Origin of the sequence: Celeribacter sp. (assembly GCF_048266405.1) — a bacterium.
In the GTDB taxonomy this organism is placed as follows: domain Bacteria; phylum Pseudomonadota; class Alphaproteobacteria; order Rhodobacterales; family Rhodobacteraceae; genus Celeribacter.
In genome coordinates, this window is record NZ_JBLWZO010000006.1 from 114,547 (window position 1) to 169,746 (window position 55,200).

Below are 55,200 nucleotides of genomic sequence, written 5' to 3' on the forward strand. Positions count from 1 at the left end.
ACATTGCAAGATGGCACGGAACTGACGCTCGCCGAGATCGACGGCGATGTGAAAGTGGTGAATTTCTGGGCCACATGGTGCGCCCCCTGTCGCAAGGAAATGCCCGCCCTCGACGCGCTCGCCGCCGAATTTTCAGACGCAGGATTAACAGTGACCCCCATCGCGACAGGGCATAATCCGCTGCCCGCCATTGAACGTTTCTTTGCCGAGGCAGGCATCGAACACATCGACTACGCACTGGATGCGAAAAGCAAATTGGCACGGGATATGAGTGTGTTGGGCCTTCCTGTCACGCTGATCCTGGATGCGGAGGGGCACGAACTCGCACGCCTCACGGGCGATGCCGAATGGCATTCACAATCCGCACGCGATATTGTCGCGGCCCTGCTCTCAAACGCGGACGCAGGCGACAACTAACTCGAGAGGGAACCCTTCTACGTTAACCCGTTCGCGCGTTGTCCGCGGCTGGTCATGTTCCCATGCACAGCATACATCGTGCGGCTGACCGAGCGTGGCATCGCCTTTTCGACCAAGCGCTTCACTTCGGCGGCATGCTCCACAATTCTTTCCAGTGTTCTGTCAATGTCGACATGGAAACGGTCCAATTGATCAATAACCGGCGTCAGCGCCACCGAGTTTGACCCCAAGCGCCCCGCCTCAACGCGGCACAAAACACGGATAGAATCGAGCCCCGTCACCAGTTGCTTCAGGTCCTTGGACGATTGCATCAAACGCGCGATATCCTGGTAAACGGAGGCGAGTGTCTCTGTCGATTGACTCATATAGTCCTCCAAGATCGTCTCCAAAACCTCGGATTCATATTCAAATCCATCGCGTTCATCACCTGTTTGAATCGCCTTGTGCGCATTCTCCCCCACTTCGCGTTGGACGCGCGCCGCAGCGACAATGAACATAGCGCGGTAGACCCGCTCAAGAATAGTATCCGATAGATTGCGCGATCCGTCGTCAGCGGAAAACGCGCTGAGTTGCTCGGTAACTTCATTCGACATCAATCGGTAGTTTTGCGAAATCGCCGAAATCGGGCCACCAGCGGGCTCAAGACGCGAGGCCACGATCCTCATGTTCGACGGAATACCGCGAATAGCTTCAAACGCATGGAACAGTTTTTTCTGTTCGCTTTCGATTTCCTTCAAGGCGGGAAGCAAGAGTTTCAGGCTCTTAATCCGTTGATCTTCTTCACGACCCAGAGCCCGATCACGCGACAATATCTCATTGGCAATCGCATAAGAACTAAAGGCATCGTAGGTCGCAAATCCCAAACCGCCGACACGCTCACACATACGCGCGGCGCTTTGCTCTGCGGACAGCCCCTCCTCGGCTTCCGCCCGAACGGCCTCCGCATATTCTTCGAAAACGGTTTGCAATACGGGGGACGTCGGCTTGAGTCGTACCGAAACATAGCCACCCTCAATCGGGGTGACGATGGCATATACCCAATAATAGCGCCCGTCCGCAGCCCTGTTTTTGATGTAGGCGCCTGTTGGCAACCCCGCCTTGAGACGCGCCCACAAAATATGAAACAGCCCCTTGGGCATATCGCTATGGCGCACAACCTTATGCGGGGCCCCGATCAACGCGCTCCACTCATAACCAGACACACGTTGAAACACGGCATTGCCCGCCTCAATCACGCCGCGCTCATCGGTGCGCGAAAAGAAGAGTTCGGAAATATCGAAAGGCGCTTCCTCGGTCTTTAGTGCGAAGTCGGGCGCGGGGGCTTGAATGTTCATGGCGTACTTTCTGGTTTTCGACACGCATAAACAATCACTTCGAGCTTTCGATTTGGTTAAAGTCAGCCCGCGCGCCAGCCACGATCCGATTTTCCTGTAGGATTTTCTTAAACTTCTCTGCTTTCGCCGCTCAAACCAAAATATTCACATAAAACCAGTGCGTTAAAACTTTTACACAAACCAACGTCAAATCAAGCATTTTACCCGCTGTTATCTTTCTTGGCTGCATTGTGGTCGCAACACAAAGACACCAACCGGTTAATCAAGAAGGGCCGCGTTAGATGTTCGAATCTCTTATGCACAGCGACTTGGATTCTCCCCTGTCTGCCGCCGTCGCCGAGCGTGACAAAAACACATTGCAGATGGTCAGCGATGCGATCCGTAAAAAGCAGGTGCTCCTGGCATTCCAACCCATCGTTCAATCCGCACGCCCCGACACGCCCGCCTTTTGGGAGGGACTGATCCGAGTACTCGACGATAGCGGACGCGTTATCCCCGCGCGTGAATTCATCCACACGGCGGAAACATCGGAGATGGGGCGCATTCTCGACAGTCTCGCTCTTGAGTTCGGCCTTGAAACCCTGTCTGAAAATCCGGATCTGCGCCTGTCCATCAACATGTCCGCGCGTTCTATCGGCTACCCAAGATGGATGGAGACGCTCAAACGGGGCGTAGAACGCGATCCTACCGTTGGTGAGCGGCTCATTCTTGAGATTACCGAAGCCTCCGCAATCGTCATGCCCGATCTCGTAACTGTCTTTATGCAACAACAACAGGACCGTGGCATCTCGTTTGCCTTGGACGATTTCGGCGCGGGCTATACTTCATTCCGTTATCTGCGTGATTTTTACTTCGATATGATCAAAATCGATTCTTCATTCATCCGCGGGATAGCGCAGAGTCCCGACAATCAGGTTATAACGGCCTCGTTGATTTCTCTGGCTCAGCATTTCGATATGTTTACCGTCGCTGAGTTTGTGGAAACCCAAGAAGATGCCGCCTATCTCGTCAGTGCGGGAATCGACTGCATGCAAGGTCACTACTTTGGAGCGGCGACAATTGACCCACCCTGGGTGCGTCAAGCCACGCGGAAAATGGCCGTATAACCTCTCGAAATACAGTTAAAACACGGGTTTTGCGCTAACAGATGGTCCTCAGCCTTTCGTAAAGGTTGATTATGCTGCAGTCGCAGCATACACCTTTCAATCAAGGGGAGGCGCAACATTGTTGCAAATACTGCGCCCAATGGGCAATCTCCCCAAACATCATTTGGGAGAGAATGCTACCATGACCAATGTCGTTATCGCATCTGCAGCACGAACCGCAGTCGGAAGTTTTACGGGAGCCTTCGCCAACACCCCCGCACATGACCTCGGTGCCGCCGTACTTGAGGCGCTTGTCGCCCGCGCCGGCATCGAAAAGGGCGAGGTGAGCGAAACAATTCTCGGTCAGGTTCTGACCGCAGGTCAGGGTCAAAACCCCGCACGCCAAGCACATGTCAACGCGGGCCTACCGATTGAATCCTCTGCATGGAGCATCAACCAAGTGTGTGGCTCCGGTCTGCGCACTGTCGCGCTTGGCGCACAACACATCATGCTCGGCGACGCCGAAATCGTTTGTGCAGGCGGCCAGGAAAATATGTCCCTATCCCCCCATGTTGCCCACCTGCGTGCAGGTCACAAAATGGGCGACATGAAAATGATCGACAGCATGATCAAAGACGGGTTGTGGGATGCGTTCAACGGCTACCACATGGGCACCACAGCAGAAAACGTGGCCAAACAATGGGGTATCACCCGCGACATGCAGGATGCTTTTGCTTTGGCCTCTCAAAACAAAGCCGAAGCAGCACAGCTCGCAGGCAAGTTCGACGACGAAGTGATTCCCTTCACCGTCAAAACCCGCCGCTCCGAAACCGTCGTCGACAAAGATGAATACATCCGTCACGGCGCAACGCTCGAAAGCATGCAAAAACTGCGCCCTGCCTTTGATCGCGAAGGCACCGTCACCGCAGGCAACGCCTCTGGGCTCAACGATGGCGCCGCGGGTGTCTTGTTGATGTCCGCCGAAAACGCGGCCAAGCGCGGCATTCAACCCATGGCCCGCATCGCGTCCTACGCCACGGCGGGTATCGACCCCTCCATCATGGGCGTCGGCCCGATCAACGCCTCGAAAAAGGCGCTGGAAAAAGCGGGATGGAAGGCCTCCGACCTCGACCTCGTGGAAGCCAACGAAGCCTTCGCTGCACAGGCCTGTGCCGTGAACAAGGACATGGATTGGGATCCCGCCGTGGTTAATGTTAACGGTGGCGCCATCGCCATCGGCCACCCGATCGGGGCCTCTGGCGCGCGTATCCTCAACACCCTGCTGTTCGAAATGATCCGCCGCGATGCCAAGAAGGGCCTCGCCACCCTATGTATCGGCGGAGGCATGGGCGTCGCCGTCTGCGTAGAGCGCGACTGATCTCCGCGACATCGCTAAACGAAGGGGCGCCATGGGGCGCCCTTTTTTTGTGCGAATGCCCAAAACAATAGTTTTACAAAATAGGTCTTGCCTAATCGCGACGAACACCTTGTCATGGAGTAGAACATGGGGAGGATTCATGCCCCCCTACAAGTCGGAACAGGCTATTTTCTATGCTGCAAGTGCAATATTTTTCTGCATCAGCTAGGTAATTTTGTTGCGATGCAGTATAAATTTAGATAACAACATTACCAAGCGAAATGTGATATGGAGGAGTTATCATGTCTAGAGTTGCACTCGTAACAGGTGGGTCGCGCGGCATTGGCGCAGCAATTGCTAAAGAGCTAAAGGACAAAGGCTACACGGTCGCCGCATCCTACGCAGGCAACGACGAGGCCGCGTCCGCATTCACCGCTGAGACAGGCATCAAAACCTACAAATGGAACGTCGCCGATTATGAGGCGTCCAAAGCAGGCATCGAACAGGTCGAAGCCGACCTTGGCCCAATCGACATCGTTGTGGCCAACGCAGGGATCACCCGCGATGCACCTTTCCACAAGATGACCCCCCAACAATGGCAAGAGGTGATCGACACCAACCTCACAGGCGTGTTCAACACCGTCCACCCCGTCTGGCCCGGAATGCGCGAACGCAAGTTTGGCCGCGTAATCGTGATCTCCTCAATCAACGGTCAAAAAGGCCAGTTTGCGCAAGTGAACTACGCCGCGACCAAAGCGGGCGATTTGGGCATTGTGAAATCACTGGCCCAAGAGGGCGCACGTGCAGGCATCACCGCCAACGCAATTTGCCCCGGCTACATCGCAACCGAAATGGTCATGGCGGTACCTGAAAAAGTCCGCGAATCCATTATCGGTCAGATTCCTGCGGGACGCTTGGGAGAACCCGAAGAAATCGCTCGCTGCGTGGCCTTCCTCGCCTCCGACGATGCGGGCTTTATCAACGGCTCCACGATCTCCGCAAACGGTGCGCAGTTCTTCGTCTAAACAGCGACAAAACCTCACATAATCGGGTCGCCTTTCGAGGCGGCCCTTTAATATTGGCGCACAGTATTGCACGCCGCGTGCAATCAGGCTTAATGCCCCCATGTCAAAATCAACCGCTACATTCATCGGATTTGTCGCCGTCCTGCTTTGGGCGCTATTGGCCCTGTTTACAGTTGGTGCCCGCGAGGTTCCGCCGCTGCAACTCAACGCCGTCTGCTTTGCCATCGGCGGCACGATTGGCGTGATCTGGACCACGGTGAGTAAGCGGTGGGGCGAATTGCGCAGCGTGCCGCTGTCGATCTACCTGTTCGGCACCGTCGGTCTGTTCGGCTACCACTTTCTCTACTTTTCCGCCCTGCGCGCCGCTCCCCCCGCTGAAGCGGGCCTCATCGCATACCTTTGGCCATTGTTAATCGTGCTGTTTTCCGGACTTCTTCCCGGTGAACGCCTGCGCCCGCTGCATCTGATCGGCGCGGCGGTTTCCTTTGTCGGGGCGGCCTTGATCGTCGCCCAGGGGGCCGCCTTTTCGGGTGCGAACGGCCTGGGCTATCTCTTGGCTGCGGGGTGCGCGCTGACATGGACGAGCTATTCGGTTCTGTCGCGGCGCTTCGGATCAGTTTCGAGCATGGTCGTCACAGTCTACTGCCTTGCCACCGCTGCGCTCTCCTTGATCGCCCATCTGGCCCTTGAGCAAACCGTTTGGCCCTCCACATCACACGGATGGGCAAGCATGATCGCACTCGGCGTCGGGCCTGTCGGCGCGGCCTTCTATGTCTGGGATATCGGGGTGAAACGCGGAAACATCCAACTCCTAGGCACCGCCTCTTATGCGGCCCCGTTGTTGTCCACCTTTGCGCTAATCATCGCGGGCATCGCAGAGCCCCGCGCAACACTGGTTCTATCGGCGATATTGATCACCTGTGGCGCCGGAATGGCAGCTTACGCGAGCCGCCATTCCGAATAGTATGCGAGACGCCTAAACGAGTTTAGGTCGTGGAGAGACGCGAAATCTCCTCCTTTAGCCGCAGTTTTTGTTTTTTCAGGTCGGTAATTCGTAGCTCATCTGCGCTTGGGGCGCGTTGTGCCGCTTCAACGGCTTCAGACAGGGATTGGTGTTTTCGCTTCAATTCTTCCAGGTGGGAACTCAAACTCATTGTGTCTCCTCTCTCTGTAAAAGCAGCTCTTTTGTAAAAGCTGTATGACAATTGCATCATAGAAATCGAGTCGTGTCACGGGGTTGATTTGTAACAATGTAACCAGTGGAGCTTGACACGCGAAATATTGCCAAAGAGTTAACTCATCTCCACGCAATTGCCGCAGCTTTGCGCAAAATTGCGCTGATCTGCAGCGTATAACTTTCCGCATCGCGCTCATGTCGCGCGCCCTCATGCATCACAAGCGGCGCATGAAGCACGAAATCCGCCCGCCCCGCTTTACGCGCCTGCAAGATCACCAACCCTGCGGGGCGCCCGATACGTGACTGAACAGGTAAAACACGCATGGACCCAAGTCGCCCGGAGATCGCACAGATCAGGTCAGGCAAGCGGTCAGCCTTTTGGATCATGGTCAGATAGCCCTTTGGCGCAAGTCGTCGCGCAGCCACATCCACCCATGCCTCAAGCGGCGTATCTCCGCCAAGCGCCACATCACGCCCCGCATCCTGCGCGGCGGTCGACTTTTCGCGCTTAAAATAGGGAGGATTGGCGATAACGTGATCGAACCGCTGCGCCTTTATGTCTGCGGGCAAATTTCGAAGGTCGGCCTCGACCACCTGCATCGTCGCGCCATTGGCCTGCGCATTACGCCGCGCGAGACTGGCATACTCGGCTTGCACCTCCACGCCGACAAACGACAACCCCGAGACGCGCGCATGTAAACACAGTGATGCAGCCCCTGCCCCACAGCCCAACTCCAACACGTTTTGACCAGAGGACGCACCAACAGCGGCGGCCAAAAGAACGGGATCAATACCCGCGCGATATCCGTTGGCAGGTTGCAACAATCGCACCCTCCCGCCCAGAAAATCATCGCAGGTTTCATCGGTCGCGGGCGTCACTGATCTTCCAACTCGAAACCATTATCTTTGAGAATATGCCGTGCGAGAAACAGATCTTCATCGCGCACCATCAGACGGCGCGGCAATATGCCAATGGACCCATCGAGAATGCTCATATGGACGTCCATTTCAAAGCAAGCTATATCCTCCCCCGAAAGCAAGGCCTGAGCGAAGGCAATCTGTGTAGGATCATTGGTGCGGAGCAATTGTTTCATGCTTCATTTAAAGAGCAGATGGTTGCAAATGTCGAGCAACTGACGCACTGAAATCAACGCAATGAGGGATGAAGCCAGATGGTTTTGGATAAGGTCGTCGAAAAACCACATGAACGCTTAGCCACGAATCTGGCAAGTGAGCTTGCGGATGTGAACGCGCTGATCCGTGAGCGCATGGCGTCCAAACACGCGCCCCGCATTCCCGAAGTCACCGCGCATCTGGTCGAGGCAGGCGGCAAACGTCTGCGCCCGATGCTCACGCTCGCCTCTGCCAAACTCTGTGGCTATGACGGCCCTTACCACATTCACCTCGCGGCCACCGTCGAGTTCATTCACACCGCCACACTTTTGCACGACGATGTGGTCGACGAGAGTGCTCAACGGCGCGGACGGCCCACTGCGAATTTGCTGTGGGACAACAAATCCTCTGTGCTTGTCGGCGACTACCTCTTTGCCCGCGCGTTCCAGTTGATGACGGACAGCGAAAACATGCGCGTCCTGCGCATCCTGTCGAACGCCGCCGCAACCATCGCCGAGGGAGAAGTGTTGCAGCTCACCGCAGCCCAAGACCTCAAAACCAGCGAAGAGATTTACCTGCAAGTGGTGCGCGGGAAAACAGCCGCGCTGTTCTCGGCTGCGACCGAAGTGGGCGGCGTATTGGCCAACGCTGACGAAAGCGTTGTTCAGGGCTTGTTCGACTATGGCGACGCCCTTGGGATTTCGTTCCAGATCGTGGACGACCTGCTCGACTACTGGGGGTCGGACAAAACCGGCAAGAACATCGGTGATGATTTCCGCGAGCGCAAAATGTCGCTCCCGTTGATCAAGGCCGTGGCCAAAGCCGACGATGAGGAACGCGCCTTTTGGACCCGCACGATTGAAAAGGGCAAACAGGACGATGGCGATCTTGACCACGCCATCGCGCTTTTGACCAAACACGGGGCGCTGGATGAGACCCGTCAGGTTGCGATTGAGTGGGCGGACAAGGCCAAGGCCGCGCTTGCCGCTGTGCCAGAGGGCGATATCCGCGACATGCTCTCCCAGATTGCCGACTACGTCGTCGAGCGCCTGCGCTAACCGTCACGGGGTAAATCAGGCAGGCAACGTACTCGCCGATTTCACCCACCACCACGGATTACCTGCCGCCAACTGCATTGCCGCTGCCTCGGCATCTTCGCGGCGCTCGAAGAGTGCAAAACAGGTCGCCCCAGACCCCGACATACGGGTCAGCAAGACATTGGGCAAAAGCGCCAAAGCCGTCAGAACGGCGGCAATCTCAGGAGCCGCCTTCACCGCAGGGTGCTGCAAATCATTGCGCTGCGTCGACAACCAATCCGCAAAAGCTACCCCATCGGGCCAATGCGGCAAGCGCTCAGGCATCGGCGCGTTGTCTTTGACCTCCAACCGCTTGAACACATCAGGTGTCGAGACCGCGATACGCGGATTCACCAACACCATGTGCAAGGCAGGCAGGTCCACGCCCTGCATCTCCTCGCCAATCCCGCGCATCCGCATCGGTTTGGCCCGCAAACACACAGGCACATCCGCACCCAAGGCGAGAGCGCGATCTGGTGTAACCGCCGCGGCGCCCAGTCGTGCAGCTGCCTTTAACGTTGCTGCGGCATCTGTCGACCCGCCACCAATACCCGATGACGGCGGCAACCGTTTATCAAGGCTGATCTGCATCGGAAGCCCTGCAAGCTCTGCGGCCTGCATAACCAGATTACTCGCATCCGTCGGAACGCCGTCGGCAAACGGCCCCGTAACGGTGAGACTGTTTTGTGTGGCGGGTGTGGCCGTGATCTGATCACCCGTATCGACAAAGGCCACCAAGCTATCGAGTACATGATACCCGTCCTCACGCTGTCCTGTGACATGCAAGGTGAGGTTGATTTTGGCGGGCGCGAAAACCTTAACCGTCATTGAGCGGGCGTGTGGGCTCTTCGCCCTCTTGAACCAAAACGCGGTCAAGACCGATTTCGAGCTTCAGACGGATACGTTCCGCATCATCTTCCTCAGGATCGAACGACAGAGCGCGATGCCATTGGAACTGCGCTTCGCGTTCGCGGCCAACGGCCCAATACACATCTCCCAGATGGTCATTGATAATCGGATCGACAGGCATCAATGCTGCCGCTTTTTCCATTGGGGCCAAGGCCTCTTCATAGCGCCCCAAACGGTAGAGCCCCCATGCGAGACTATCCGTGATGTAGCCATCATTCGGACGCGCCTCGGACGCCTGACGGATCATGTCCATCGCCTCATCAAGATTGATTTTCAGTTCGAGGAAGGAATAGCCCAGATAGTTCAGTACCGAGGGCTGACCTGGCTCCAACTCAAGCGCCTTACGCAAATCGGCCTCGGATTCAGCCCACATATCAAGCTGCTCATAAGCAATTCCGCGCGTGAAAAACAACGGCCACTGCGCGCGCGTCAATTCGTCAAAGAGGTCAATGGCTTGCGTGTAAACCTCAACAGCACCCGCGTTGTCTTCATGACGACGCAGCGAATCCCCCAACGCCACAAGCACATCCGCTCGCTCGGGACGCGCTTTTGCCAACTCTTGCAAGGCGGCCAATTCCTCATCCTCACGCCCCGCATTGCGCAGCGTCTCGGCCCGTCCCATAACCGCGAGGTGATAGTTCGGATCGGTTTCGGGTAAAGAGGCATAAACCTCCGCGGCCAGATCGAAATTCCCCAAAGAGTTCAATAGCTCGGCCGCTAAAAGCACAAACTGTGCCCGCTCGGGGCGCAGTTCCAACGCGATCCGCGCATAAAGCAACGTATAGGCATCACTCGGCCCCCCAGCCAAAGCGGCGCTGATTTCATAGAACACATTTGCGAATCCGTCGGTGGCGTTGGACAACTCGACAAACGGCACAGCCCCGCCCGCCCGCAAGACGTCAGCCATTGCATCCGCCTGTGGATCAGCCACACCCCCGAAGAACTTGTCATAAAGCGCCAACGCTTCGTCGTTACGTTCGAGTTGGCTCAACATCTGCATCCGCGCGATCAAGGCATCGCGGGTCTCAGGGGCGCCCGGCGCCGCTAAGAGCGCCTCACCGCTTTCAAAGTCGCCAACGAGAGCATAGGCCATCGCCTTATTAAACGGCCCGAAAAATTCGGCCGGCCGCTTGTCGCGCGTCGCCTCATCAAAGGCATCGATCGCCGCGCTCATTTCACCTTTGCCGACATAGGCCCATGCTCGCATGAATCCGTCTACAACCGAGGAAATGGATTGCCCGTCATCAAGCGCCGCTATGATGCCATCAAAGTCACCCGCTTTGATCATCAAGGCAAAGGAAGCCAAAGCTGCAATCTGATTGCCCGGCTCAACACTTTCCAAAACGGTCGCGTAGCCTTTGAGGTCATCGAACTCCCCTCGCGCGATATTGGCTGACAGGACCGACTCGAGAAGGGCGACATCTTTGGGTGCTTGCGTGAGTGCTATGGTTGCGTAATGCGCCAATGCCTCGAAGTTGCTGTCAATCGTCGCCTGCCGTGACGCAAGATAGGCCCCTGCATCGGCATGTAGCGGAGTAACGCCACTCATGCTCAGGCTGACGCCCAAAGCGAAAGTACCAAGGGTTCGGATCAAAAGCGAAGCGCGTGTCGGCACGTGGCGGTCTCCTTGTATGAGCTATCTTCGAGCCTAACCGCACGTCCTGAGCATCGCAACGCAAACGGGAGCCGAATCTGGCTCCCGTTATATTTATTTTTCAACACGATCCTGTGAAAATTTACATATTTCCGTAGTTTGGCCCGTCGCCGCCTTGGGGAACCGTCCATGTGATATTCTGGCTCGGCTCTTTGATGTCGCAAGTTTTACAATGCACGCAGTTTTGAAAGTTGACGACGAATTTAGGCTCATCGCCCTCTTCACCGACATATTCGTAAACCCCTGCAGGGCAATACCGCTGTGACGGACCGCCAAAGACATCGTAATCCACCTCGATAGCCACCTTCGGATCTTTGAGTTTCAAATGCGAGGGCTGGCTTTCCTCATGGTTGGTCGCCGCAAAGGACACGTTGGTCAGGCGGTCAAACGACAAAACACCATCGGGTTTTGGATAGGTGATCTTGGGATAATCAGCGGCTTTCCCCGTTGAGGCCGCATCCGTTTTGCCATGTTTAAGCGTTCCGAACAGCGACACGCCAAACAGGTTATTGGTCCACATGTCAAAGCCACCAAGCAACAACGACGCCGAAAGGCCGAACTTGGACCACAGAGGTTTGACGTTGCGCACGCGTTTGAGGTCTTTGGCCACTGCACCTGTGCGCAATTCGGTCTCATAGGCTTCCAACACATCACCCGAGCGACCCGCCTTGAGCGCGTCCACAACGGCTTCCGCCGCCGCTTTGCCCGAAAGCATCGCGTTGTGGTTGCCTTTGATGCGCGGCACATTGACGAGGCCGACGGAGCAGCCCAACAGCGCCCCACCGGGGAAGGCGGCTTTGGGCATGGATTGATACCCGCCCTCGGAAATGGCGCGCGCGCCATAGGCCACGCGTTTTCCGCCCTTGAGCAACTCGGCCACCATCGGGTGATGTTTGAACTGCTGGAATTCCATATAGGGAAACACGTTGGGGTTTTTGTAGTTCAGGTGGACAACGAACCCGATGAAAATCTGGTTGTTCTCGGCGTGATAAATGAACGCGCCACCGCCCGCTTTGCCGCCCAACGGCCACCCCATCGTGTGGGTAACTGTGCCCTCTTTGTGCTTGGCCGGATCAATTTCCCAAATCTCTTTCATGCCAAGGCCGAACTTTTGCGGCTCACGGCCCTTGGAGAGGTCGTATTTGGCAATCACATCTTTGGCCAGCGATCCGCGCACACCCTCGGACAACAGCACGTATTTGCCGTGCAATTCCATACCGGGCTCATAGCTCTCGGACGGGGTGCCGTCTGGATTTTTGCCGAACTCGCCCGCGACCACACCTTTGACTTCGCCATTGTCGCCGTAGACCAGTTCCGAACACGACATGCCGGGGAAGATCTCGACACCCATCTCCTCGGCCTGCTCCGCCATCCAGCGACACACATTGCCCATTGAGACGATGTAATTCCCGTGGTTGTTCATCAGTGGCGGCATTGGGAAGTTCGGCACACGAACCTGACCCGCTTCGCCAAGCATATAGAAATTGTCTTTCGTCACCTTTGTGGAAATCGGCGCACCGCGCTCTTTCCAATCGGGCATCAACGCATCAAGACCACTGGGATCAAGCACAGCTCCCGACAGGATATGCGCGCCAACTTCGGAGCCTTTTTCCAAGACGACGATATTCAAATCCTCGTCCAACTGCTTGAGACGGATGGCCGCGGATAGACCAGACGGCCCCGCACCCACGATTACGACGTCATATTCCATCGCCTCGCGCTCAATGTTCGACATTATATTGCTCCCTCGATCCAGCGACACATTGTGCCTTCCTACCCTCAACTTAACGGCGGGGTCAATTTGAACCTACCGTTTCGTGGCGTCCAAACCAGCGCATTTAGGCCATTTTTTAGCCCTTCACCGCCGATTGATCACCCTACCTCTTGCATTTGCCCCATGACTACTGTTGTGGTGTTCCGACATAATCAAAACCGACGCGGGAGGCTCATAGGCCGATCTCGCGTTTTTCGTATCTGAGAATGAGTGCCATGGAAAAAATTCTGACAACCCGCGCGGGGCACGCCGCATTGAGCGCCGAGCTGAAAACCCTCAAATCCGTTGAGCGGCCCAAGATCATTCAAGCCATCGCGGAAGCCCGCGAATTGGGCGATCTTTCGGAGAACGCGGAATACCATTCCGCACGTGAGAAACAGAGTTTCATCGAGGGCCGAATCAAGGAACTCGAAGGCATCCTGTCTCTGTCCGAAGTGATTGATCCAAAGACCCTCTCGGGCACGATCAAATTCGGGGCCACGGTCACGATCGCGGATGAAGACACAGATGAGGAAAAAACCTATCAGATCGTCGGCCAGTATGAAGCCGACATCGAACGTGGTTTGCTCAACATCCAATCCCCCATCGCGCGCGCTTTGATCGGCAAGGAAGAAGGCGACAGCGTCACTGTACGCACGCCTGGTGGCGAGAAAAGCTATGAAATCGTAACTGTCGAGTTTATCTAAGCCCTGCTTAAGAAATCTCGTGGAGGCCATTGTGGCTGAAGAGAAGACCAAACCGCACATCGAACTCGGCGTCTATCAACGCCCCGAAGAAGACCAGCGCATCACAGCCACGGAGATCATCGCGGGTGTGTTGTCGCTCGTCTGGCTTGCCATGACTGCGGGGTTCTTTTTGATCGTGGACGGGGGCGACAAAGAAGCCCCGTTCGACAGCATCCGTTTTGTGATGATGCTGATCGCAATCTTCATGCCTGTTGCCATGATTTGGGTGGGTGCCTTGGCTGTGCGGGCCTCGACCACCATGCGCGAGGAAAGCCGCCGCTTGCAGACCGCTATCTCCGCAATGCGTCAAAGCTACCTCGCACAACAGCATAGCGGCGCGGCAAATCAATCGGTCGAAAAAAAGCTCGAAGAAATCGCGGCAGCCCAACGCAAGACGGAAAACACCTTGGCGACCTTCACCTCGGTGCGCCCCGCAGCGACCCCTGCGGAAGACCGCTTGGCCATTCCGTCGCCCTTGCAAATTGACGAGCAAGCCTCACTCGAACTCGGCACACCCTCCGAAGCCTTGGCTCCGCCGCTTTCCGTAGCTGATTTCATCAAAGCGCTGAACTTCCCCGAAACCGCTGAGGACAAAGAGGGCTTTCGCGCTCTGCGCCGTGCTCTTTCGGATCATAAAGTCAGCCAATTGGTTCATGCCGCTCAAGACACGCTGACGCTCCTGAGCCAAGACGGCATCTATATGGATGACCTCACACCCGACCGTGCGCGCCCCGAAGTATGGCGCAAGTTTGCCAAAGGCGAACGCGGCGCGGCTGTCGCTCCGCTTGGCGGCGTGCGTGACCGTTCGTCCTTGGCCCTTGCCGCGGCGCGGATGAAGCAGGACGCGATTTTCCGCGATGCCGTTCACCACTTCCTGCGTAAGTTTGACAGGACACTAGCCGAGTTTGAAACCTCCGCCTCTGACGAGGAAATCTCGGCCCTCTCGAACACCCGCACAGCCCGCGCCTTCATGTTGCTTGGGCGCGTCACAGGCACGTTTGATTAAGACATTATGGCAAAACTCATCCCTTCCCGTTTTCTGCGCGGTGCCATTGATGGTCTGCCGTTCCATTTGGTCCTCGTGCCATTTGGCGCAATCTTTGGCGTCATCGCGACCGAAGCAGGGTTAAACCTCGTCCAGGTCATGGGCTTCACCGTGCTTGTGATCGCGGGCGCCGCACAACTCACCGCCATGCAGCTGATGATTGATAACGCGCCGACACTGGTGGTCATCGTCACGGCCCTTGCCGTCAACCTGCGCATGGCGATGTATTCCGCCTCGCTCGTGCCGCACCTTGGCGCGTCGCCGTTCTGGATGCGGGCCCTGGCCGCCTATTTCCTCTTTGATCAACCCTATGCGCTCTCCGTCATCGCCTACGAAAAAGAGCCAAACCGCAGCGCCGTCGAAAAAGTCAGCTACTTTCTCGGCGTCGGCATCCCTCTGGCCATGTCATGGTATGTGGCAACCTTGGCCGGAGCGCTGCTCGGAGAACAAATCCCTGCCGACATGGGCGTGGATTTCGCCGTTCCCCTCACCTTCATTGCCGTCGTCGCGCCGATGCTGCGCACAGTGGCCCATGTGGCAACGGCTGTAACCTCGGTCGTGTTGGTGTTGGTTCTGAGCTTCATGCCCTATGGATCGGGTCTGCTTGTCGCGGCCCTCATCGCACTCTTCGTCGGCGCACAGGTCGAACTCTGGGCTGAAAAGAGAAAGGCGCGGATGTAATGGACGCCACCCCAACTCAGGTTTGGATCATCATTGGCGTGCTTGGCGTCTTCACCTATCTAATCCGCTTGTCCTTTATGGGATTGGTCGGGGATCGCCCCCTGCCCGAATGGCTGCTGCGCATGTTGCGCTACACGCCCGTGGCAGTATTGCCCGCCGTTGTAGCTCCGATGCTGATTGGCTCTGGCGCACATAGCGGCGACCCGCTGCGCATTGGTGCGGCCTTGGCCACGCTCGTTGTCGGGCTGACAACGCGCAACGTGCTTTGGGCCATTGCAACGGGGTTCGGAATTTTCTTCGGGGTTGGCGCCTTACTCGGCTAAGGCCACCGTCAAATCACCACGTAGCCGCAAATCCGGTGCCTGAATAAGACCTGAGTTATCATCAGGTGAATCATCCATATGCAGACGTGATGTTGCCCCTTTTGCCTCGAAATATCGGGTCAGTTTATTGGGGAACATGGTGCTTGGCGCATCCTGAAAACCGGGAATGCTCGCAAGAATACTCGAAATACTGCGCGCACATTGCGCCTTTGGCACCGCGCCGTAGCTTTGAATACGGGCCAGTGCAAATTCCGCAACCTGCGGGGAGACTTCGATGGTCTGCTCGATCACATTGAACGTTTCGCGGGCGTGGTAATCCACGTAAAACGCCACAGCCGCATCGCTCATACCAAAGATAACGTCATTACGTTCTGGCAAATGGGGATGCTTGAATGTCCCTGCGGGATCGAACATCGCGCGTTGCGATGGCGCGTTAACCATGAGACCAGAATGCGCCCCCGACCCGTTACGCTTGCCGACAACGGTGAACAGGGTCAACGATGTCGGTTCATTGCTCACATAACGCGCGCGCGACACCTCGGCCTCGGAAGCCCAACGCGGCTCGGCTGCGCCACAGGCGGTCAGCACAAAGAGAGAGAGGATCACCAAAAGGCGTGAAAACGTCATAGCAGTGATCCTCAAACTCTCGGGCACTTAGCTGTTAAAAACAGCGAGAAAAATCAGAACGAGAATAGAAGCAACGGCCACATATGTGCTGGCCTTGATGAAACCCGCAAAGGTCTTTTCCTGAACCGAAGTATCCATTGAGCCGTGTTTATGGTCAGCCATTGTGCATTTTCCTTTTGATCGTTGGCGTATTTCGCGCCTCATTTGATAGTGATTTAGACGATTCAGCGCGCGCTGTCACCGTTGGATTTACGCCTTTTCGTCTTCATCCGCGCCTGACTTCTCCAAATCAAGCGCCAGACGGAACCCGATCCGCGCAGGGGCGGCCTCAGGTTCATGTTTGGGCAAGGCTCGCAGCATGACATTGAGCTGCGTGACGTGTTGGACAAGTTGGGTTTTGGCGCCCGAACCGTCCGTGCCGTAAAAGGTCACGATGTCGGGGTCAAAATAGCCGATCCCCTCAATCCGAAGCACACCGGATTCCGACCCTGTGGACCCCATCGCAATCTCATGCTCGTTATCGAGCTGCTCTTCGAAATTCTTGATATAGAGAATAAGCCGCTCATACGCCCATTCGGCAGGGCTTTTCTGTGCGATCGGTTTGCGCGAGACGGAATCGGGTAGCGGCATTTGCTCGGCCGAAAGCGGCGCATCCGGATTGGTGTGAACAGCGCGTGCGCAGGGCAAGGCCGCTGCTTCATGGGCTTCCGCTGTTGTTTTGATTTGGTCGTAGTCTGTCATGCCTTATCCCGTTGATTGCCACAGGTAGGCACCATCCTCTCTCATTGTCCGAGAGACAAGCCCCTGCGCGAACAAGTGATTGCAATGTGCCATCGCCTCGACCATCGCCAACCCGTAGGTATCGCCTTTGATCTCGCGTTTGAACAACACCGAAAAGCAATCACATGCCGTGCGCGGTGTGGTGAGAAAATCCAACAAACGCGCCAGAGCGGTATGGTGGTTCTCGGTCAATTGCCGCAGCCGTGTCGGCAGACCTGTGAAAATACGTTTGTGTCCCGTCAAAACCAACTGATCATCAGTGGCAAAGGGCTTAAACCGTTCGCAACTTTCAAGCCATTCGCCCAAGGGGTCCGCCTCGGGTTCTGTCGGATGCACGCCAATATTTGGGGAAATGGATGCCAAAAGCTGATCGCCGCCGATGACCGTCTTGCCGTCATGGCTCCAGAACGTTGCATGTTCAGGCGCGTGCCCATTGCCGCACCGCACATCCCAACGCCGTCCGCCGATCTCGATCTCGTCACCCTCACGAATGCGCGTATACCCCAACGGAATATCGGCCACGGCATCAGCGGTGTTAAACGGGCGAGCCGTTTCGCGTTCAGCGTAGACCTCCGCGTCCATTCCGCTTGAACGCCAAAAGCGCAGCATCTCGGGTGTCGGTGTGTCCTGAATATCCAGTTTGAGCATCCGCGCCATCAGATAGGCGGTGCGCGTCGTCACCAATGTCGCGCCGTGCGCGGCCATGAACCACCCTGCCAGACCGATGTGGTCAAGGTGGTGATGGGTGGCAATGACCCGCGAGACGGGCTTGCCGCCCATCGGACCCTGCATCAGGTCATGCCAAACCGCACGGGTACGCGAAGTGTCGATGCCCGTGTCGATCACGGTCCAGCTGTCGCCCTCGTCGAACAGATAAACGTTCACATGCTCCAACGGTCCGGGCATCGGGATGCGCGCCCACAACAGGCCCGTGGACACTTCAACCGCCTCCCCCGTCTTTGGTGGCTCGACAAGGGTGCGGAGAGGCGTTTTCATCAGGCCAGTAAATCTTCCGTTGTGAGAGCATAAAGGTCGCTCGCGCCAAGACGCGCTTGCGAAAGCAGAGCGACATGTTCGGGCAACATACGGTTTATGTAGAACGTTGCAAGGCGGGTGCGTGGTCCGGCCTCACCCTCGGCCATCGCGGATTTCAGGTGGTAATAGCCCCCCAAGACCCGTGCAAAGGCCCGCAAAAACGCAGTCGCGCCCGCAAAGCGGTCGTTCAGTTCAAGCGACAACATCGTATCAACGCCTTCGCGTAGGGTTTCCGCCGCACTCCACACAGGCTCGGCCAGATCAGGCAATGAGGCACGCGCGGCCTCGGTAAAGGTCTCGATCTCATCAAGCAACGCATAGGCCGCATCGCCGCCATCCATCAGCTTTCGCGCCACAAGATCCATGGCCTGAATACCGTTGGTGCCCTCATAGATCGAAGTGATCCGTGCATCGCGGGCATATTGCGCAGCACCTGTTTCTTCGATGAAGCCCATGCCGCCGTGCACCTGAACACCAAGCTGTGCGACCTCATGGCCAATGTCGGTGCCGAACGCCTTGGCAATCGGAATGAGGAACGCACCGCGGGCCTGCGCTTCGGCGTCGTCGCGCCCAAGATCAAGCGCCACACCACAAGCCAGAGCAATGCATCGCGCCACATAGGTGTCCGCCCGCATCACTGCGAGCATGCGGCGCACATCTGCGTGATCAATGATCGCGCCGGTGCCATCGGCGCCAAGCGGCGTGCGGCCCTGAATGCGGTCCATCGCATAGGCATGTGCCTTTTGCGTCGCGGCCTCGGCCACGCCGACGCCCTGCATCCCGACCCCCAAACGCGCATTGTTCATCATCGTGAACATGCACTTCATGCCTTCGTGTTCATTCCCGACAAGCCACCCTTTGGCGCCATTGTAGTCCATCACACAGGTGGGAGAGCCGTGAATGCCAAGCTTATGCTCAAGGCTGACAACGCTCAGGCTGTTGGCCTCACCCGCCTCCCCGTTTTCATCGGGAATAAATTTTGGCACGAGGAACAGCGAGATGCCTTTGGTCCCCGCAGCGCCATCGGGCAGGCGCGCCAGAACAAGGTGGCAAATATTGCCGGAGAAATCATTGTCGCCCCACGTGATAAAGATTTTCTGCCCCGTGATGTCGTAGCTGCCATCGTCGTTACGCGTGGCCTTGGTGCGCAGTGCGCCCACGTCAGAGCCTGCGCCCGATTCCGTGAGGTTCATCGTGCCGCACCATTCCCCCGACACCAGTTTGGGCAGGTAGAGTGCTTTGATCTCATCGGAGGCGTGATGCTCCAAGGCTTCGATCTGACCCTGACACATCAACGGTTCAAGCGCCAAAGACAGGCACGCGCCCGACATCATCTCATTGACCACAGACCCCAATGTCAGGGGCAACCCCATGCCGCCGAACTCGGGGTCGGCCAACATGCCGATCCACCCGCCCTCGGCAATCTGCCCGAAAGCCTCCGCAAATCCGGGAGATGAAATCACACCGCCATTTTCAAGCCGCGCTGGGTTCAAATCCCCCCCGCGATCCAAGGGCGCTATGACATCGTTGGACAGCTTTGCCGCCTCTTCAATGATCGCTGCGACCACATCACGGTCCGCCTCGGCAAAACGTTCGGTTGACGCCACACGGGCATAATCCACAACGTGATCAAGAATGAATGCGTAGTCCGCGACGGGAGCACGATATGTCATGCGAAGGGTCCTCCGAATGGGTGTGCGACCTGCGCACTGCCCCTTAAACTTCGCGAGAACTTTACTTGATGCGCACAGACCGCCAACCCAAACGTGGCGTCACGCCTTCGCCATGATCCGCTTAGGCATGTCCCGCTTCGCCCGACAAAAGCGCGGGGCTCACCCCGATGGAACGCACCGAAGCGTCCCATTTTTGCGCATTGGGCAATTCGAACACAATCTCGGGCGTCGGGTCGACGGTGAGCCAACCATTCGCGGCCAACTCCTGTTCCAACTGGCCCGGCCCCCATCCCGCATAGCCCAAACACAACAGCCGATCACGCGGCCCAGCGCCCAACGCAATGTCGGACAGGATTTCGCGGGAGGCTGTCATGGAATAGGTCGGACTGACCGTCATCGAGGCGCTATCGGCCTCGTAATCCACACTGTGCAACACGAACCCGCGACCCAACTCCACAGGCCCACCGAAATGTACGGGCAAAGGCGACATCATATCGGTGATATTGATACCCAGTTGCTCAAAGACATCGCGCGCCTGAATATCTTGCGACTCTTGGTTGATGATCAGCCCCATAGACCCGTCATCGGAGTGCGCGCACATAAAGATCACGCTGCTTTCAAACCGTGGATCACCGATCCCTGGCATGGCAACAAGCAGCTTTCCCGTCAGATTCTTGAACACGGTATCAGGCATACCCTACCTCACCCCAACTGGAAGAAAGGTGCAAGAAGAACTGCACTCGCGCAGCAACACTTCGCCGCATGTAACACCTCGTCGCCTATTTGTGAGTTTTGCGTGTGCATATGAGTGCCTATATCTGCATCTATGACATACACACTCCCCTTCTCGCGCCGCGCTTTGACGGCCACGGCCTTCGCTTGCCTGTGCATGACAACTGCACCGGTACAGGCATCCGACAATGCGCAAGTCACCTTACTGCATGGATGGCGCATGGAGAACGGCCACCACATGGCCGCCTTGCGAATCTCTTTGGCGGACGGGTGGCACACCTATTGGCGCGCTCCGGGGGACGCGGGAATCCCACCGCGCTTTGACTGGAACGGCTCGCAAAACGTAGCGAGCCTCGATCTACATTGGCCCACGCCCGACGTCTACGCGCAAAACGGAATGCGCTATGTGGGGTATAACGGCGATGTGGTTCTGCCCATCGAAATCAGTCCGCGTGCCAATGGCGACATTCTCCTCGACGGCACCATCGAATTCGGGGTCTGTGATGACATTTGCGTGCCCATGTCTGCGCAGTTGCGCATTGATTTGAGCAACACGGGTAAGAAAGACGACTACCCCGAAATTTCCGCCGCCCTGCGGGACGCACCCCAGCAGGTCACAGGCGCGATTTGCGATGCCACTCCGATCAGGGATGGCGTGAAAATCGCCGCCAGTCTCGACGTGCCCTCTCTTGGCGCGGGTGAAGTGGCCGTGATCGAACACCCCGATGCCTCTATCTGGATTTCCGAGGCAATGGTGTCTCGCCAAGGCGGGACCTTAACCGCGGTGAGCGAACTTGTCCCGACGCAAGCCGCTCCCTTCATGGTCAACCGCTCCGATCTGACCATTACGGTGATCGGAAACGGCATGGCCTATGAAGCCCACGGCTGTTCTGGCAGCTAAAGAATCAACGATTGCGCCGCTATCTCACGCGACGACGGCGCGTGATCAGGAGAGCCGAGACGGCGTAGATCACGGCATAGGCCACAACGATCCCGACACTGAACACGCCCAAAGCCCGCGCCATCCCGCCACCGCCGAACAGCGCAGGCAAAGCCCCCGAGACAGCAACCTCGCCAACAGTGGCGATTAGCAACGCAAGGGTCGCAATCGCAGCCGCAAGAGTGGCCACACCCACAGCCCCCACACGACGCGGCGAATTAACCGCCCGACGGGTCGCGGCAATGGCACGGCCCACGTCCAACTGCATCGCAATAATCGCGGGCACCATCATCAAAACAATCACCATGCCAAAGCCAAGCCCATAGGCCAACGTGACCACAGTGGGCTTAAGGAACTGCGCATCGGCAGAACCCTCGTAGAGCAAAGGCGCAAGGCCCAAAACCGTGGTCATGGTGGTGAGAAACACAGGGCGCAAACGGTCCACCGTCGCGTCCACAATGGCGGGCATCAGACCGCGATCTTCGGCGTATTCATCAATCGTTGTCACCAACACAATCGAGTCGTTGATGATGATCCCCGTCATGCCGATCAACCCCACAATCGAGAACATCGACAGAGGAATACCCCACAACGCATGGCCGTAAATCGCGCCGATCAACCCGAAGGGAATGACCGACATCACCACAACGGGCCGTGTCCAACTCGAAAAAATCCACGAAAGTGTGAGATAGATGCCGAGCAGCGCGGCCATGAGCCCCAAGAGCGCATCCGACAGGAACCTGTTCTCCTGCTCCGAAAGACCCGCCACTTTATAGGTCACACCATACTCCTCGGCGAGTTCAGGCAGGATCGTGTCAGAAATTGCAGCTTGGATTTCAGTGGCCCGCGCGGGGTCGTCTTCGCTCAGGTCGCCCGAGACCGTCACAACCCGCAGACCGTTTTCACGCCGCACGGTCGAAAACCCCGTCTGACGTGTAACCGAGACAATATCGGACAGCGGCACATACTGACCCGACGTGGCCCGCATTTGGGTGCGGTCAAGGAAATCAGCGGTCAACTCGTCATCAGGCAATTCCACCCGCACCGTCGCCGTGCGAACCCCATCGGGATAACTCGCCGCCTCAATGCCGCCCAAACGGTTCGACAGGGTCCGCCCCAAAGCATCAATGGTAAAGCCAAGCGCCTCGCCCTGCGGCGTCAGTTCCAGAATGAGCTCTTCCTTGTCATAGGCCAAACTGTCCTCAAGCGCGGAGACCTCGGAGAACTGCGCAAGTTTTGATTTCAGACCTTCGGCTGCGGCCTTGAGCGTCTCGGAATCGGCCCCGACCAATTCGATATCAATCGCATCACCTCCCGGACCGAAATGACCCCGACGGAAGGACACGGTTTCGGCCAGAGGATGATTGACCACAGCCTCCTGCAAATCCGCGACAAAGGCATATGACGAATAGGGACGCAGATCGGCATCAATCAACTCAATGGAAATACCGCCCAGTTGATAGCTCTCCTTGGTGTCCGCGCCCGACAGGCCACGTCCCGCATTGCCGCCGATTTGAGCCACGGCATAGGCCACAGGATTGACCCCGTATTCCGCCTCGAACTTTTGACCCGTCGCCTCGGTCGCGCGTTGCAACTCGGACATCATCGCCATGGAATCCTCGCGTGTCGCACCAGGCGCCATCGCGAAATTGCCCGAGATCACGGGCTGCTCGGGCGAGTTGAAAAACCGCCATTGCACCGCCCCTGTGATCAGTTGCGAAACCTGAACCGCCAAGAGAACGAAAATCGCCGCCACCACGGGATAGCGCAACCGCACGGTCCACGTCACAAACGGACGGAACAGCCGTTCGCGGAACAGACGGAACCCCTTGTCCACCTGCCGCGAAGGCCAGTCATACCAATGCGCGTTCTGGTGGCTCGCGACCGTATGGCTCAGGTGGTTCGGCAGGATGATGAAACACTCCATCAACGACGCCATCAGCACCACAATCACCGTAAAGGGAATATCGGCAATCATATCCCCGAAGCGTCCCGATATGGCCGTCAAACCGAAGAAGGCGATGACCGTCGTCAGCGTTGAGGAAAACACAGGCGCGAACATACGCCGCGCCGCATTTTCCGCCGCCTCGACAGGCCCTTCGCCCAAACGACGCGCCCGAAAATCGGCATGCTCCCCCACCACAATCGCATCGTCCACCACGATGCCCAAGGTGATGATCAACGCGAACAGAGAAATCATATTCAGCGTCAGACCCGCCGCATACATCAGCGCAATCGCGGTGAGCATCGACACGGGAATCCCCGCCGCCACCCAAAGTGCCGTTCGCGTATTGAGGAACAAGAACAGCAACGCCGCGACCAAGGCGAGACCCATCGCGCCATTCGTCACCAAAATATCCAAACGGGCTTTGATCGCCTCCGCCCGTGTGCGGAACAAATCGAGCGTCACCCCCTCGGGCAGGCTCAATTGCATCTGCGCGGTGACGTCCTCGACGATGCCTTGCAACTCGATCGCATCGCCCTGATCGGAGCGCGCCACCTTGACGCTCACCGCGCCATTGTCCTTGACGAAAAACGCTTCGTTGCGGTCGATCCCCTCAACACGAATGTCGGCCACATCACCGACCGTGAGCTTCGATCCGTCGTCATTCGAGCGCAAGACAATGTCGGAGATTTGCAGCGCCGAGCGTTTCTCGACCCCTGCACGCACCCGCGACGTGCCGCCGCCCACACTGCCCGCTGGGCTGGTGTCCGCCTCCGCCGCAATCGCCGCTGCGATCTCGGCCATGGTCACATCGTATTTAATCAGATTGATCGTCTCGACCTCGACGATGGTCTCGGGTGCGGCTACGCCTGAAATGCTGGTCCGTGTGACCCCCTCGGAAAACAGCCGCACCACCAATTCATCGGCAAACCGCGCCAGTTGATCCAGACCCACGGGCCCCGTGATAACCACGTCCGTTACGGAATCCGTCCACCCGCCCCAGCGCACGGTGGCGTCATCGGCCCCGTCAGGCAGGTTGGACACGGTATCAATCGCCGCCTTCACATCATCAGCGGCGCGTTGCATGTCCCAGTTCGGCTCGAACTCCAGACGGATCGACGCACGCCCTTCGGTGGAGGTGGAGGAGCTTTCCATCACGCCCTCGACCGTGAGCAGCGTCGGCTCTAAAATCTGCACCACGGCGCGGTCGACATCCTCGGCCCCCGCGCCCTCCCATGCCACCGAGACACGCACAGTATCCACGACCACATCGGGGAAAAACTGCGCCCGCATCCGTGGCAACGAAAACATCCCCGCCGCCAAAAGCAGAACCAACAACAGGTTCGCCGCCGTGCGGTGGCGGGTGAAATAGGAGAGAACGCCGCCCGCCTTTTCAAAGCGTTTTGTGGCCATGTCTAGCTCCCCATTCGGCTTTCAAGACGTGTGACCAACTCGGCGGGCACCTCTTCGCCGGCAAGCTGTTCCTTGATCCGCGCGCGCGCCTCTTCGGGCATGCGCGAATTGCCATCGACAAAGGCAATGAGTTTCTCCCGCTGCTCTGGTGTCAAAGCAACCGTCGCCGGCGCTTCGCTCGACGGGTCTTGCGCAGCGGCACCCTCACGCTCGGACCGCGCCGCGCCGTTCACACGCACGCGAATCCCCGCCCCCAAAAGCGGGCTGCGTTCGGCCACGATCTGACGCCCTGCGATAGCGGAAGCCTCGACGATGACATCATCCCCTTGGCGTCTCAAAACAGGCGCATCAAGAACCTCCAAACGGCTCTCTTCCGTGATTGCCAAAACCGTATCCGCCGCATCCACCGCACTTGCGGGAAGCCGCGCGACATTCTCCAGTGCCGGCTCGTTGAGGCGCACATTCACAAAATCCCCTGGCCGCAAACCCGCAGCCTGGTCCAGACGCGCGAACAACAAACGCCCCGTTTGGCCATCGCCCACAGCCGCACTTTCGCGCGTCACCTCACCCGTAGCCGTCAAATCCACACCCGCCACGTCCAAAGACACCACAACAGGCAAACGCGGCAGGCCGCGCTGACCATCGACAAGGCGGGAATATTGCTGCGTCGAAATACGGAACGCGACCTGAAGCGCATCAGGCGAGATCAGCGTCCCGACCTGTTCATTGGCATTCACGATCCCGCCAAGGGCGCCAACCACACCCGTCAACACACCATCAAACTCCGCGACCAATGTGGTGTCGTCCAAGGACCGCTTGGCCTCTTCAAGCGCGATTTCAGCCCGCAACACGCCCGTCTTGGCTTGATCCACCCGCGCCTCGGCATTGGCAAGCGACTGACGTTTGGACAGCACCGCTTGTCGTGCAGAGGCTTCGGCCAAGGCCGCCGTTTCAACCGCACTGGCAGACCCGACACCACGCTCTTGCAAGTTTTGTTGCCGCTCCAACGCGGCGGTGCGCAACGCCGTTTGCGCCCGTGCGGCCTCCAGATCATCGACAGCAATCAGCAAAGCACGCTCTGCCTCACTCAACTCGGCCTGCGCCTCCTGAAGATCGGCTTGCGAGACGCGCAGGGCAGCGGCCGCATCAGCAGGATCGACCCGCATCAGCACCTCATCTGCCCTCACCGCGCCGCCTTCTTCAAACCGTTCGGACAACTCGACAATGCGGCCCCCCGCAGGCATCCTTAGCTCCAACGTGCGGCTCGCCTCAACCTCGCCATAGGTTGACAGGACAGGCTCCAGACGCGTTGGCTCGACCGTTATAGCATTCACCGCAAATTGCCGCTCGCGGGCAGGTGCGGGCTTGCTCTCACGAGCCAATCTCTCTTGGAAAGCGGAATAGAATTTATACCCGCCCGCCACCAACAAAGCGGCGGTGAGCGACATCAAGAAAAGACCAACCAAAGAACGGCGCAGAAAACGCATCGCGTGTCCCCGAATATAAATTGCACAATTTGAAACGTTTCGGGCGCAGCCACCCGATCCGTCTATTTACACCACTCTACAAATGATTGTCGCAATTGCGGTGCACTTTTTTGTCATTTTCGGGTGTGGCGTGACCGCGCAGATTATCGAGGGCGCTTATGCTCCTCGAGACGCGGCATCATTTGCACAAAGTTGCTTGGCCTGTGACGGTGATCAAGCTGCCAGATCAGAATCTCGTTCCAAGCGTCCTTACACGCCCCCGGCGATCCGGGCAGCGCGAACAGATAGGTGCTTTTGGCGATCCCGCCCGTGGCGCGGGACTGCACCGCAGAGGTGCCGACGTTTTTCATCGACACGATGGTGAACATCGTCGCGAAGGCTTCGATTTCTTTCTCGTAGACATCGCGGTGCGCCTCCACCGACACATCGCGTCCCGTCAGCCCCGTGCCGCCCGTGGAAATCACAACATCCACGTCGTCGCTATCGACCCACGCTTGCAACATGTCGCGGATGAGCGGGCGGTCATCAGTGACAATCTTGCGATCCGCCACGATATGCCCCGCTTTCTCGATCATCGACACCAAGGTCTCCCCCGACACATCGTCGGCCATAGACCGTGAATCCGAAACGGCCAAAACGGCAATGCGAACGGGAATGAATTCAAGACTTTCGTCAATCTTGGGCACGTCGTGTTCCTTTAGCTTAAAGTGCGCAATCGCGCCTGTATGTCGAGAAGATCGGCCCATGCCTCGCGTTTCGCCATAGGCGTGCGCAGCAGATAGCCGGGATGGGCCATCGGCATCGCGGGTTTTCCCAACACCTCCAGCCACGTCCCGCGCAAACGCGTGATTCCCGCCCGCCCCGTGAGCGCCTGACAGGGCAGGTTGCCCATCATCACGATCACATCAGGATCGGCCAATTCGATATGTTTGATCAAAAACGGTGTGAGCATGGCGAGTTCATCCGCCGTAGCATCGCGGTTTTCGGGCGGACGCCACGGCAAAGCGGACGCAAGATAGAGCGCGTTTAGAGCGTCGGGAGAGGTGCGATCCAATCCGATGGCTCCGAACATCTTGTCGAGCAATGCCCCCGCGCGACCGACAAAGGGTTTGCCTTCGCGATCCTCATCACGATTGGGAGCCTCCCCAATGACCATCACCCGCGCCTTGGGCGTGCCGTCGCTAAACACAAGATTGTGCGCCCCGCGTTTCAGGGCGCAATGATCGAAATTTGCAATGGCCTCGCGCAGCGCCTCAAGCGAGGTCGCGGCCTTGGCGGCCTTTGTTGCTTCACCAACGCAGTCCACCTCGACCTCTGCCGCAGGACGCACAGGGGGCACAGCCGCCTTCCCCGATCGCGCTTGTGCGGCGGGCTTGGGTGCTTTTTCGGGAATTTCATAGCGGTTTATGGGATACTCGCTAATCGGCTCGGACACGCCAAGCTCGACCTGCCAGTCCAACAGGGCGTGCGCGTCCCAAAAATCAATATGATCCAGATGAGTCTCCATACGCGCTACGCTACATCGCCACGCAGGCGAGGTAAATCTACGCATTCGACATTACGCGCCATTGCCGCCCTGCCTCACAGTTTCTATAAGCGTGACAAACCTGCACCGTCGCGCTTTAGGGAGGCACATATGGCATTCCGGCAGAAACACCTTCTGGGGATTGAACCTCTCCATCCCGAAGAAATCAAAACGGTGCTTGATGTGGCCGACAGCTACGTCGATCTCAACCGTCAGACGCACAAACATTCCGACGCGCTCAAGGGTCTCACCCAGATCAATATGTTCTTTGAGAACTCGACGCGCACACAGGCCTCCTTCGAGCTTGCGGGAAAGCGCCTTGGCGCGGATGTGATGAACATGGCGATGCAGGCCTCTTCGATCAAAAAGGGCGAGACCCTGATCGACACCGCGCTCACGCTCAACGCCATGCACCCCGATCTTTTGGTGGTGCGCCACCCGCATTCGGGGGCCGTGGACCTGCTTGCGCAAAAAGTGAACTGCGCCGTGCTCAACGCAGGCGACGGCAAACACGAACACCCGACACAGGCGCTTCTCGACGCACTGACCATTCGCCGCGCCAAGGGCCGCCTGCACCGTCTCAGCATCGCGATTTGCGGCGACGTCACCCATTCACGCGTGGCCCGTTCCAACCTGATCCTACTGGGCAAAATGGAAAACCGTGTGCGCCTCGTCGGCCCACCCACCTTGGTGCCAAGCCAGTTCAAAGAATTCGGCTGCGAGGTCTACGACAATATGGAAGAGGGCCTGCAAGACGTGGACGTTGTTATGATGCTGCGCCTTCAAAAAGAACGCATGGACGGCGGGTTTATCCCATCCGAGCGCGAGTATTTCCACCGTTACGGTCTTGATGCCGCGAAACTGGCACACGCCAAACCCGACGCCATCGTCATGCACCCCGGTCCGATGAACCGCGGGGTCGAGATCGACGGGACGATTGCCGACGACATCAATCGCTCGGTGATCCAGGAGCAGGTTGAGATGGGTGTCGCCGTGCGCATGGCCGCGATGGACCTTTTGGCCCGCAACCTCAAAGCCGACCGCGAGGCGGCAGACAAGAGCGTGATGGTATGACCGATCCCCTCACGATCCCCGATAGCGACCACCGATACGTCTGGGTGTTTTCCGTCGATCTGCCCGAGGACGAGCTTGCCGCCTTCGGCCATGAGGAGCACACCAACGAGGGCGACGTGCAGTGGCCGCTTGGCGACGCGCTCGGACTGTCCTCCTACCCCGATCAGGATTTCGTCGAACTCTTCGACCTCTCCACGCTTCAGGAGTACGGGTTTTCTCGCTACCTGTCCGAAGCCAACGGCATGGACATTGGCGAAGACGCCGCCAAACTCGACGCCCTGCACGGTGGTGTCGCCTTGGTCTTTTCCCAAGCCCTCAGCGGCCAAGAGCGATTTGCCCCCAAAGCCCCGCTGTCATTCGTTGGCCGCTACGCCTTGCCCGTGGACTTGCCCACCCACGAAAAACTAACCTCCACCAGTGCCGAGGGTCTCTTGCCCCAAGGCAAACCCGTCAAATCCGACGCGCGGATCGGCGGCATGGTGGCGACCTTCGTCCTCATCTTCCTTGCGGTTTTCGTGACCCTGTTCGTGTGGATTTCGGGATGACGGACGGATGGGACGGCATACTGCGCGCAGACGAGCGCATCCTGTGGCAGGGGCAACCCGTGCCAAGCCAACCCATGTCCAGACATGAAATCGTGACCATGATCGCGGGTCTGGGCTTTTGCCTTGCGGCGGTGCTGTGGATGATCTCGGCCTATAAAACGGGCGGCTTTTGGCCCTTTGGCCTGATCCACATGGGCGTCGGACTTTTTGTGGGCTTCGGCCCGAAATGGCTCGGCATGTATGCGCGGCGCAACACGTGGTTTTCGCTGTCCAATTCCCGCGCCTTTTTCGCGATGCGCATTCCCTTTGCAGGCCCGTCGCTCAACGCCGTGGACATCCGCCCCAATACGGGCATCGACTTTGACGGCGACGATCCGGGCACCATCCGCTTTCGCGCCGAGGCCGTGAGCCTCATTGGCAACCAGACGCTGACCACGCCGCAATTCGACACTATCCCTGACGCCCGCACAGTTTTCACGCTGATCCGCGACATCCAAAGAGGCATCGCATGACCATTTTCACCAATGCCCGACTGATCGACCCCGAAGCCCTCACCGACACGCTCGGGTGGTTGCGCGTCGAAGGCGACCGCATCGCCGAGCGCGGCACAGGCACACCACCACGGGGCGAGAGCATTGATTGCGGCGGCAAATGCCTTGCGCCCGGAATTGTCGATCTGGGCGTCAAAGTCTCCGAGCCGGGCGAGCGCCACAAGGAAAGTTTTGCCTCCGCCGGACGCGCCGCCGCCGCAGGAGGCGTGACCACGATGGTCACACGCCCCGACACCATCAACGCCATCGACACGCCCGAAGTGTTGGAGTTCGTCCAACGCCGCGCCGCGACCGACGCCATCGTCAACGTCAAACACATGTCCGCCCTGACCAAAGACCGCGCAGGTCGCGAGATGGTCGAGATCGGATTTATGAAAGACGCAGGGGCCGTCGCCTTTACCGACTGCGACCACGTTGTCGAAAACACCAAGGTTCTGGCCCGTGCGCTCACCTACGCCAAATCTTGCGGTGCCTTGGTCATCGGCCACCCCCAAGATCCCTGCCTGTCCAAAGGTGCTGCGGCGACATCCGGCAAATTCGCCGCCCTGCGCGGCTTGCCCTCCGTGTCACCTATGGCCGAACGCATGGGGTTGGATCGCGACATCGCGCTGATCGAAATGACGGGCGTTTCCTACCACTTTGATCAGATCACCACCGCCCGCGCCCTGCCCGCACTGGAGCGGGCAAAGGCCAACGGCTTCGACGTGACGGCGGGCGTGTCCATCCACCATCTGACGCTCAACGAGTTGGACGTGGGCGATTATCGCACCTTCTTCAAAGTCAAACCGCCGCTGCGCTCCGAAGACGACCGCCTCGCGATGATCGACGCGGTGGAGAGCGGGCTGATCGACGTGATCTGCTCCATGCACACCCCGCAAGACGAAGAGAGCAAACGCCTGCCGTTTGAAGAAGCCGCATCGGGCGCGGTAGCGATGGAAACGCTTTTGCCCGCCGCCTTGCGCCTCGTTCATGCGGGTCAGATCACCCTGCCCCAACTCATGCGAGCCATGTCGCTCAATCCCGCCAAACGCCTTGGCCTGCCCTCTGGCCGTCTAGCCGATGACGCGCCCGCCGACCTGATCCTGTTCGACCCCGATGCACCCTTTGTGCTTGATCGGTTCAAACTCAAATCGAAATCGAAAAACACACCCTTTGACGGGGCACGCCTACAGGGCAAAGTGCGCGGGACATGGGTTGCGGGCTTCCGCGTTTATGAGGGCTGATTGATGACCATGCTACTGACCGCACTCGCCGCCTATCTGCTTGGCTCCATCCCCTTTGGTATCGTCATGGCGCGCCTGTTTGGCCTTGGCGATCTACGCGCCATCGGGTCGGGCAATATCGGTGCCACCAACGTGTTGCGCACGGGCAATAAGCTCGCCGCCTTCCTCACCCTTCTCGGTGATAGCGGCAAAGGGGCTGCGGCGGTTTTGATCGCGCGCAGCCTCGTCGGTGAAGATGGCGCAGGCATCGCGGCCCTGTGCGCCATGCTCGGCCATCTCTATCCCGTGTTTTTGAAATTCAAAGGCGGCAAAGGTGTTGCAACCTTCCTCGGCACGCTTCTGGCGCTGAGTTTTCCCGTGGGCCTGTTGGCCTGCGCCACTTGGCTGATCACCGCCGTTGCAACGCGGTATTCAAGCCTCTCGGCACTCGTCGCGGCCCTACTCGCCCCGATTTACACCGCATGGCTGTATCACCTGCACGGCGCTGTTCTGGTCTTGGTGCTCACAGGCCTGATCTTCTTCAAACACCGTGAAAACATCGCGCGGTTGCGCAACGGAACAGAAACCAAGATCGGCGCGAAAGGCGACAAAACCGCCTAACGCGTGAGGCGGGCGGCCTTAGTAGCTGAACTCGCCGAACACTTTGGTCACGTCGCCGTTCCAATCATCCTCGAACCGCTCGATCAATTCATCGGCGGGCGCTTTGCCCGTTTCCAAACTGTCTTTGAGCGCATTGAGGAAGTGTGTCTCATTGGGCACCAGACCGCCCGCGCCTTCGCGGCCACGCGCGACCAAACCCGCCTCGGAAATCGACACGCATTCGCGCGCAAGGTCGAGCATCTTCACGCCGCCCACCTCGGCCTGAAGCCCGTCCACAGAGGCCGCAACACGCAGCTCCTCGCGGAACTCGGGCGTCCAGTCTTTGAACAGATCCGTCGCGGCATCGAGCGCATTCTGGTCGTACATCATACCCACCCAGAAGGCAGGCAAGGCACAAAGCCTGCGCCACGGACCACCATCGGCCCCGCGCATTTCCATGTATTGCTTGATCCGCGCTTCGGGGAAGATCGTCGTCAGGTGATCGGCCCAATCGGACAGCGTTGGCTTTTCACCCGGCAGCGCAGGCAGTTTGCCCTTCAGGAAATCTCGAAACGACTGGCCCAGCGCGTTGATATATTTGCCATCGCGGTAGACGAAATACATCGGCACATCGAGCGCGTATTCGACATAGCGCTCAAACCCCATCCCCTCCTCGAACACAAAGGGCAACATGCCCGTGCGCGCAGGATCGAGGTGCCGCCAGATGTAGGAGCGCCACGATTTATGGCCGTTGAGCTTGCCCTCTTTGAAGGGCGAATTGGCAAACAGCGCCGTGGCAACGGGTTGCAGCGCAAGCGCGGTGCGGAACTTTTGCACCATGTCGGCCTCGGAGCCGAAATCAAGGTTCACCTGAACGGTGCAGGTGCGCCGCATCATCTGTGTGCCCGTGGTGCCGACGCTATCCATATAGGCGTCCATCAATTTGTAACGCCCCTTGGGCATCAACGGCATGTCCTCATGGGTCCAATGCGGTGCCATGCCCAGACCGATGAACCCCGCGCCAATCTCGTCAGAGACGCTTTGCACTTCGCGCAGGTGTTCGTTCACCTCGTCACAGGTCTGGTGGATGGTATCGAGCGGCGCACCGGACAGCTCCAACTGGCCACCGGGTTCAAGCGAGATATTCGCGCCATTCAACTCAAGCCCGATGAGATACTCACCCTCAAAAATGGGGTTCCACCCGAAACGATCCTGAAGCGATTCCAGAATGGCCCGAATCGACCGTTCTCCCTCATAGGGCAGCGGTTTGAGCGTATCTTTGCAGTAGCCGAATTTTTCGTGTTCGGTCCCGATCTTCCACGTCTCTTTGGGTTTGCACCCCGCCTCAAGATATTCGGCCAAATCGCTATAATTCTCGACGATACCGCCGCCAGACTGAGGGATGGACATAGATCGGTTCTCCGCCGTTATTTCGTCGAGTAGAGTTGGGGTATGGCCGTCAGAAAGTCAATGCGACGAAAGCGAGGCAGGGAGATCTACGTCCACACGGGTAAGCTCCCTAATGATCCCGATATGCACGTCAAACAAGATCACAGGCCATGATATTTACGTGATCAATGAAGCGCGATGCTGCGTTTGCGCCAGATCACCACGGGTTTGTCTGGCTCGGCTTTGATCTGGCGAAGCATCTTTTCTGTCTCGATTCCCTCTAGGGTCACGAAAACATCGAACAGTTTTTCCGCCCCGAAAGCGTCAAGCGGGATGAGCAACGGCGCTTGGCCCGGCGCGTCGAGTTGCCAATGGGCGGGACCGCGCACGGCGGGCAGGAGAATCACGGAGGTCATCGCCGCGATTTCGATCTGACCGCCCGTCATGGGGGTGAAATAGCTGACAACGCCCTCGTCATATTCGACCGCGCCGACCCCGCCCCCGTGCCGTCCGAACCGTACGCGTTGAACCGCAGCAAAGGCAAAGACCACGGCAATCGCGGTGACCGCCAAAGCCACCCAGCGCACGACGCCATAGGAGGCGGAGGCCCACCACGCCATCAACGCCACAACGACAAGCGCCACGATCACTTCGCGCCACCGCCACATCAAGGCCCGCACTTCAGGACGCATCAGGACCAGTCCCCCAGATGTTGCTGCCACACGGTAAGCGCCGCAACGGCGGCCGTATCCGCCCGCAAGATACGCGGCCCAAGCGAGATCGCATGAGCATAGGGCAGCGCATGAAGGCGGTCGCGCTCCGCTTGCGAAAACCCGCCCTCGGGTCCGATCAGAATGGCCCACTTACCGCCCGCCACATCGCCCAAAGCCTGCGCCGCGCCGACAAGGCTTTCGTCGCAAAACATGATGTGGCGCGTCTCGTCCCAATCCGCCAACAAACGGTCGAGCTTTTGCAGCTCCGTCACCTCGGGCACATAGGTGCCACCACATTGCTCGGCAGCCTCAAGGGCATGGGCCTGCAAACGGTCCTGACGGATTCGCTCGGCATTGGTGTATGCGGTGTTCACAGGCACAATCCGACGCGCCCCCATCTCGGCGGCTTTCTCGACGATGAAATCCGTGCGGGCCTTCTTGATCGGCGCGAACATCAACCACAGGTCGGGCGGCATCTGCACATCCCGCGTTTTCGCGCGACAGACCAATTCGCCGTTCTTTTTATTGGCTTTGGTCACTTCGGCCAAAAACTCGCCGTCAGCGCCGTTAAACAAGGCCACAAAGGCCCCGTTGTCCTGACGCATCACGCCGAAAAGATAATGGGATTGCTCCTTTGTGAGAGGAACGGTTTGCCCTTCGGACAGGGGGTGATCTACATAGAGGCGTATTTTTGCTTGAACCATGAGACCTACATATGACCGACGAGCGCACAACGCCAGAGACAGACGGACAGGTTTTTGATGCCGTCAAAGGCAACTGGGTCGACACAATGGCCCCCGCATGGACGCGACCCTACCTGCGCCTGAGCCGCGCAGATCGGCCCGTTGGCACATGGTTGCTGCTCCTTCCGACATGGTGGGGCGCACTTCTGGCGGCATCTGCGGCGGGAGAAATGACCCTGCGCACGGTGTGGATCATGGTCGGCTCGGCGCTCGGCGCGTGGTTGATGCGCGGCGCGGGTTGCACATGGAACGACATCACTGATCGCGAGTTCGACGCGAGCGTGACACGCACCAAAAGCCGCCCGATTCCCTCGGGTCAGGTCTCCGTCAAACAGGCGCTGATCTGGATGGGGCTGCAATGCCTGATCTCGTTTTTCATCCTGCTCACCTTTGGCCAACTCGCCATTCTTCTCGGCATCGCCTCGCTCGTGCCCGTTGCGATCTACCCCTTCGCCAAACGCTTCACATGGTGGCCGCAGGTGTTCCTCGGCCTTGCATTCAACTGGGGTGCCCTTCTCGCCTATGCCGCCGTCGCGGGCGAGCTCACCATCGCCCCTGTCTTTCTCTACTTGTCGGGCATCGCATGGACGCTGTTTTATGACACGATCTATGCCCACCAAGACAAAGACGACGATGCCCTGATCGGCGTCAAATCCACCGCCCGCCTGTTTGGCGACAACACGGCCATGTGGCTCAAACGGTTTTTCATCGTCACTGTCCTGCTCATGGCGGGCGCGATTATCGAGGCCCTTTCCGACCGCTCCTTGCTGGCGACCATCATCGCCATCGGTGCGCCGTGGGGCATGGGGTGGCATATGGTCTGGCAAATGTCGCGCCTTGACATCAACAATCCCGATACCTGCCTCAAACTGTTTCGCTCCAATCGGGATGCAGGTCTCATCGCTGCGCTGTTTTTCGCCGCTTCGGTTTTCCTTTGATTGCAGGGGGCGGCTGAACCCCCTAAAGACTTGGATACTCATAGATTAATTCTGGAAATTGACCTGTTCCATGCGCCTATCATCAGTTGTCCCGACACTCATTGCGTTTATATGCGCTGCGATCATTGCGCTCTTCGGCGCAACTCTAAGTGCGCGCGCGATTGAAACGCTGTCCCAAAGTGCCGTTTCCCAACAGCTAAAGCTCGAAGGCTACGAATGGGTCGAGGTTCAAGCGGACGGGCTACAGGTCGTTCTGACCGGCACCGCCCCCGATGAAACCACGCAACTGGCCGCGCAACGCGCCGCAGGCCACGTGGTCGATCCCGCCCGCGTCATCAACGTCATGGACATCGAAACGCAGGACGCCATTGTCGCCCCGCGGTTTTCCATCGAAATCCTGCGCAATGACGAGGGCATTTCGCTGATCGGTCTGGTGCCTACCGCATGGGATCGCGACGCCTTCCTCGACGATCTCATGTCCGCCGGGTCCACAGGCTCCATTGCCGACCTGCTCGAACATGCGGATTACTCCGTCCCCGAAACATGGGACGCGGCAATGGACTTCGGGCTTGAGGCCATCAAACTTTTGCCACGTGCGAAAATCTCGCTGTCTGCGGAGAACATCACCGTAACGGGACTGGCCGATAGCGAAGATCAAAAACGTCGGTTTGAGCGCGCCCTTGATGACAAGAAACCATCGGGCATTGCCGTTGACATCAATATCTCCGCGCCCCGTCCCATCATCACGCCCTTTACCGCGCGGTTCCTGATCGACGAAACGGGTCCGCAATTCGATGCCTGTTCGGCTGAAACCGAACAAGGGCAAGCGCGCATTCTCGCCGCCGCCCGCGCCGCAGGGATCTCCGATCCTGTTTGCGCCCTTGGTCTTGGCTCCCCAAGTTCTCAATGGGCGCGTGCCGTCGAAACGGGAATGCGGGCGGTTCAGGAACTCGGCTCTGGCTCCATTACATTCTCGGACAACGAAGTCTCCCTCGTCGGCACCCCAGACACCAGTGCATCGCTCTTTGACAAGGTCGCGGGCGAACTGGAGGCCGATTTGCCTGCGGCCTTTACCCTTCACACCACATTGCCCGCCCCCGTTAACGACGAATCCCCCGATGCAGTGCAATTCGTCGCCCTGCGCTCGCCAGAGGGTCAGGTTCAACTGCGTGGGCGCATTGGCGACGAGCGCAGCCAAACCGCTGTCGAGGCCTACGCAAAAGCCGCATTCGGGGCCAACACCATCTACTCCGCCCTGCGTCAGGTCGAAGGTCTGCCCAACGGCTGGTCCGTTCACGCCCTCGCCGCGATTGAGGCCCTCGCCACACTCGACAATGGCTCCGTCACGATGGTCCCCGGAACGGTGCGGGTACGTGGTCGCACAGGCGATGCCGCCGCCAAATCCAACATCACGCGCCTTCTGGCCGACAAACTTGGCAGCGAGCAAACCTTCGACATCGAAGTCGAATACGTGCGCCAACTCGACCCCGTGCTTGACCTCCCCTCCGCAGAGGAATGCGTCTCCCGCGCCAACGAGATCATTCAGGCAAGCAAGATCGTCTTTGCGCCCGGCTCCACGGAGGTCGACGAGTCCTCCACAGATACGCTTGACCGTCTCGCAAAAGCCCTTGAGAAATGCGAAGATATGGAGATCGAAATCGGTGCGCACAGCGACAGCCAAGGCGGCGAAGAAATGAACCTTCAGCTCAGCCAAGCCCGCGCAGGATCGGTCCTGAACGCCCTGATCTCGCGCCGCGTCGTCGGTGTTGATTTCACCGCCAAGGGCTATGGCGAGACACAGCCGATTGCCGATAATGAAACCGAAGAGGGCCGCGAGGCCAACCGCCGCATTGAGTTTAAACTCATTGACGAGACCGAGGCCGAGACAGAAACCGCGCCTGTGGACAACAACGGGGACGAGACCGAGAATGAATAGAACTGAATTGATTTTCGCCACAGCGGTCGTACTTTTTCTGGCCTTCCTTTTGGGGTGGTTCGCGCATTGGCTCGTCCACCGCTTTGTCCGTGTCGGTCAGGGCGAGATGAGCGACCTCGATCAAATGGCGCAGCAGGTTCATGAAGCCGAAGAGCAGCGCGATCAGGCCATCACCTATTTCCAACAGCGTGAGCAGGAAATGACCAATCAGCTTAACCAGACCGAAGCCGAGCTGAACGCCGCAATGGACGGTCTGCGCGAAGCCCGCCAAGAGGCCGAAGAACTACGCGCCTATATCGAACGGGTGAACGCACAGCAGTAAAGGGTCGCAGCACGGCGCGGGTGTCAGTCGACCACCCACCCTTTGTCCGAGGTCACAAGCCCCGTGATGTAATCGGATACCACCTTGAGGCGGCGCAATTCCTTTTGCGTCTCGTGGTAGGCGAGCCAGTATTCGCGGCGGGTTTTCACAGACGACGACAGGCGCACCAGATCCGTCTCCCGTGCGGCGAGATAATCGTGCAGCACGCCGATCCCCGCCCCTGCCTTCACCGCTTCCATCTGCGCAACGGCCGAGGAAATCCCGAGCTGCGCCCGCGTCCCGCCGAAGTAATCAGAGGCATAATCCAGCGACGGCGAGAACAACAAATCCTCGACATAGCCAATAACCCGATGCCCCGTGAACGGCGGGTCAGAGGGCGGATAGCCGTGTTGCTCCAGATACTGTTTCGAGGCGTAAAGACCCAGAGAATAGGACGTCAGCTTGCGGGCAATCAGCCGCCCCTTTTCGGGTCGCCCCACCATAATGGCCAAATCCGCCTCTCGTTGGGACAGCGAGAAACTGCGCGGGATCGCCACCAACTCGATCCGCAGATCAGGATAGCGGTCCAGCAACGGCGACAGACGCGGCGTGAGGTATGACACCCCGAACCCGTCAGGCGCTCCGATACGCACAACACCACTGGGGCGCGTGTCGGTCGAACTGAACAGCGCCTGCCCCTCAAGCATCGCACTCTCCGCACGCTCAAGTTTGGTCACAAGCGCCTCACCATCCTCGGTCAAGGTGCAGCCGGACGGACCCCGCACCAAGAGCGTCGCCTGCAACTCCGCCTCAAGTGCGGACAGCCTGCGGCTCAACGTGGCTTGGTTCAACCCGAGCTTTCGCGCCGCCGAGAGCATTTGACCCTCACGCGCGACCGCCAGAAACAGTTTTCCATCTTCCCAATTCATAGGGTCTTCTACCATTCCACCGTGTGCCATTGATATGCAAATCTACATATCCAAACCACAAATTTGCTCAATATGTTGCAAAAAGCAAAACACATACGATCTGGGCAATCCCACACCGAATCCCGCCTGACACGGCAGATTCACACCGACATGACACAGGAGCGTCCCATGACCGAGATTGCACACTTCATCAACAACGCCCAAGTAGCCAGCACATCAGGCCGCAGCCAACCCGTCTTTAACCCTGCCACGGGCGAGAGCAATAAAACCGTTGCCTTGGCCACCATTGACGAGGTGAACGCAGGTGTCGCCGCCGCTAAAGCCGCATGGCCCGCATGGTCCAAAACCCCCTCTTTGCGCCGCGCACGTATCCTCGACAAATTCAAAAACATCCTGTGGGAACGCGCCGAAGAACTTGCCCGCGCCGTCTCCGAAGAGCACGGTAAAACCCACGACGATGCGCTCGGCGAAGTCACCCGTGGTATCGAAGTTGTCGAATTCGCTGTTGGCGCGCCGCACCTGCTCAAAGGCGAGTTCTCCGAAAACGTCGGCACAGGCGTGGACAGCTACTCCATCCGTCAGGCGCTTGGCGTCGTTGCGGGCATCACCCCGTTCAACTTCCCCGCAATGGTTCCCCTCTGGATGTTCCCGATCGCTTTGGTCACAGGCAACACCTTTGTCCTCAAACCCTCCGAGCGCGACCCGTCCGCATCGCTTCTGATGGCCGAATGGCTCAAAGAAGCAGGCCTGCCCGATGGCGTGTTCAACATCGTCCAAGGTGACAAGGTCGCCGTCGATGCGCTGCTTGAACATCCCGATGTCAAAGCCATCTCCTTCGTCGGCTCCACCCCCATCGCGAAATACATCTACGAAACAGGCACCGCCAACGGCAAACGCGTTCAGGCCTTGGGTGGCGCGAAAAACCACATGATCATCATGCCCGACGCCGACCTCGACATGGCCGCAAATGCGCTCATGGGCGCGGCCTTCGGCTCCGCAGGCGAACGCTGCATGGCAATCTCCGTCGCCGTTCCCGTCACCGACGCCGTGGCCGATGCGCTGATCGAGAAACTCGTGCCTCAGATCGAAGCTCTCAAAATCGGTCCATCGACAATGGAAGGTGCCGAAATGGGCCCGCTTGTCACCAAACAGGCACAAGAGAAAGTCCTCGGCTACATTGATAGCGGCGAGCAAGAAGGCGCGAAAATCGTCGTCGATGGCCGCAATTTCAAACAGGACAAGCAAGGCTACGAGAACGGCTACTTCGTTGGCGGCACATTGATCGACAATGTGACAACCGACATGAAAATCTGGAAAGAAGAGATTTTCGGACCCGTTCTCTCCGTCGTGCGCCGCAACTCCTATAGCGATGCGGTCGCCCTGATTGACCAGTGCGAATACGCCAACGGCACCGCGATCTTTACCCGTGACGGCGACACCGCCCGTGCCTTCGCCCAAGACATCGAAGTGGGCATGGTCGGCATCAACGTTCCGATCCCTGTGCCAATGGCCTTCAACTCGTTCGGCGGGTGGAAAGCATCGATCTTTGGCGACCACCACATGTATGGCATGGAAGGTGTGCGATTCTACACTCGCATCAAGACCACCACACAACGCTGGCCTACAGGTCAACGCACCGACGCGGAATTCACCATGCCAACGCTCGGCTAAACCGGATCACATCCCAAAACAAAAGGCGCCTCTCGGGGCGCCTTTTTTTCATGTCCTGTGGTCCGGGCTGTCTATGAACGCAACGCTCGCAGGGTCCGACAGATGTCCGACGCATAGCCGACACATATCCGATCGGGTGTTTTGGGGCTTTACCAGCGCTTCAACGCGTCCTCATCCACGGCCTTCGCCGCGACCCAATCCGCGCCCGATGTGGTGACTTCTTTCTTCCAAAACGGGGCACGTGATTTGAGATAATCCATCAAATATTCCGCCGCCTCGAACGCCTCGACACGGTGACGGGCCGCTGTGGCCACCATCATAATCTGGTCGCCCACCACGAGCTTTCCATAGCGGTGAATCACCAGACAATCGGTCAACGCCCATCGCTCCACAGCCTCACGCGCAATGGCCTCAATCGCCGCTTCGCACATGCCAGGATAGTGTTCGATTTCCATGTGCTGAAGGTCGCCCGTATCGTCGCGCACGAGCCCCGTAAAACTAACAGTTGCGCCGGTGTTTGGACCACGTCCGAACCCGTCCAAAGCGCGGGCCAGATCGAAGTCCTCCGCCTGAACCGAGATCCGCATCTCAGCCCCCTGTCATAGGTGGGAAAAACGCCACTTCGCGCACGCCTTCGAGTGGCGCTTCAAAGTCCATCAACTCCTGATCCACCGCCACGCGCAAAGACCCTAAGTCCTCGAAAGCAAAGGCATAACGCTCTTCGCGGGCTTTCAGCTCATTGACCAGATCGGCCACGGTCTCGGCCTGTGTGTCAACCTGTTCGCGCGGCACACCAATGCGCTCGCGCACCCATGCAAAATACACCACATCAATCATCGCTCGGCTCCCGCAAAAACGGCATGGCTTTGATCAGATAATCCGCACCCGTAATCACGGTCAAAATCGCCGCGATCCAAAACAGAACGATGCCGCCTGTGTAACTCCAGACCATACCGAGATACTTCCACCCGAGCCCGTTCACATCCTCGATGTCGCCCGCCAGAATGCCGTCGAGGGTCGCACCATCCATGCCGAAGGTTCCCATCCCGACATAGTGAGAAAAAAGACCATAACTCAACAGGATAGTAATCGAGACCATCTGCAAGGTGGTCTTCCACTTGGCCAGTTTCGTGACTTTCAAAAGCCCCGCCGTAGCGCCCAGAAATTCACGCAATCCAGAAACAAATGTCTCGCGCAAAATGATGAACGCTGCAGGAAAGACGATCCAGAATGATGCGCCGAAATTCATCGCCAGAACGGCAATCGCCGTCATCACCATCGCCTTATCCGCAATCGGATCAAGCATCGCCCCAAAGCGCGATGTCTGCTTCCATGCGCGGGCGATATAGCCGTCAACATAATCCGTGAGCGATGCGCCCACAAAGAACAGCACAGCCGCCCAATCTGAATAAGGGTGGGGCAAAACGAGAAAGACGATTGCGATGGCCGGCGCGCACAGCAACCGAAAAACGGTGAGTATATTAGGGATGTTCCAAATCATACCTATATCCTTACAACCTTATCCGCCCTCATGGAAGAAGTCGTAGATCGTCTGTGCGACCGTTTCCGAAATTCCGTCCACCGCCTTGAGGTCTGCGAGATTGGCAAGCCCCACAGCCTTGGCCGATCCGAAATGCGCGAGCAACGCCCGTTTGCGGGTCGCCCCCACGCCGGGTACATCATCAAGCGGCGTGGCGCCAATCGCTTTGGACCGTTTGGCGCGGTGAGTGCCGATTGCAAACCGGTGCACTTCGTCACGGATACGTTGGATGAAATACAAAACAGGGTCATTGCGTTGTAGTGCAAAGGGGCGTTTTCCCGTGCGGTAAAACTCTTCTTTCCCGTGGTCGCGATCAACGCCTTTGGCGACCCCCACCATCGGAATGTCATCCACCCCCAATTCCGTCAATATCTCTTGCACAGCAGACACTTGTCCTGCGCCGCCATCAATCAAAAGCAGGCTCGGCCATGTGTCGCCTTTGCGCTCGGGGTCTTCTTTCAACAAGCGTTTGAAACGACGCGTCATGACCTCTTTCATCATGCCAAAATCGTCGCCCGCCGTGATCCCGTCCCCCTTGATATCGAACTTGCGATATTGGGATTTCATAAAGCCCTCTGGCCCCGCCACAATCATCGCGCCCACCGCATGGGCCCCTTGGATATGCGAGTTGTCGTAGGCTTCGATCCGTGTCGGCATTTCGGGAAGATCAAACGCCTCCGCCACGCCCTTGAGCAATTTGGTTTGCGCCGCACTCTCGGACATTTTACGCCCGAGGCTTTCACGCGCATTGCGCACAGCGCCCGCCACCAGTTCGGACTTCTCGCCGCGTTGAGGAACAAGCACCTCAACCTTGCGCTGCGCCCTTTCCGACAACGCGGCTTCAAGTAGGTCCTTGTCATCGACATCGTGGCTCAGGATCAACTGACGCGGCGGTTCTTTCTTGTCATAGAACTGACCGATAAAGGCCCCCATCACCTCAGCTTCCGACACGTCGGCCCCGACACGCGGATAGAAATCCTGATTTCCCCAGTTTTGGTTGGCGCGGATAAAGAACACCTGAACACAGGCCTGACCGCCCTCCATGTGGAGGCCGATAATGTCGCCCTCCGACACAGTGCGCGGATTGATCCCTTGGGCTGTTTGAACATTGGTCATCGCCCGAATACGGTCACGCAAGGCGGCGGCTTTTTCAAACTCCAGCGCCTCGGAGGCCTCTTCCATCTCTTTAGCGAGCCGCGCCTGAAGCCCTGTATCCTTGCCTTGCAAAAACCGCTCGGCCTCCGCGACCAGTTCCGCGTAATCCTCTTTGGAGATTTTACCCACACAAGGGGCCACACACCGCTTGATTTGGTGCTGAAGACATGGGCGCGTGCGCCCCTCGTAATCACTGTTCGAGCAATTGCGCAGCATAAAGACGCGCTGCAATTGATTGAGGGTGCTGTTCACATTGCTCGCCGAGGCGAACGGACCATAGTAAGCCCCTTTTCGCTTCTTTGCGCCGCGATGTTTCAGGATCTGCGGGAAGTCGTGATCCTTGGTCACAAGGATGTTCGGGAAAGATTTATCATCGCGCAGTAGCACATTGTAGCGCGGCTTCAGTTGCTTGATGAGGTTCTGCTCCAAGAGCAGTGCTTCGGTCTCGGTGCGGGTCGTCAAAAACATCATTTGAGACGTTTCAGAGATCATCCGCGCGATCCGCGGACTGTGCCCATGAGGACGCGCGTAATTGGACACACGGTTCTTGAGGTTCTTGGCTTTGCCCACGTAGAGAACGTTATGTTCAGGGTCGAGCATTCGGTAAACGCCGGGCGATCCGTCAAGCATACGCAAGTATCCGTCGATCACCTTATGACCACGAGGAACGTTCTTTTCGCGCCTTTCTCCTGTCTCTTCGCTCATATCGACCTTTGTATGATTCTCGGCTTTAGCTGCAACCTTAACGCACTCGCCGCAAGAGGAAACTCATCCACGGAATCTGTGGATAACTCTGATGATAAGTTTTCGTGATCGCGAAATTTCCTTTGCTACGGGGCAATTTCGGCAATTTGCCTAAAAAATAGGCACATAAATATCCCATTGTTTTTAAACGATATTTTAAAATCCCTCTAGCAAGTCGTTGAAAATATTTACATTTTGTTTACATTCAGCCGGAACAAAGAGGCGCGGTGCACAACTTATGACAGAGTCCACCAAGCCTGCTCGTCAGTCGGTCAATATATCAGGCGTGTTCCAAGCCAGATGCTGCCCACCATCCACGCACAAAAGCTGCCCTGTGACCCCATCGGCATCGATGAAATACCCAAGAGCCGCCGTAATATCCTCAGGGTTTGATCCGCGCTCCAATATGGTCGCTGCACGTTGTGCCTCGAACATATCGCGCTCTTGATGCGCGCCTTGCAGCGTCGGCCCCGGGCCAATGGCATTGACACGAATACGCGGGGCAAGGGCCTGAGCCGCTGTTTGGGTGAACGCCCAAAGCCCCATTTTGGCAATCGTATAGCTCATAAATTTTGGGGTGAGCTTCCGAACGCGTTGATCGAGCATATTAATCACAAGCGCCTGTGCCACTGCCTCGCCACGTGCATCGCGCCCTGTATCGGGGGCCTGTGCCGCAAAGGCCTGTGTCAGGACCACGGGCGCCCGCAGATTGCTCTCGATATGACGATCCCAACTTTCACGCGTTCCCGTCTCGATGCTGTCGGCTTCATAGATCGAGGCATTATTCACCAGAACGGTCAATGGCCTGCCAAGAACGGCAGCAGCGCGATCGACCAATTGCGCGGCCTCTTCTTCAACCAGAAGATCAGCTTGAACAGCCTCCGCCCTCACGCCCATCAAGCGCAATTCACTCACCACTTCCGCAGCAGCATCCGCAGAGGTCGCATAATGCACAGCCACATCAAACCCGCGTTCGCCAAGGTAAAGCGCCATAGCACGACCCAATCGTTTGCCCGCGCCCGTGACCAATGCCCGCTGTGCTTTCATCTCATCCCTCTCAGAACACCATCACAATGTAGCAGACATATAGAGCGGTCAGGATAACACCCCAAATCTTTGTGATACTTTTCCGACGCAGCACAAAAAGGCCGAGCAAAAGCGACGAAGCAATCATCACCCAAATGTCGAACGTCATGATTTCTGGTGCGACGGGGATTTTCCCGAAAAAGGAGGCGACGCCGATGATGCCCAACAGGTTGAACATATTCGACCCGATAACGTTGCCAAAGGCCACATCCGCCTGACGACGCAATGCGGCCATCACCGTGGTGGCAAGCTCAGGCAAGGACGTGCCAAGAGCAACAAGCGTCAGACCGATAACGGTATCAGAGACGCCAAATGATTTCGCAATATGTGTCGAGGCATTCACCAATAACTCTGCACCAATGGGAAGCCCGACCAGACCAATGACGAGAAAGCCAATGACTTTAAACCAACTCATGTGAGGGTCGGCACCCTCCAACTCGCTCTCGTCTAAGTCACACGCAACCACATCAACTGCATTCGTGCGATGACATCGTGCGGTATAGGCCGCATGCGCCAACATCATTCCAAGTGCGCCGAGCAGGATCAGACCAGACACCCAACCGAAGGGACCAATAAAAGCCAAGGCAGTGAAAAGAGCTGTTGCGGCAATCATTTGAAGGTAACTCGCACGGGTAGAGTTATCGACCACATGCAGCGTCGTGATCAGTGCGGGAATCCCCATAACCAACAGAACGTTGGCCGTGTTGGACCCCACAACATTCCCAAGGGCAAGGCCCGGAACGCCTTCACGGATGGCTGAAATCGAGATCAGCAATTCTGGTGCGGATGTTCCGAAGGCAACAATGGTCAAGCTCACGATCAACGCAGGCACCCCAAGGCGCAAAGACAGGTTTACCGCCCCACGCACCAAAGCGTCGCCAGCCAGAAGCAAGAGCACAAGCCCCGCGACAGCATACAAAAAGTCCATTACGGTTTCCCTTTCGAGCAGGCGCACGGGCCTTTGCCGATGACATAGCGCCCGCATTTGGGGCACTTCATTGAGGCGAGTTTTGTCTGGCCCGGGAAGCGGAAACGACCGAACAACGCCAAGACAGCCATAAAGATCATAAAGATCGTGATGATTTTGAAAATCATATTAGAGCCCGTAACGCGCCCAGAGGCCGCGCTCTTCGACCGAGGTCATAACGCCATCTAATATCTGCGCACCGAAGCGGCCAAAGAAAGGTTTTTTCGGACCGAATACAGCGAAACGCGTTTTTTTGCCGTGCAGCTCTTTCATTGTCGGCATGAGATGCCCAATCGCATCTGCCAACCCAAGCTCAATGCTTGTCTGGCCTGTCCAAAAGGTGCCATCAAAAACGTCGGCCTCTTCGGGCAAGCGATCTCCACGGGACGTTTTCACATGATGAATAAAGGACACATGAACTTCATCTTGGAGCGATTTGAGCCGCGCCACATCCTCATCTTGTTCAGGTTTGAATGGGTCCAGTTGGCTCTTTGATCCACCCGCCGTGTAGACGCGACGCTCAATGCCATGCTTGGCGATCAGCTGATCAAAGCCAAAGCCCGCCGAGATCACACCGATGGACCCGACAATCGAGCTACGGTCCACATAGATTTTATCGGCAGCACAGGCGAGCCAATACCCCCCTGAAGCCGCGACATCTTCAACGAAAGCATAGACAGGAATCCCCTTTTCATCCGCCAATCGCCGAATACGGGCTGCAATCAAAGATGACTGAACGGGCGATCCACCCGGGGAGTTGATAGACAGGGCAACCGCCGTGGGCTTGCCTTTACGAAAGGCTCGCTCAATTGCGGGCGCAATCGCCTGATCGTTCAACCCGCCACGCTTAGTGGCGATCGCCCCGTCGAGACGCACAACATTGACGCGCGGCGGGGACTTCAGAAATGGGATCAAGTGTTTCATACACTGGATGTAAAGCGGCAGCCCCCCTCAAACAAGGGGCGTTGACGCTTCGTCTCACTGGCACGACACAAACGCCTCCGCTATGTGATCCAAAAGCTCGATGTAGAACTCTGGATCATTGTCCAAATGCGCCCCAAGCGGATCAATCACAGCACGCGCCGCAACATGATCCCCAAGCACGGTATCAATGAGCTTTGCGTTAAACTGCGGCTCTGAAAGCGCACAAGTCACGTCCATCGCGTCCACAGTATCGCGCACTTCGGCGATGCGCTTGGGGCTTGGCGTACTTGCATCACTCATCGAGATGGCTCCAACCGCTTCGACCCCGAACCGCGCCTCGAAGTAATGGTAGGCGTCATGGAACACGATAAAATGGAGATCACTCAACGGCGCGAGTTTGGCGGCAATCCGTGCGGACGCCTCATCAATTTCCGCCTGCCCTGCTGTAGCGTTGGCGGCATAAAGGTCAGCATGCTCCGGGTCTTGCTTTGAGAGAGCGTCAGCAATAGCGCTCAGCCAGATTTTGCCATTTTCCGGATCAAGCCACATGTGGGGATCATCCCCCTCATGCGCATGGTCATCATGGGCGGAATCTTCGTCGTGATCGTCGTGCGCGTGGTCTTCAACATGATCGTCGTGCCCATGTTCATCATCGTGCGCGTGCTCATCGTCATGGTGATCCTCGTCCTCATGTCCGTCTTCGTGCTCGTGACCATGGTCGTGATCATGGGCCTCAAACGTTGCCCCTTCGCGGAAAGGCAAACGCACGGTTTGCTCCAGATTGGCAAGCGGCAAAGACAGAGCATTCGGGGCCACGCTGCCGATGGTCTCCGCCAACCACGGGGCCAATCCTTCGCCGGTCCAAATGACCAACTCGGCGTCTTGCAGCGCAGCCGCATTAGAGGGGCGTAGCGCGTAGTCATGTGGCGACGCGCCCTTGTCGAGCAGCAGCACAGGCTCACCCACCCCTTGCATTACGCGAGCGACCAGGCCGTGCACGGGTGGAATATCCGTCACAACATCAGGCACATCGGCAAAAGCAGGAAGGGTAGACACGAAAAACGCGAGAGTGGAGAGACGTCCGACAGACATGGTGAATTCCTGTTATATTATCACATTCGGAGGCTTGATATATGCAATAGTATAACATATCAATACCCCACAACTAAAAAGGACACCGCATATGGAGCCGCTCGGGTTCGCACGCCACGATCATAGTCACTGCGTCACGGATGCCGTGGCACAGGTGGACAGCCAATGTAAAATACGCGGATTAAAACTAACCCCTGTGCGCCGGCGGGCCTTGGAAATCCTCCTTGAGGAACACCGTGCCCTTGGGGCCTACGATGTCTTGGAGCGTCTGCGCGAAGATGGGTTCGGATCTCAACCTCCTGTGGCCTATCGTGCGCTCGACTTTCTCACCGCCAACGGTTTTGCCCATAAAATCGAACGGCTCAACGCCTTTATCGCCTGCGCCCATCCCGGTGACACCCACACACCTGCCTTCCTGATCTGTCGCCTTTGTCGCGCTGTCGCAGAAGCCGAAACACATCACGAAGAAGGCCTATTGGACCGTATTGCCGAGGCCACGGGATTCAATATCGAACGTGCAGTGTTGGAAGCCGAGGGTCTGTGCCCCAACTGTCAAAACGGGCCAGACGCATGAGCTTGGTCACATTAGAACATGTCGGGGTCGCATTGGGCGGGCGCGATGTCCTGACTGATGTGTCGTTCACAATGGATATGGGAGAGATCGTCACCATCGTCGGCCCGAACGGGTCGGGGAAGTCCACAATGCTACGTGTCATTGTTGGCGCGGTCCAACCGACCAAAGGCCGCGTCATACGCAAAGAGGGTCTCAAAATCGGATATGTTCCGCAAAAATTACATATTGATCCAACGTTGCCAATGACAGTGCGCCGTTTCCTGTCCCTGCCCCGCCGTGTCGACAATGATGCCGCCGATATGGCTCTCACGGAAACAGGCGCAGGGCACCTTTACGATCGTCAAATGGTGGATTTATCTGGTGGACAATTTCAACGCGTCCTTCTCGCCCGCGCTCTCTTGGCCAAGCCCGACCTGCTGATCCTTGATGAAGCAACACAGGGTCTCGACCAACCGGGATCGGCAGATTTCTACGATCACATCGACCGCGTGCGTCGCGAGTTTGGCTGTGCCGTCTTGATGGTCAGCCACGAGTTGCATGTTGTCATGGCCGCCTCTGATCGTGTGATCTGTCTCAACGGCCATGTGTGTTGCCAAGGCGAGCCCGAGCATGTCGCCTCCGCCCCCGAATACCGCGCCTTGTTTGGCACAGGAACGCATGGCGCATTGGCGCTTTACCGTCACGAGCACAGTCACACCCATGACACCTGCGACGACGCCGTTTGTGACCATGACCACTCACACGATCACGGGAGCGCCCCATGAGTTTTCTGGATGATTTTATGGTGCGCGCCGTTCTTGCCGGTATCGGCGTTGTCTTTGCTGCGGCCCCCTTGGGATGTTTCGTCGTCTGGCGGCGCATGGCATACTTCGGAGACGCCACAGCACATGCCGCAATCCTTGGCGTGGCTTTGGCACTTGCCTTTAACGTCTCGGTGTTTGGTGGCGTCACGGCCGTGGCACTCATCATGGCACTGGCCATCTCGTCACTCAACGGGCGCGGAGTAGCGATTGACACCATGCTCGGCGTAATGGCGCATTCATCACTGGCCTTTGGCCTTGTCGCAGTGTCGTTTATCGACGGCGTGCGCGTTGATTTGATGTCCTATCTTTTCGGCGACATTCTGGCGGTAAACCGCTCGGATCTCATGGTGATCTGGCTAGGCGCCGCATTGGTTTTGGCGTTGCTTATTTGGCGATGGCAGGGGCTTTTGACCTCGACACTCAATCCCGACCTTGCGACATCAGCAGGTCTGTCGCCACGACGCGAACAACTCATCCTGTCCATCGCACTGGCCATGGTCGTCGCCGTCGCGATCAAAGTGGTGGGCGCCTTGCTCATTGCCGCAATCCTCCTGATCCCCGCCGCCGCTGCCCGCCCCTTTGCCAAATCCCCCGAACGTATGGCGGTCATTGCAGTTGGCATTGGCATCACATCAGTCGTCGCGGGCATAGAAGCGGCGTTTATACTCGACACACCAACAGGGCCGACAATCGTCTGCACCGCAGCCGTGATCTTTGCACTTGGTCAGTTGGTACGATTGGTGCGAACGGCTTAGGACGCCAGATACGTTCTGATGGCCGCCTCTGTCCCATCGGCATAGATCGTCACGAGCCACGCCTCGAATGCGTCAGCAAAGCGCGGATCATCGGCCAGATCGCCATAGATGTGACGCATCGACAGCCACGCTTTAGGCGTCTCCTTTGCCTTCTGCGCCAAGGCGGTCAAATCAGCCCAGAAGGGATCGTTGGGCTCAACCGTGGAACCATCCTCACGCACGCCAAGACAATACCGCGCCCAGATTGCGGAACATAGAGCCAAGCCCTCAACCGAACGCCCCGCCGCCAAACTTTCGCGCACGGATGGGATAATAAACCCCGGCTGGCGCGACGAGCCGTCAAAGGCCACGCGGCGTGTGGTGTCCACGATCTTGGGATTCGAGAACCGATCATAGATCAGCTTGACGTAATCCTTAGGTGTAAACTCTGGCACAGGCTTGACGTTGGGCATGATCTCTTCACGCTCGACCTTGTCAAACAACGCCGCGATGACCTCGTGCTCCATACAGCCCGAAATCGTCTCGACACCAAGAACCGCACCCGCGACAGAAATCACTTGGTGTCCACCGTTAAGAATACGGATCTTCATCACTTCGTAGTCATGGACATGATCGGAGAAGGTCGCACCCGCTTTGTCCCAATCGGGACGGCCCGCACAAAAATCATCTTCGATCACCCATTGACGGAAATTCTCATGCGTCACTGGGACAGTGTCGCTCACACCCATCTCACGCGCGAACTCAAGCTCGCGTGGTCCCGTAGCAGGCACGATGCAATCCACCATCGAATTGGGGAAGGTACAGTTGGCGTCGATCCAATCCGCCAAATCGGGATCGGACATGCGGGCCAAGGTGACTACCGTTTGGCGCAAGATACCACCGTTGCCCTGAAGGTTGTCGCAGGACTGCCCTGTAAACGGTCCGACCCCACGATCACGGCGCAGCTTCAACGCGGCAACAATGGCCCCGAACGCCGTGCGTGGCGCTGTCGGATTGGCCGCATCATGAACAATGTCAGGATGACTTTGGTCGAAGCTCTGTGTGGCAGGATCAATAAAATAGCCGCCCTCGGTCACGGTCAGCGCAACGATACGAATGTCTGGCTGCGCCATACGTTCGATCAGCGGACCGTTGCCATCGCAAACAGGGACATAATCGATCATAGACCCGACCACCTCGGCAGAGGAGCTTGCAGGGTCCAACTCGATTAATGTGGTCAAATAGTCCTGCGCGGCCAGTTTTTTGCGCATCACTTCGTCGTTGGCCCGAACACCCGCACCAACGATGGCCCAATCATGGGCAAGCCCCTGCTCCATAAGAGTGTGCAGATACCACGACTGGTGCGCCCGATGGAAATTTCCAAGACCGATATGCACAATCCCCGCCGACAGAGTGGACCGGTCATAGGTCGGTCGCTTGATCGATTCAGGAAGGTCTTTCAATGTGGCGTTGCACAGGTTCATCGTTAAATTTCCAATCGTCTGGAGCATCCGCCCCCATCCTTTTCAAACGTTTCGTGCAGACACGGAACGGAGCGTTAATCAGCCATCCGCAGCCCATCGGCACCAAAACGATGCAGATGTTCGGGGTCGGGTGTCAGGAAGACTGTATCGCCATACTTGAACTCAACTTCACCTGAAGCACGCACTGTCAAAGGCTCTTCAAAACCCTCAACGGTGATGTGGAAAAACGTATCGGAGCCGAGGTGTTCGGAAACACCAACAGTGCCCTCCCAATCGCCTTTTTCACTATCAATCGCGATGTGTTCGGGTCGCGTCCCGATAGTCGTTGCGCCGATCTTTTCGGCTTCTGGACCTGTAATGAGGTTCATCTTTGGCGACCCGATAAAGCCCGCAACAAAAACGTTCCGCGGTGTGCGGTAGAGTTCCATCGGCGTGCCGACTTGCTCAATATGTCCCGCGCGCAGCACGACGATCTTGTCGGCCATTGTCATGGCTTCAACCTGATCGTGGGTCACATAGACCATCGTGGTGGCAAGGCGTTTGTGCAGCTCCGATATCTCCAACCGCATCCCGACGCGCAGTGCCGCATCAAGGTTGGAAAGTGGTTCATCAAACAGGAAGGCCGAAGGCTCACGCACGATAGCACGGCCAATAGCAACACGCTGACGCTGCCCGCCCGACAACTGCCCGGGACGACGGTCAAGGTAATCCGTGAGGTTAAGCGCCTTAGCAGCCGCGTCAATGCGACGGTCTTGCTCGGCTTGATCCATGCCCGCCATCTTCATCGGGAAGGCGATATTCTTGCGCACAGACATGTGCGGATATAGCGCGTAGCTCTGAAACACCATCGCCAAGCCGCGCTTGGCTGGAGGCAATTCGGTGGCGTCCTGCCCGTCGATACGGATCTGGCCGGAGCTGACATCCTCAAGGCCTGCGATCAAACGCAGCAAGGTAGATTTACCGCACCCCGATGGGCCAACAAAAACGGTAAACTCGCCGTCCTCAATGGTCAGGTCTAGCGGCGGAATTACCTCGACGTCCCCGAAAGTCTTGCGAACTTTATCAAGTGTAATGCGTCCCATGATCGTGTTCCTTATTTAACCGCGCCGAAGGTCAGGCCTCGGACAAGTTGTTTCTGGCTGAACCAGCCCATAATGAGGATCGGTGCGATCGCCATTGTGGAGGCAGCGGAAAGTTTGGCGTAAAACAGGCCCTCGGGGCTTGAATAACTCGCGATGAAAGCCGTGAGAGGGGCCGCTTTGATGGTCGTCAAATTGAGCGTCCAAAAGGCCTCGTTCCATGCCAGAATGATGTTGAGCAACATGGTCGACGCAATCCCGGGCACGGCCATTGGCGTGAGGATGTAGAGGATTTCGCTTTTGAGCGAAGCCCCATCCATGCGGGCGGCTTCCAAAATCTCACCGGGGATCTCTTTGAAATAGGTATAGAGCATCCAGATGATGATCGGCAGGTTTATCAGCGTCAGAACCGTGATGAGCAAGGTGTAGCTGTCGTAAATCCCGAGGGTGCGGGCGATCAGCACGATCGGAAAGAGCACGCCCACCGCTGGAAGCATCTTTGTGGAGAGCATCCAAAGCAAAACGTCTTTGGTGTGTTTTCCGGGAACAAATGCCATCGCCCATGCGGCAGGCACCGCAATGATGAGGCCAAGGATGGTCGAGCCAACCGACAGCACCACCGAGTTCCACAGGAAGCGTCCGTAGTCCGAGCGCTCTTGCACCACTCCATAGTTTTCCAACGTCCAGTTGAAGAACAGGAAGGAGGGCGGATCAGCGATAGCCTCAGCCTCGGTTTTAAAACTCGTGATGACGATCCAGAAGATCGGGAAGAAAATCAGAAGCCCCACACCCCACGCAATCGCGGTGTTGAAGGCTTTCTTTTGATTGGAAATTGCGCGTGCCATATCTTGTGCTCCTTACTTATCGAGGCTTTTGCCAACGATGCGCATCAAGAAGAGCGCAATGATGTTTGCGAGGATCACGGCGAAGATGCCACCAGCAGAGCCGAGACCGATGTTCTGGCTTTCGATAACGCGCTGGTAGATCAGGTACGTGAGTGTGCGGGTGCCGAAAGAACCTCCGGTGGTCACAAAGATTTCGGCAAAGATCGACAAAAGGAAGATGGTTTCAATCAGGATCACAACGGTGATCGCCCGGCTCAGGTGCGGCAAGATGATGTACCAGAACCGTTTGTGGGCGGGCGCTCCATCCATCTCAGAAGCTTCAAGCTGCTCACTGTCGAGCGACTGGATCGCCGTCAAAAGGATGAGTGTCGCGAAAGGGAGCCACTGCCATGAGACAATGAAGATGATTGATCCCAAGGGGGCTTGGCTGAGCCAATCGACAGGCTCTGCGCCAAAGAATTTGTAAAGGTGTGCAAACAACCCGTTCACAGGGTTCATAAACATGTTTTTCCACACCAGGGCCGATACAGTTGGCATGACAAAGAACGGAGCGATCACGAGGATACGCACGATGCCTTGTCCCCACATGGCGCGGTCCAACAAGAGCGACAAGAACACGCCGCCGACCACAGTAATGATCAAAATACCGCCCACCATCGTGAGCGTCGCCCAAACGGACGACCAGAAGGCCGAAGAACTCATAAAGCGCGAGTAGTTTTCAAAACCGACGCAACATTCAAACGTCAGCCGCATGGGGCGATAGTCCGTGAATGAGAAATAAAGCGTCATCACCAGTGGGACGATCATCCACAAAAACAGGGCGATGATGGCGGGCATGACCATCAGACGGGCCGCTGAGCGGGAATGCTGGGTAGCCATACTGGCCTCCTCCGGTTCGTATGCAAAAGTGCAAATTGAATATCGAGGTGTAAAAAGGGAACTCGTTAAGTGGCGCGACCACAAACCAAACGGAAAACTCGGTACCATGCGCCAGTTGTACAAGTGGGGTGGAGGCCGGCGAACCGGCCCCCTTGGTCCTTTGGGAAGGACGTCTTAGTAGCCTGCGGCTTCCATCTCTTCTGTGGTCAAAGCCTGCGCTTTAGCCAGAGCTTCCTCGGCGGTCTGTTGACCTGCGAGAGCGGCAGAGAATTCTTGGCCGACCAGAGTTGCGATGCCTGCAAACTCGGGAATAGCTGCGAACTGGACACCCACGTATGGAACCGGATCAACCGTTGGGTTGGTCGGATCAGCCGAAAGGATGCTTTCCAGCGTCATTTTGGCGAACGGGATGTCTTTGTAGTTTTCGTTCTCGTAGAGGGATGTACGCGCACCTGGAGGAACGTTGGCCCAACCTTCGTTTGCAGCGACGAGCTCGATGTATTCTTTAGACGTTGCCCACTCGACGAACTGCTTGGCGGCATCTTCTTTTTGCGTACCAGCAGGGATTGCGAGCGCCCAAGCCCAGAGCCAGTTACCACGCTTGCCGAGACCCGTGTCGGGTGCCAGAGCGAAGCCAACTTTGTCAGCAACGGAACTGTCCTCAGGATTGGTGACGAAAGATGCTGCAACGGTTGCGTCGATCCACATGCCACATTTGCCCTGTTGGAACAATGCGAGGTTCTCGTTGAAGCCGTTGTTGGCTGCGCCGGGAGGGCCCGCGTCTGTCATCAGGTCGATGTAGAAGTTCAGCGTGTTTGCCCATGCCTCGGAATCGAACTGTGCTTTCCAA

Annotated in this window: 58 protein-coding genes (2 of these 58 cut by a window edge); 23 read left to right on the forward strand and 35 right to left on the reverse strand. The window is 57.6% G+C overall.

The genetic code is table 11. The features are described 5' to 3' along the window. Positions 1-417 carry the 3' portion of a TlpA family protein disulfide reductase gene (locus ACN0TS_RS12695; protein ID WP_417259728.1) on the forward strand. It extends 162 nt beyond the left edge of the window, so only the last 417 of its 579 coding nucleotides appear in the window; its start codon lies beyond the left edge, outside the window; the stop codon is at positions 415-417. Positions 418-434: 17 nt separating this feature from the next. Here the strand turns inward: ACN0TS_RS12695 and ACN0TS_RS12700 are convergent, their stop codons facing one another. Next, the gene (locus ACN0TS_RS12700) at positions 435-1,751 is read right to left on the reverse strand and encodes a PAS domain-containing protein (protein ID WP_417259729.1); all 1,317 of its coding nucleotides are present in this window, start codon (positions 1,749-1,751) and stop codon (positions 435-437) included. A 281-nt stretch (positions 1,752-2,032) separates the two neighbouring features. On the opposite strand from ACN0TS_RS12700, the gene ACN0TS_RS12705 reads away from it, so the two are divergent. The 4 genes from ACN0TS_RS12705 (at position 2,033) to ACN0TS_RS12720 (ending at position 6,182) form a co-directional block, all read left to right on the forward strand. After that, positions 2,033-2,857 carry an EAL domain-containing protein gene (locus ACN0TS_RS12705; protein WP_417259730.1) on the forward strand — a complete coding sequence of 275 codons (825 nt, stop codon included), beginning with the start codon at positions 2,033-2,035 and terminating at the stop codon, positions 2,855-2,857. A 181-nt stretch (positions 2,858-3,038) separates the two neighbouring features. Then, the gene (locus ACN0TS_RS12710; protein ID WP_417259731.1) at positions 3,039-4,214 is read left to right on the forward strand and encodes an acetyl-CoA C-acetyltransferase; all 1,176 of its coding nucleotides are present in this window, start codon (positions 3,039-3,041) and stop codon (positions 4,212-4,214) included. Positions 4,215-4,495: 281 nt separating this feature from the next. Beyond that, entirely contained in the window at positions 4,496-5,218 is a 723-nt protein-coding gene (gene phbB / locus ACN0TS_RS12715) for an acetoacetyl-CoA reductase (protein WP_417259732.1), read from the forward strand. 100 nt (positions 5,219-5,318) lie between these two features. Then, positions 5,319-6,182, forward strand: coding sequence for a DMT family transporter (locus ACN0TS_RS12720; protein ID WP_417259733.1), 864 nt, complete (start codon positions 5,319-5,321; stop codon positions 6,180-6,182). 22 nt (positions 6,183-6,204) lie between these two features. Here ACN0TS_RS12720 and ACN0TS_RS12725 read toward each other — a convergent pair whose 3' ends face one another. The 3 genes from ACN0TS_RS12725 to ACN0TS_RS12735 all read right to left on the reverse strand — a co-directional run bounded on the left by ACN0TS_RS12725 (position 6,205) and on the right by ACN0TS_RS12735 (position 7,489). Then, complete coding sequence (locus ACN0TS_RS12725) at positions 6,205-6,372, reverse strand: YdcH family protein (protein WP_417259734.1); 168 nt, start codon at positions 6,370-6,372, stop codon at positions 6,205-6,207. 143 nt (positions 6,373-6,515) lie between these two features. Then, on the reverse strand, positions 6,516-7,274 hold the full coding sequence (locus tag ACN0TS_RS12730) for a tRNA1(Val) (adenine(37)-N6)-methyltransferase (RefSeq protein WP_417259735.1): 759 nt from the start codon (positions 7,272-7,274) through the stop codon (positions 6,516-6,518). Then, positions 7,271-7,489, reverse strand: a complete 219-nt coding sequence (locus ACN0TS_RS12735) for a DUF2007 domain-containing protein (RefSeq protein WP_417259736.1) — start codon at positions 7,487-7,489, stop codon at positions 7,271-7,273. The genes ACN0TS_RS12730 and ACN0TS_RS12735 overlap by 4 nt, the downstream gene beginning before the upstream one ends. A 78-nt stretch (positions 7,490-7,567) precedes the next feature. On the opposite strand from ACN0TS_RS12735, the gene ACN0TS_RS12740 reads away from it, so the two are divergent. Next, positions 7,568-8,566 (forward strand): polyprenyl synthetase family protein, encoded by a 999-nt coding sequence (locus ACN0TS_RS12740; RefSeq protein ID WP_417259737.1) that lies wholly within the window; start codon positions 7,568-7,570, stop codon positions 8,564-8,566. A 15-nt stretch (positions 8,567-8,581) separates the two neighbouring features. Here the strand turns inward: ACN0TS_RS12740 and ACN0TS_RS12745 are convergent, their stop codons facing one another. The 3 genes from ACN0TS_RS12745 to ACN0TS_RS12755 form a co-directional block, all read right to left on the reverse strand. Continuing rightward, on the reverse strand, positions 8,582-9,412 hold the full coding sequence (locus ACN0TS_RS12745; RefSeq protein ID WP_417259738.1) for a 4-(cytidine 5'-diphospho)-2-C-methyl-D-erythritol kinase: 831 nt from the start codon (positions 9,410-9,412) through the stop codon (positions 8,582-8,584). Next, positions 9,402-11,108, reverse strand: a complete 1,707-nt coding sequence (locus ACN0TS_RS12750; protein ID WP_417259739.1) for a tetratricopeptide repeat protein — start codon at positions 11,106-11,108, stop codon at positions 9,402-9,404. Before ACN0TS_RS12750 ends, ACN0TS_RS12745 begins: the two co-directional genes overlap by 11 nt. A 121-nt stretch (positions 11,109-11,229) precedes the next feature. Continuing rightward, positions 11,230-12,882 (reverse strand): 4Fe-4S dicluster domain-containing protein, encoded by a 1,653-nt coding sequence (locus ACN0TS_RS12755; RefSeq protein WP_417259740.1) that lies wholly within the window; start codon positions 12,880-12,882, stop codon positions 11,230-11,232. Between the two features lie 254 nt (positions 12,883-13,136). Here ACN0TS_RS12755 and greA point away from each other — a divergent pair, with 254 nt between their 5' ends. From greA to ACN0TS_RS12775, 4 genes are read left to right on the forward strand one after another with little or no spacing between them, the layout of a single operon-like run. Further along, positions 13,137-13,607: a transcription elongation factor GreA gene (gene greA / locus ACN0TS_RS12760; protein ID WP_417259741.1), complete on the forward strand. Its 471-nt coding sequence runs from the start codon at positions 13,137-13,139 to the stop codon at positions 13,605-13,607. A 31-nt stretch (positions 13,608-13,638) separates the two neighbouring features. Beyond that, a complete protein-coding gene (locus ACN0TS_RS12765; RefSeq protein ID WP_417259742.1) occupies positions 13,639-14,652 on the forward strand; it encodes a hypothetical protein in 1,014 nt (337 codons plus the stop codon). A gap of 6 nt (positions 14,653-14,658) precedes the next feature. Further along, positions 14,659-15,372, forward strand: a complete 714-nt coding sequence (locus tag ACN0TS_RS12770; protein ID WP_417259743.1) for an AzlC family ABC transporter permease — start codon at positions 14,659-14,661, stop codon at positions 15,370-15,372. Then, positions 15,372-15,695, forward strand: a complete 324-nt coding sequence (locus ACN0TS_RS12775) for an AzlD domain-containing protein (protein WP_417259744.1) — start codon at positions 15,372-15,374, stop codon at positions 15,693-15,695. The genes ACN0TS_RS12770 and ACN0TS_RS12775 overlap by 1 nt, the downstream gene beginning before the upstream one ends. Here the strand turns inward: ACN0TS_RS12775 and ACN0TS_RS12780 are convergent. From ACN0TS_RS12780 to ACN0TS_RS12805, 6 genes are all read right to left on the reverse strand, one after another. Then, positions 15,684-16,322: a hypothetical protein gene (locus tag ACN0TS_RS12780; RefSeq protein ID WP_417259745.1), complete on the reverse strand. Its 639-nt coding sequence runs from the start codon at positions 16,320-16,322 to the stop codon at positions 15,684-15,686. The two genes, ACN0TS_RS12775 and ACN0TS_RS12780, sit on opposite strands and share 12 nt — an antisense overlap. A gap of 27 nt (positions 16,323-16,349) precedes the next feature. Beyond that, entirely contained in the window at positions 16,350-16,484 is a 135-nt protein-coding gene (locus tag ACN0TS_RS12785; RefSeq protein WP_417259746.1) for an aa3-type cytochrome c oxidase subunit IV, read from the reverse strand. An 87-nt stretch (positions 16,485-16,571) separates the two neighbouring features. Then, positions 16,572-17,063, reverse strand: coding sequence for a DUF6173 family protein (locus ACN0TS_RS12790; RefSeq protein WP_417259747.1), 492 nt, complete (start codon positions 17,061-17,063; stop codon positions 16,572-16,574). Positions 17,064-17,066: 3 nt separating this feature from the next. After that, the gene (locus ACN0TS_RS12795; RefSeq protein ID WP_417259748.1) at positions 17,067-18,098 is read right to left on the reverse strand and encodes an MBL fold metallo-hydrolase; all 1,032 of its coding nucleotides are present in this window, start codon (positions 18,096-18,098) and stop codon (positions 17,067-17,069) included. Next, the gene (locus ACN0TS_RS12800) at positions 18,098-19,810 is read right to left on the reverse strand and encodes an acyl-CoA dehydrogenase (protein ID WP_417259749.1); all 1,713 of its coding nucleotides are present in this window, start codon (positions 19,808-19,810) and stop codon (positions 18,098-18,100) included. Before ACN0TS_RS12800 ends, ACN0TS_RS12795 begins: the two co-directional genes overlap by 1 nt. A gap of 121 nt (positions 19,811-19,931) precedes the next feature. Then, the gene (locus ACN0TS_RS12805; protein WP_417259750.1) at positions 19,932-20,504 is read right to left on the reverse strand and encodes a YqgE/AlgH family protein; all 573 of its coding nucleotides are present in this window, start codon (positions 20,502-20,504) and stop codon (positions 19,932-19,934) included. 132 nt (positions 20,505-20,636) lie between these two features. Here ACN0TS_RS12805 and ACN0TS_RS12810 point away from each other — a divergent pair, with 132 nt between their 5' ends. Next, entirely contained in the window at positions 20,637-21,443 is an 807-nt protein-coding gene (locus tag ACN0TS_RS12810) for a protein-disulfide reductase DsbD domain-containing protein (RefSeq protein WP_417259751.1), read from the forward strand. A 19-nt stretch (positions 21,444-21,462) separates the two neighbouring features. Here ACN0TS_RS12810 and ACN0TS_RS12815 read toward each other — a convergent pair whose 3' ends face one another. The 4 genes from ACN0TS_RS12815 to ACN0TS_RS12830 all read right to left on the reverse strand — a co-directional run bounded on the left by ACN0TS_RS12815 (position 21,463) and on the right by ACN0TS_RS12830 (position 27,834). Further along, positions 21,463-24,840 carry an efflux RND transporter permease subunit gene (locus ACN0TS_RS12815; protein WP_417259752.1) on the reverse strand — a complete coding sequence of 1,126 codons (3,378 nt, stop codon included), beginning with the start codon at positions 24,838-24,840 and terminating at the stop codon, positions 21,463-21,465. A 2-nt stretch (positions 24,841-24,842) separates the two neighbouring features. Next, positions 24,843-26,327 (reverse strand): efflux RND transporter periplasmic adaptor subunit, encoded by a 1,485-nt coding sequence (locus ACN0TS_RS12820; RefSeq protein WP_417259753.1) that lies wholly within the window; start codon positions 26,325-26,327, stop codon positions 24,843-24,845. A 143-nt stretch (positions 26,328-26,470) separates the two neighbouring features. Next, positions 26,471-27,013: a molybdenum cofactor synthesis domain-containing protein gene (locus ACN0TS_RS12825; RefSeq protein ID WP_417259754.1), complete on the reverse strand. Its 543-nt coding sequence runs from the start codon at positions 27,011-27,013 to the stop codon at positions 26,471-26,473. Between the two features lie 11 nt (positions 27,014-27,024). Further along, complete coding sequence (locus ACN0TS_RS12830) at positions 27,025-27,834, reverse strand: uracil-DNA glycosylase (protein ID WP_417259755.1); 810 nt, start codon at positions 27,832-27,834, stop codon at positions 27,025-27,027. Positions 27,835-27,963: 129 nt separating this feature from the next. Between ACN0TS_RS12830 and ACN0TS_RS12835 the strand changes: the two genes are divergently transcribed. Genes ACN0TS_RS12835 through plsY form a run of 5 tightly spaced genes read left to right on the forward strand, consistent with a single transcriptional unit; the run spans position 27,964 to position 31,845 of the window. Then, entirely contained in the window at positions 27,964-28,926 is a 963-nt protein-coding gene (locus ACN0TS_RS12835) for an aspartate carbamoyltransferase catalytic subunit (RefSeq protein ID WP_417259756.1), read from the forward strand. Further along, positions 28,923-29,471, forward strand: coding sequence for a hypothetical protein (locus ACN0TS_RS12840; protein ID WP_417259757.1), 549 nt, complete (start codon positions 28,923-28,925; stop codon positions 29,469-29,471). Before ACN0TS_RS12835 ends, ACN0TS_RS12840 begins: the two co-directional genes overlap by 4 nt. Beyond that, positions 29,468-29,983 carry an aspartate carbamoyltransferase catalytic subunit gene (locus ACN0TS_RS12845; protein WP_417259758.1) on the forward strand — a complete coding sequence of 172 codons (516 nt, stop codon included), beginning with the start codon at positions 29,468-29,470 and terminating at the stop codon, positions 29,981-29,983. The genes ACN0TS_RS12840 and ACN0TS_RS12845 overlap by 4 nt, the downstream gene beginning before the upstream one ends. Then, the gene (gene pyrC, locus ACN0TS_RS12850; RefSeq protein ID WP_417259759.1) at positions 29,980-31,245 is read left to right on the forward strand and encodes a dihydroorotase; all 1,266 of its coding nucleotides are present in this window, start codon (positions 29,980-29,982) and stop codon (positions 31,243-31,245) included. Before ACN0TS_RS12845 ends, pyrC begins: the two co-directional genes overlap by 4 nt. A 3-nt stretch (positions 31,246-31,248) precedes the next feature. Continuing rightward, a complete protein-coding gene (plsY, locus tag ACN0TS_RS12855) occupies positions 31,249-31,845 on the forward strand; it encodes a glycerol-3-phosphate 1-O-acyltransferase PlsY (protein WP_417259760.1) in 597 nt (198 codons plus the stop codon). 18 nt (positions 31,846-31,863) lie between these two features. On the opposite strand, the gene ACN0TS_RS12860 is transcribed toward plsY, so the two are convergent. From ACN0TS_RS12860 to ACN0TS_RS12870, 3 genes are all read right to left on the reverse strand, one after another. After that, entirely contained in the window at positions 31,864-33,234 is a 1,371-nt protein-coding gene (locus tag ACN0TS_RS12860) for a glutamate--cysteine ligase (protein WP_417259761.1), read from the reverse strand. Positions 33,235-33,398: 164 nt separating this feature from the next. Beyond that, complete coding sequence (locus ACN0TS_RS12865) at positions 33,399-33,905, reverse strand: hypothetical protein (protein WP_417259762.1); 507 nt, start codon at positions 33,903-33,905, stop codon at positions 33,399-33,401. After that, a complete protein-coding gene (locus tag ACN0TS_RS12870) occupies positions 33,905-34,630 on the reverse strand; it encodes a 16S rRNA (uracil(1498)-N(3))-methyltransferase (RefSeq protein WP_417259763.1) in 726 nt (241 codons plus the stop codon). The genes ACN0TS_RS12865 and ACN0TS_RS12870 overlap by 1 nt, the downstream gene beginning before the upstream one ends. An 11-nt stretch (positions 34,631-34,641) precedes the next feature. Here ACN0TS_RS12870 and ubiA point away from each other — a divergent pair, with 11 nt between their 5' ends. The 3 genes from ubiA to ACN0TS_RS12885 all read left to right on the forward strand — a co-directional run bounded on the left by ubiA (position 34,642) and on the right by ACN0TS_RS12885 (position 37,865). Then, positions 34,642-35,607: a 4-hydroxybenzoate octaprenyltransferase gene (ubiA, locus tag ACN0TS_RS12875; protein WP_417259764.1), complete on the forward strand. Its 966-nt coding sequence runs from the start codon at positions 34,642-34,644 to the stop codon at positions 35,605-35,607. A gap of 70 nt (positions 35,608-35,677) precedes the next feature. Beyond that, on the forward strand, positions 35,678-37,543 hold the full coding sequence (locus ACN0TS_RS12880; RefSeq protein WP_417259765.1) for an OmpA family protein: 1,866 nt from the start codon (positions 35,678-35,680) through the stop codon (positions 37,541-37,543). Beyond that, positions 37,536-37,865 carry a hypothetical protein gene (locus ACN0TS_RS12885; protein WP_417259766.1) on the forward strand — a complete coding sequence of 110 codons (330 nt, stop codon included), beginning with the start codon at positions 37,536-37,538 and terminating at the stop codon, positions 37,863-37,865. Before ACN0TS_RS12880 ends, ACN0TS_RS12885 begins: the two co-directional genes overlap by 8 nt. Positions 37,866-37,888: 23 nt before the next feature. On the opposite strand, the gene ACN0TS_RS12890 is transcribed toward ACN0TS_RS12885, so the two are convergent. Next, positions 37,889-38,773, reverse strand: coding sequence for a LysR family transcriptional regulator (locus ACN0TS_RS12890; RefSeq protein WP_417259767.1), 885 nt, complete (start codon positions 38,771-38,773; stop codon positions 37,889-37,891). Positions 38,774-38,941: 168 nt separating this feature from the next. Here ACN0TS_RS12890 and ACN0TS_RS12895 point away from each other — a divergent pair, with 168 nt between their 5' ends. Continuing rightward, positions 38,942-40,444: a CoA-acylating methylmalonate-semialdehyde dehydrogenase gene (locus ACN0TS_RS12895; RefSeq protein ID WP_417259768.1), complete on the forward strand. Its 1,503-nt coding sequence runs from the start codon at positions 38,942-38,944 to the stop codon at positions 40,442-40,444. A 149-nt stretch (positions 40,445-40,593) separates the two neighbouring features. Here ACN0TS_RS12895 and ACN0TS_RS12900 read toward each other — a convergent pair whose 3' ends face one another. From ACN0TS_RS12900 to ACN0TS_RS12940, 9 genes are all read right to left on the reverse strand, one after another. After that, positions 40,594-41,031, reverse strand: coding sequence for a molybdenum cofactor biosynthesis protein MoaE (locus tag ACN0TS_RS12900; protein ID WP_417259769.1), 438 nt, complete (start codon positions 41,029-41,031; stop codon positions 40,594-40,596). 1 nt (position 41,032) lies between these two features. Continuing rightward, a complete protein-coding gene (gene moaD / locus ACN0TS_RS12905; RefSeq protein ID WP_417259770.1) occupies positions 41,033-41,281 on the reverse strand; it encodes a molybdopterin converting factor subunit 1 in 249 nt (82 codons plus the stop codon). Further along, positions 41,274-41,945, reverse strand: a complete 672-nt coding sequence (gene pgsA, locus ACN0TS_RS12910) for a CDP-diacylglycerol--glycerol-3-phosphate 3-phosphatidyltransferase (protein ID WP_417259771.1) — start codon at positions 41,943-41,945, stop codon at positions 41,274-41,276. The genes moaD and pgsA overlap by 8 nt, the downstream gene beginning before the upstream one ends. Positions 41,946-41,963: 18 nt before the next feature. Further along, positions 41,964-43,844 (reverse strand): excinuclease ABC subunit UvrC, encoded by a 1,881-nt coding sequence (uvrC, locus tag ACN0TS_RS12915; protein WP_417259772.1) that lies wholly within the window; start codon positions 43,842-43,844, stop codon positions 41,964-41,966. Positions 43,845-44,147: 303 nt separating this feature from the next. After that, positions 44,148-44,930: an SDR family oxidoreductase gene (locus tag ACN0TS_RS12920; RefSeq protein WP_417259773.1), complete on the reverse strand. Its 783-nt coding sequence runs from the start codon at positions 44,928-44,930 to the stop codon at positions 44,148-44,150. A gap of 10 nt (positions 44,931-44,940) precedes the next feature. Further along, entirely contained in the window at positions 44,941-45,897 is a 957-nt protein-coding gene (locus ACN0TS_RS12925) for a calcium/sodium antiporter (RefSeq protein ID WP_417259774.1), read from the reverse strand. Next, a complete protein-coding gene (locus tag ACN0TS_RS12930) occupies positions 45,897-46,064 on the reverse strand; it encodes a hypothetical protein (RefSeq protein WP_417259775.1) in 168 nt (55 codons plus the stop codon). Before ACN0TS_RS12930 ends, ACN0TS_RS12925 begins: the two co-directional genes overlap by 1 nt. 1 nt (position 46,065) lies before the next feature. Then, positions 46,066-46,860 carry a S49 family peptidase gene (locus tag ACN0TS_RS12935; RefSeq protein ID WP_417259776.1) on the reverse strand — a complete coding sequence of 265 codons (795 nt, stop codon included), beginning with the start codon at positions 46,858-46,860 and terminating at the stop codon, positions 46,066-46,068. A 54-nt stretch (positions 46,861-46,914) separates the two neighbouring features. Then, positions 46,915-47,952, reverse strand: a complete 1,038-nt coding sequence (locus ACN0TS_RS12940; RefSeq protein WP_417259777.1) for a zinc ABC transporter substrate-binding protein — start codon at positions 47,950-47,952, stop codon at positions 46,915-46,917. Between the two features lie 91 nt (positions 47,953-48,043). Here ACN0TS_RS12940 and ACN0TS_RS12945 point away from each other — a divergent pair, with 91 nt between their 5' ends. Genes ACN0TS_RS12945 through ACN0TS_RS12955 form a run of 3 tightly spaced genes read left to right on the forward strand, consistent with a single transcriptional unit; the run spans position 48,044 to position 50,084 of the window. Then, on the forward strand, positions 48,044-48,526 hold the full coding sequence (locus ACN0TS_RS12945) for a transcriptional repressor (protein WP_417259778.1): 483 nt from the start codon (positions 48,044-48,046) through the stop codon (positions 48,524-48,526). Beyond that, on the forward strand, positions 48,523-49,290 hold the full coding sequence (znuC, locus tag ACN0TS_RS12950; RefSeq protein ID WP_417259779.1) for a zinc ABC transporter ATP-binding protein ZnuC: 768 nt from the start codon (positions 48,523-48,525) through the stop codon (positions 49,288-49,290). The genes ACN0TS_RS12945 and znuC overlap by 4 nt, the downstream gene beginning before the upstream one ends. Next, positions 49,287-50,084, forward strand: a complete 798-nt coding sequence (locus ACN0TS_RS12955) for a metal ABC transporter permease (protein WP_417259780.1) — start codon at positions 49,287-49,289, stop codon at positions 50,082-50,084. Before znuC ends, ACN0TS_RS12955 begins: the two co-directional genes overlap by 4 nt. Here ACN0TS_RS12955 and ACN0TS_RS12960 read toward each other — a convergent pair. The 5 genes from ACN0TS_RS12960 to ACN0TS_RS12980 all read right to left on the reverse strand — a co-directional run. Beyond that, a complete protein-coding gene (locus tag ACN0TS_RS12960; protein ID WP_417259781.1) occupies positions 50,081-51,574 on the reverse strand; it encodes a mannitol dehydrogenase family protein in 1,494 nt (497 codons plus the stop codon). The two genes, ACN0TS_RS12955 and ACN0TS_RS12960, sit on opposite strands and share 4 nt — an antisense overlap. A 47-nt stretch (positions 51,575-51,621) precedes the next feature. Beyond that, the gene (locus tag ACN0TS_RS12965) at positions 51,622-52,629 is read right to left on the reverse strand and encodes an ABC transporter ATP-binding protein (RefSeq protein WP_417259782.1); all 1,008 of its coding nucleotides are present in this window, start codon (positions 52,627-52,629) and stop codon (positions 51,622-51,624) included. A gap of 11 nt (positions 52,630-52,640) precedes the next feature. After that, positions 52,641-53,471, reverse strand: coding sequence for a carbohydrate ABC transporter permease (locus tag ACN0TS_RS12970; protein WP_417259783.1), 831 nt, complete (start codon positions 53,469-53,471; stop codon positions 52,641-52,643). A 12-nt stretch (positions 53,472-53,483) separates the two neighbouring features. Then, entirely contained in the window at positions 53,484-54,350 is an 867-nt protein-coding gene (locus ACN0TS_RS12975) for a carbohydrate ABC transporter permease (RefSeq protein WP_417259784.1), read from the reverse strand. Between the two features lie 174 nt (positions 54,351-54,524). Next, positions 54,525-55,200, reverse strand: the 3' portion of a protein-coding gene (locus tag ACN0TS_RS12980; protein ID WP_417259785.1) for an ABC transporter substrate-binding protein. 626 nt of this gene lie beyond the right edge of the window; 676 of the gene's 1,302 nt are visible here — the last part of the coding sequence; the start codon falls outside the window, past its right edge; its stop codon occupies positions 54,525-54,527.

What these genes read in the sequence shown, in the direction of transcription:
- ACN0TS_RS12700 (WP_417259729.1), bottom strand. Translation starts at nt 1,751, where the DNA reads ATGAACATTCAAGCCCCCGCGCCCGACTTCGCACTAAAGACCGAGGAA.
- ACN0TS_RS12705 (WP_417259730.1), top strand. Translation starts at nt 2,033, where the DNA reads ATGTTCGAATCTCTTATGCACAGCGACTTGGATTCTCCCCTGTCTGCC.
- ACN0TS_RS12710 (WP_417259731.1), top strand. Translation starts at nt 3,039, where the DNA reads ATGACCAATGTCGTTATCGCATCTGCAGCACGAACCGCAGTCGGAAGT.
- phbB (WP_417259732.1), top strand. Translation starts at nt 4,496, where the DNA reads ATGTCTAGAGTTGCACTCGTAACAGGTGGGTCGCGCGGCATTGGCGCA.
- ACN0TS_RS12720 (WP_417259733.1), top strand. Translation starts at nt 5,319, where the DNA reads ATGTCAAAATCAACCGCTACATTCATCGGATTTGTCGCCGTCCTGCTT.
- ACN0TS_RS12725 (WP_417259734.1), bottom strand. Translation starts at nt 6,372, where the DNA reads ATGAGTTTGAGTTCCCACCTGGAAGAATTGAAGCGAAAACACCAATCC.
- ACN0TS_RS12735 (WP_417259736.1), bottom strand. Translation starts at nt 7,489, where the DNA reads ATGAAACAATTGCTCCGCACCAATGATCCTACACAGATTGCCTTCGCT.
- ACN0TS_RS12740 (WP_417259737.1), top strand. Translation starts at nt 7,568, where the DNA reads ATGGTTTTGGATAAGGTCGTCGAAAAACCACATGAACGCTTAGCCACG.
- ACN0TS_RS12745 (WP_417259738.1), bottom strand. Translation starts at nt 9,412, where the DNA reads ATGACGGTTAAGGTTTTCGCGCCCGCCAAAATCAACCTCACCTTGCAT.
- ACN0TS_RS12755 (WP_417259740.1), bottom strand. Translation starts at nt 12,882, where the DNA reads ATGTCGAACATTGAGCGCGAGGCGATGGAATATGACGTCGTAATCGTG.
- greA (WP_417259741.1), top strand. Translation starts at nt 13,137, where the DNA reads ATGGAAAAAATTCTGACAACCCGCGCGGGGCACGCCGCATTGAGCGCC.
- ACN0TS_RS12770 (WP_417259743.1), top strand. Translation starts at nt 14,659, where the DNA reads ATGGCAAAACTCATCCCTTCCCGTTTTCTGCGCGGTGCCATTGATGGT.
- ACN0TS_RS12775 (WP_417259744.1), top strand. Translation starts at nt 15,372, where the DNA reads ATGGACGCCACCCCAACTCAGGTTTGGATCATCATTGGCGTGCTTGGC.
- ACN0TS_RS12780 (WP_417259745.1), bottom strand. Translation starts at nt 16,322, where the DNA reads ATGACGTTTTCACGCCTTTTGGTGATCCTCTCTCTCTTTGTGCTGACC.
- ACN0TS_RS12785 (WP_417259746.1), bottom strand. Translation starts at nt 16,484, where the DNA reads ATGGCTGACCATAAACACGGCTCAATGGATACTTCGGTTCAGGAAAAG.
- ACN0TS_RS12790 (WP_417259747.1), bottom strand. Translation starts at nt 17,063, where the DNA reads ATGACAGACTACGACCAAATCAAAACAACAGCGGAAGCCCATGAAGCA.
- ACN0TS_RS12795 (WP_417259748.1), bottom strand. Translation starts at nt 18,098, where the DNA reads ATGAAAACGCCTCTCCGCACCCTTGTCGAGCCACCAAAGACGGGGGAG.
- ACN0TS_RS12800 (WP_417259749.1), bottom strand. Translation starts at nt 19,810, where the DNA reads ATGACATATCGTGCTCCCGTCGCGGACTACGCATTCATTCTTGATCAC.
- ACN0TS_RS12805 (WP_417259750.1), bottom strand. Translation starts at nt 20,504, where the DNA reads ATGCCTGATACCGTGTTCAAGAATCTGACGGGAAAGCTGCTTGTTGCC.
- ACN0TS_RS12810 (WP_417259751.1), top strand. Translation starts at nt 20,637, where the DNA reads ATGACATACACACTCCCCTTCTCGCGCCGCGCTTTGACGGCCACGGCC.
- ACN0TS_RS12815 (WP_417259752.1), bottom strand. Translation starts at nt 24,840, where the DNA reads ATGGCCACAAAACGCTTTGAAAAGGCGGGCGGCGTTCTCTCCTATTTC.
- ACN0TS_RS12820 (WP_417259753.1), bottom strand. Translation starts at nt 26,327, where the DNA reads ATGCGTTTTCTGCGCCGTTCTTTGGTTGGTCTTTTCTTGATGTCGCTC.
- ACN0TS_RS12830 (WP_417259755.1), bottom strand. Translation starts at nt 27,834, where the DNA reads ATGGAGACTCATCTGGATCATATTGATTTTTGGGACGCGCACGCCCTG.
- ACN0TS_RS12835 (WP_417259756.1), top strand. Translation starts at nt 27,964, where the DNA reads ATGGCATTCCGGCAGAAACACCTTCTGGGGATTGAACCTCTCCATCCC.
- ACN0TS_RS12840 (WP_417259757.1), top strand. Translation starts at nt 28,923, where the DNA reads ATGACCGATCCCCTCACGATCCCCGATAGCGACCACCGATACGTCTGG.
- ACN0TS_RS12845 (WP_417259758.1), top strand. Translation starts at nt 29,468, where the DNA reads ATGACGGACGGATGGGACGGCATACTGCGCGCAGACGAGCGCATCCTG.
- pyrC (WP_417259759.1), top strand. Translation starts at nt 29,980, where the DNA reads ATGACCATTTTCACCAATGCCCGACTGATCGACCCCGAAGCCCTCACC.
- plsY (WP_417259760.1), top strand. Translation starts at nt 31,249, where the DNA reads ATGACCATGCTACTGACCGCACTCGCCGCCTATCTGCTTGGCTCCATC.
- ACN0TS_RS12860 (WP_417259761.1), bottom strand. Translation starts at nt 33,234, where the DNA reads ATGTCCATCCCTCAGTCTGGCGGCGGTATCGTCGAGAATTATAGCGAT.
- ACN0TS_RS12865 (WP_417259762.1), bottom strand. Translation starts at nt 33,905, where the DNA reads ATGCGTCCTGAAGTGCGGGCCTTGATGTGGCGGTGGCGCGAAGTGATC.
- ACN0TS_RS12870 (WP_417259763.1), bottom strand. Translation starts at nt 34,630, where the DNA reads ATGGTTCAAGCAAAAATACGCCTCTATGTAGATCACCCCCTGTCCGAA.
- ubiA (WP_417259764.1), top strand. Translation starts at nt 34,642, where the DNA reads ATGACCGACGAGCGCACAACGCCAGAGACAGACGGACAGGTTTTTGAT.
- ACN0TS_RS12880 (WP_417259765.1), top strand. Translation starts at nt 35,678, where the DNA reads ATGCGCCTATCATCAGTTGTCCCGACACTCATTGCGTTTATATGCGCT.
- ACN0TS_RS12885 (WP_417259766.1), top strand. Translation starts at nt 37,536, where the DNA reads ATGAATAGAACTGAATTGATTTTCGCCACAGCGGTCGTACTTTTTCTG.
- ACN0TS_RS12890 (WP_417259767.1), bottom strand. Translation starts at nt 38,773, where the DNA reads ATGAATTGGGAAGATGGAAAACTGTTTCTGGCGGTCGCGCGTGAGGGT.
- ACN0TS_RS12895 (WP_417259768.1), top strand. Translation starts at nt 38,942, where the DNA reads ATGACCGAGATTGCACACTTCATCAACAACGCCCAAGTAGCCAGCACA.
- ACN0TS_RS12900 (WP_417259769.1), bottom strand. Translation starts at nt 41,031, where the DNA reads ATGCGGATCTCGGTTCAGGCGGAGGACTTCGATCTGGCCCGCGCTTTG.
- moaD (WP_417259770.1), bottom strand. Translation starts at nt 41,281, where the DNA reads ATGATTGATGTGGTGTATTTTGCATGGGTGCGCGAGCGCATTGGTGTG.
- pgsA (WP_417259771.1), bottom strand. Translation starts at nt 41,945, where the DNA reads ATGATTTGGAACATCCCTAATATACTCACCGTTTTTCGGTTGCTGTGC.
- uvrC (WP_417259772.1), bottom strand. Translation starts at nt 43,844, where the DNA reads ATGAGCGAAGAGACAGGAGAAAGGCGCGAAAAGAACGTTCCTCGTGGT.
- ACN0TS_RS12920 (WP_417259773.1), bottom strand. Translation starts at nt 44,930, where the DNA reads ATGAAAGCACAGCGGGCATTGGTCACGGGCGCGGGCAAACGATTGGGT.
- ACN0TS_RS12925 (WP_417259774.1), bottom strand. Translation starts at nt 45,897, where the DNA reads ATGGACTTTTTGTATGCTGTCGCGGGGCTTGTGCTCTTGCTTCTGGCT.
- ACN0TS_RS12930 (WP_417259775.1), bottom strand. Translation starts at nt 46,064, where the DNA reads ATGATTTTCAAAATCATCACGATCTTTATGATCTTTATGGCTGTCTTG.
- ACN0TS_RS12935 (WP_417259776.1), bottom strand. Translation starts at nt 46,860, where the DNA reads ATGAAACACTTGATCCCATTTCTGAAGTCCCCGCCGCGCGTCAATGTT.
- ACN0TS_RS12940 (WP_417259777.1), bottom strand. Translation starts at nt 47,952, where the DNA reads ATGTCTGTCGGACGTCTCTCCACTCTCGCGTTTTTCGTGTCTACCCTT.
- ACN0TS_RS12945 (WP_417259778.1), top strand. Translation starts at nt 48,044, where the DNA reads ATGGAGCCGCTCGGGTTCGCACGCCACGATCATAGTCACTGCGTCACG.
- znuC (WP_417259779.1), top strand. Translation starts at nt 48,523, where the DNA reads ATGAGCTTGGTCACATTAGAACATGTCGGGGTCGCATTGGGCGGGCGC.
- ACN0TS_RS12955 (WP_417259780.1), top strand. Translation starts at nt 49,287, where the DNA reads ATGAGTTTTCTGGATGATTTTATGGTGCGCGCCGTTCTTGCCGGTATC.
- ACN0TS_RS12960 (WP_417259781.1), bottom strand. Translation starts at nt 51,574, where the DNA reads ATGCTCCAGACGATTGGAAATTTAACGATGAACCTGTGCAACGCCACA.
- ACN0TS_RS12965 (WP_417259782.1), bottom strand. Translation starts at nt 52,629, where the DNA reads ATGGGACGCATTACACTTGATAAAGTTCGCAAGACTTTCGGGGACGTC.
- ACN0TS_RS12970 (WP_417259783.1), bottom strand. Translation starts at nt 53,471, where the DNA reads ATGGCACGCGCAATTTCCAATCAAAAGAAAGCCTTCAACACCGCGATT.
- ACN0TS_RS12975 (WP_417259784.1), bottom strand. Translation starts at nt 54,350, where the DNA reads ATGGCTACCCAGCATTCCCGCTCAGCGGCCCGTCTGATGGTCATGCCC.